Genomic DNA, 55,930 nt, shown 5'->3' with positions numbered 1-55,930 from the left:
GTCCTGAGGAGGCCGCGCAGGTGCCCGCGCTCGGCGCCGAGGAGGCGGCGCTGGCGGCCGAGGGCGGCTTCTCGATCGTCCTCGACAACTTCTCGGGCCCGTTCGACCTCCTGCTCTCACTGATCGCCAAGCACCGCCTCGACGTCACCGAGGTCGCGCTCGCGACGGTCACCGACGAGTTCATCTCCTACCTCGCGGCCGCCGACGTCTGGGACCTCGACGAGGCGAGCGAGTTCGTCGTCGTCGCGGCCACGCTGCTCGACCTCAAGGCGGCCCGGCTCCTGCCGCGCGGCGAGGTCGAGGATGCCGAGGACCTCGCGCTGCTCGAGGCCCGGGACCTGCTGTTCGCGCGGCTGCTGCAGTACCGCGCCTACAAGTCGGTCTCGGAGGACCTCGCCGAGGCGTGGGAGCGCGGGGCCCGTTCCTGGCCGCGGTCCGTCCCGCTCGAGCCGCACCTCGCCGCCCTGCTGCCCGAGCTCGTCTGGTCGGTGGGGCCGGACGACCTCGTCCGGCTCGCCGCCGCGGCCGAGGCAGGTCGGCCCGCGCCCCCCGGCGTCGGGGTCGACCACCTGCACGACCCGCTCGTGCCGGTCCCGGGCCAGGCCGCGATCCTCGTCGACCGGCTCCGGCGCGGGCGCACCGTCACCTTCCGGCAGCTCGTCGCCGACGCGCCCACGACCGGCCACGTCGTCTCCCGCTTCCTCGCCCTGCTCGAGCTGTTCCGGCAGGGTGCCGTCGGGTTCGAGCAGGCCGAGGCGCTGGCCGAGCTGTCCGTGCGATGGACGGGCCCGGAGCAGGGCGACGTCGTCGTCGGGGACCCCACCGAGGTGGGCGGGCCGGAGACCGGACCGGACGCGGCGGACGAGGAACCGGGGCCGGCCCCGGAGCCCGCGGTGGACCGGGGTGGCGACACGGCGCCGGACGGCGACGACGACGAACGAGACGACCCGAGGAGCGCATCGTGACCGCGGAACCCGACGAGGTCCGCCCCGGCGTGCCCGCCACCGACGAGCCGGGGAGCGGCGAGCCCACGCAGGACACCCTCGACGAGGTGCATGCGCGCCCCGGGACGGACGAGCTGCACGCCGCGATCGAAGGCGTCCTCATGATCGTCGACGACCCGGTGCCCGCGCTCGACCTTGCCGGTGTGCTCGGGGTGCCCACCGAGCTCGTCACCGAGGCCCTCGGCGAGCTGGCGGCCGAGTACCGCGGCGAGCGCGGCGGGCGGCGCCGGGGCTTCGAGCTCCGTGAGGTCGGCGGCGGGTGGCGGATCTACTCCTCGCCCGCGGTCGCCGACGTCGTCGGGCGGTTCGTCGTCGACGGCCAGACCGCGCGCCTCACCCAGGCCTCCCTCGAGACGCTCGCCGTCATCGCCTACCGCCAGCCGGTCACGCGTGGCCGCGTGGCGGCGGTGCGCGGCGTCAACGTCGACGGCGTCGTCCGCACCCTGCTCGCCCGCGGCCTCGTGGCCGAGGCCGGCCCCGCCGAGGAGGGCGGCGCCATGACGTTCCGCACCACGACCGCGTTCCTCGAGCGGATGGGGCTGAGCTCGCTCGACGAGCTGCCGCCGCTCGCGCCCTACCTGCCCGACCTCGGCGCCGACGGCGTCGACCCGACCGAGGGAGCGTCATGACCGACCCGCACACGCCCGAGGGCGTCCGACTCCAGAAGGTGCTCGCCGGGGCGGGCGTCGCCTCGCGGCGCGCCTCCGAGGAGCTCATCGTGGCCGGCCGGGTGAGCGTGGACGGCCAGGTCGTGCGGGAGCTCGGCACGCGCGTCGACCCGGCCACCGCCGTCATCCACGTCGACGGATCCCGCGTCCAGCTCGACGAGAGCGCCCTCACCCTCGCCCTCAACAAGCCGCGCGGCGTCGTCTCGACGATGGACGACCCGGACGGCCGCCCCTCGCTCGCCCAGTACGTCGAGGGCCGTTCCGAGCGGCTCTTCCACGTGGGCCGGCTCGACGCCGACTCCGAGGGGCTGCTCCTGCTGACGAACGACGGGGAGCTCGGCCACCGGCTCACGCACCCGTCCTACGAGGTGCCCAAGACCTACCTCGCGACCGTCGAGGGACGGATCCCCAAGGCCGTCTCCACCCAGCTGCGCGAGGGCCTCGAGCTCGAGGACGGGTTCGTCCGCCCGTCCGAGGTGACGATCAAGGACACGGCGCCCGACGCGACCCTCGTCGAGATCGTCCTGCACGAGGGCCGCAACCACATCGTGCGCCGCATGTTCGAGCAGGTCGGCCACCCGGTCACCCGCCTGCTGCGCACGCGCATCGGCTCGATCGTGCTCGGCGACCTGCGCCCCGGGCGCACCCGCGTCATCGCCGGCCCCGAGCTCGGCGCGCTCATGGCGTCGGTGGGCATGTAGCCGTCGACCCGGCGGGGTCCGCCGGTGCGCGACGCGCCACGAGCAGGAAGTCGCGTCTTGCGTAAGTAACTAACCTGGTTAGTATGTTCGTGTGTACTCCGACCCGGTGCAGCGCATCGTCACCTCCTTCCACGACCACGCGTCGATGGATCCCGACGGGGAGCTCCTCGATCGGGCCGGACTGAGCGACGACGATCTGGCGGAGATCGCCGACGTCATGCGCGCGCTCCAGGCGTGGAAGGCCGAGGAGGCGCGAGCTTCGAAGGCGTCGAGCGACTACATGGAGCTCTCCGAGCGGGACATGCAGGCGCTCCGACTCGTCATGGGCGGCGCCCGGATCGGCGCGGTCGTCACCCCGGCGATGGTGGCCGAGTACCTCGGGCTCACCAGCGCGGCGGTGACGAAGATGCTCGACCGGCTCCAGACCGGCGGCCACGTCGTCCGTTCCGCGCACCCCAGCGACCGCCGGGGTGTCGCACTCACTGTCACCCCGAGCACGCAGCAGAGCGCGCGGGGGCATGTCGGCGTCCAGCACGCCGGCAGGTTCGCGGCCGCCGCGCGCCTGAGCTCTGCCGAGCGACGCGTGGTCACGCGGTTCCTCGCCGACCTGGCACAGCGCTCCGCGGACGGGCCGGACGGTACCGGGCACGACGAGCCGACCGGGGGCCGACCCGACGAGTCCGACCACGGCCGACAGCACGAGCCGACCGGGGGCCGACCTGATGCGGACGGGATCGACCGATGACGCAGATCGCACAGCGTGTCCCCACGCTCTCCGCGCGTGCCACCGACGAGAGCGAGCTCGACGGACGTCTGCGGGAGGTGACCGACGAGCTGCGCACACGTGCCGCCCGGCACCACCACGCGTTCAGGGACCTCGTCGATCACCTCGCCGGACTCGTGCTCGGCGGCAAGCGGCTGCGCTCCCGCCTCCTGCTGGCCGTGTGGCGCAGCCTGTCCCGCGGGGACCGGCAGGCCGACGCCGCGCTCGACGTGGCCTGCGCGCTCGAGCTCCTGCACAACGCGCTCCTCGCCCACGACGACGTCATCGACAACGACACGGTCCGCCGGGGCGAACCGAACGTCTCCGGCCGCGCCGCTGCCCGAGCTGCACGCCTCGGCACCGCCCGGGGCGCCGCCGACGCCTTCGGCGCCGCCTCCGGCATCATCGCAGGGGACCTGCTGCTTGCCACCGCCCAGCGCCTCGTCGCCACCTGCGACGTCGACACCACCACGCGGCGCAGGCTGGTCGAGCTCCTCGACGAGGCGATCGTCGACGCGGCGGCCGGCGAGCACGCCGACGCGTGGTTCGGCCTCGGTTCCGAGGAGTCCGACGCCGGACGCGTGCTGCGCACGACCGAGCTGAAGACCGCCCGCTACTCCTTCCAGGCGCCGCTCGTGGCCGCCGCGGTCCTCGCCGGCACCGACCACCACACCGCCGCCGCGCTCGACCGGATCGGCCGGGGCCTGGGGGTCGTCTACCAGCTGCGGGACGACGTCCTGGGTGTGTACGGCGACCCCGAGCTCACCGGGAAGTCGGTCCATGGCGACCTGCGCGAGGGCAAGCAGACGCTGCTCGTCTCGGTCGCCCGGACCTCGCCGGGGTGGACGCAGGTCGCGCACCTGTTCGGGTCGCCCACCCTGACCGACGCCGGCGCCGAGGAGCTGCGCGCCGTCATCCGGGACTCCGGCGCGCTGGCCGAGGTCGAACGCACGGTGCGCGCCGAGTGCGACGCCGTGCGCCGACACATCGAGGAGGCCGGGCTCGACGCGGACCTCGAACGACTGCTCCTCGACGTGCTCGCCCGGTGCGCGGAGCGTGCGGCATGAGCGCGTCCGCCGCCCTCGACCGGTACGACCGCGCCTCGGCGAAGGTCTCCCGGGTCGTGCTGCACGAGTACTCGACCTCGTTCGGCCTGGCCAGCCTCCTGCTCGCCCGGGAGATGCGTCCCCACATCGCCAACGTCTACGGGATCGTGCGGGTCGCCGACGAGATCGTCGACGGACCCGCCCACGCCGCCGGTCTCGACGCCGCGGCCCGGGGCGAGGTGCTCGACCGGCTCGAGGACGACGTCCGGCGTGCCTGCGCCGTGGGCTACAGCGCCAACCCGGTCGTGCACAGCTTCGCCACCACCGCCGGCCGGTTCGGCATCGGGCAGGACCTCACGGGGCCGTTCTTCGCCTCCATGCGGGCCGACCTCACGCCCGTCGCCTTCACCCAGGAGATGCTCGACGAGTACGTCTACGGCTCGGCGGAGGTCATCGGGCTCATGTGCCTGCGGATCTTCCTCGGCGGCGAGGACACCTCGCCGGACCGCCGAGCCCGCCTCGAGCACGGCGCACGCCGGCTCGGCGCGGCGTTCCAGCGGATCAACTTCCTGCGGGACCTGGCCGAGGACCAGCGCGAGCTCGGCCGCACCTACTTCCCGGACCTACCCGGGGGCAGACTCGACGACGAGCGCAAGGCCGAGATCACCGCGGCCGTCCGGCTCGACCTGTCGGCGGCGCGGAGCACCCTGCCCGAGCTGCCCGCGGGCGCCCGGCCGGCCGTGACCGCCGCCCTGCGCCTGTTCGCCGAGCTCAACCGACGGATCGAGCGGACCCCGGCCGCGCTCGTCGTCGAGCGCCGGGTCCGGGTCCCGGGCCCGACGAAGGTGCGGATCCTCGTCGGGGCGATGCGCGCCACGGAGCGCACGGCGTGACGGCGGCCGACGCCGGTCGGGCGGCGAGCCCCGCACGCCCCCTGCGCGTGGCGGTGGTGGGCGGGGGAATCAGCGGCCTCGCGTCCGCCGCGCTACTCGCCCACGAGGGGCACGACGTCACCCTCCTCGAGCGGCACGACGTGCTCGGCGGGCGGGCCGGTCGGTGGGAGAGCGCCGGGTTCGTGTTCGACACCGGCCCGTCCTGGTACCTCATGCCCGAGGTGTTCGAGCACTTCTTCCGGCTGCTCGGCACGACGACGGCGGAGCAGTACGACCTCGTCCGGCTCGACCCGGCCTACCGCGTGCTCTTCGAGCCGCCGCCCGGGAAGCCCGTCGACGAGCTCGTCGTCCGTTCGGACCGGGAGGCGACGGCCGCGTCGTTCGAGCGGGTCGAGCCGGGCGCGGGCGCCCGCATCACCCGGTACCTCGAGTCGGCCGAGCAGACCTACGCCACCGCCGTCGACGCGTTCCTCTACAACCCGTTCCGGGACGTGCGCACGCTGCTGTCCCGGCCGGTCCTGCGACGCCTGCCCACCCTCGCGCGGCTGCTCACCACCTCGATGCACCGCCACGCGGGCCGCGCGGTGAGCGACTCCCGGCTGCACCGCGTCCTCGACTACCCGGCGGTGTTCCTCGGCGCGTCGCCGTTCACGGCACCGGCGATGTACCACCTCATGAGCCACATGGACCTTGCCGACGGGGTGTTCCATCCGCGCGGAGGGTTCTCCGCCGTCGTCGACTCGATCCAGCGGCTCGCCCGCGCGCACGGGGCGACCCTGATCACGGGCGCGGACGTCACGCGGATCGAGACCCGCGACGGCCGGGCGACGGGCGTGCGGTGGCGGGACGCCTCCGGTGACGGCGAGCACCGCCAGGGCGCGGACCTCGTCGTCTCCACCGCGGACCTGCACCACACCGAGACCGAGCTGCTCGTGCCGGGCAGCCGGGACCGCTCGCGGCGCCACTGGCGGCGGCTCGACCCGGGGCCGGGCGCCGTGCTCGTCATGCTCGGTGTCACGGGTGACCTGCCGCGGCTCGAGCACCACACCCTCCTGCTGGCCGAGGACTGGCGCGCGGGGTTCGAGCAGATCTTCGGCCCGGACGCCCAGGTGCCCGAGCCGCCGTCCCTCTACGTCTGCCGGCCGAGCGCCACCGACCCCTCCGCCGCCCCGGACGGGCACGAGAACCTCTTCGTGCTCGTCCCGGTGCCGGCGCGGACGGACATCGGTTCGGGCGGGATCGACGGCTCCGGCGACGAGCGCGTCGAGCGGATCGCCGACGCGGCCATCGAACAGGTCGCGCGGTGGGCGGGCATCCCCGATCTCGCCGAGCGGGTGGTCGTCCGTCGCACCGTGGGGCCGCGCGACTTCGAACGGGACTTCTCGTCCTTCCGGGGAGGTGCGCTGGGCCCTGCCCACACGCTCCGGCAGAGCGCGTTCCTCCGTGGACGCACCGCCTCGAGACGCGTCGCCGGCCTCGTCACCGCCGGCGCCACGTCGGTGCCCGGGATCGGAGTCCCCATGTGCCTCATCAGCGCCGAGCTCGTGCTCAAGCACGTGCGCGGTGACCGGACGGCCGGCCCGCTGCCCGAGCCCGCCCGAGGTGCGCCGGTCATGCCTGGGGCCGGGGACAGTTCCGGTGCCCGCGAGCCGGTCACGGCGTCCCCGGGCCCGGACGTCCACGCGGGAGGTCCACGATGAGCTGGGCCTACCTGACCGCGCTGCTGGTCTCGACGGCCGGCATGGCGACGATCGACGCGCGGCACCGCCTCTTCCTCTGGCACGCCCCGGGTCGCGCCGCAGTCGTCGTCCTCGTCGGCACCGCCTACCTCCTGGCCTGGGACGCCGCCGGCATCGCCACCGGACTGTTCCGGCACCTCGACTCGCGGTTCGCCACGGGTCTGCTCCTGGCCCCGCACATGCCGATCGAGGAGATCGTGTTCCTCGTCTTCCTCAGCTACCTGACGATGGTCCTGCTCATGGCAGCGGGCCGCGCGCTCGGACGGACGCGACGCCCCGCGCCGCGGTCGGGGGACGGGGGACCGTCGTGACCTACCTCGTCCTCTGCGCGATCTTCCTGCCGCTCTCGGCCCTCGTCCTCGCCGCGGGCCTGCTGCGCTCGGGGCGGGCACGGGCGCTCGTCCGCGCGTGGTGGCTGCCGGCCCTCGTCACCGCGGCGCTCCTCGCGGTCCTCACGGTCGTGTTCGACAACCTCATGGTCGCCGCCGGGCTGTTCGACTACGACTGGGACGGCCTGACCGGCGTGCGGCTGGGACGCATCCCGGTGGAGGACCTCGCCTACCCGCTCGGCGCCCTCGTCCTGCTGCCGGGGGTGTGGCTGCTGCTCGCGCCACGCCGCGACGCTCGCCGTGACGCCGAGGAGGACCGATGAGCCGGCCGCAGGCCCGCCCCGGGACCCCGTCGACCACCGGTGCCGGGCACGGTACGCGTGGGCGCCGCTCGCTCGGTCGGACGCTCCTCGTCACGTCCCGTCCGGTCAGCTGGATCAACACCGCCTACCCGTTCGCGGCCGCCTACCTCCTGAGCGGCGGCCGGGTCGACGCCGTCCTCGTCGTCGGGTCCCTGTTCTTCCTCGTGCCCTACAACCTCGCGATGTACGGCATCAACGACGTGTTCGACCACGCCTCCGACCTCCTCAACCCGCGCAAGGGCGGAGTCGAGGGCGCCCTGCTCGTGCCTGCCCGGCACCGCGCGGTCCTGGTCGCGGTGGCCGTCGCCGTCGTGCCGTTCGTCGTCGTCCTCGTCCTCCTCGGGGACCCGGTGTCGTGGCTCGTCCTCGGTCTCGTCCTCCTCGCCGTCGTCGCCTACTCGGCGCCCGGGCTGCGGTTCAAGGAGATCCCGTTCCTCGACTCGGCGACCTCCAGCGCCCACTTCACCGGGCCCGCCGTCTACGGCGCGGTCATGGCCGGGAACGGGTTCTCGCCGCCCCTGGTCCTCGTGCTCGTCGCGTTCTACCTCTGGGGAGCAGCTGCCCACGCCTTCGGGGCGGTGCAGGACGTCGTCCCCGACCGCGCCGGGGGCCTGTCGTCGATCGCCACCGTGCTCGGTGCCCGCTGGACCGTGCGGGTCTCGGTGGGCCTGTGGACCGCGGCCGGGCTGCTCATGCTCGCCGTCCCGTGGCCGGGCCCCCTGGGAGCGCTCGTCGCGGTGCCCTACATCGTCACCGCGCTCCCGTACGTCGGCGTCCCCGACTCCGGGTCCCCGCGGACGAACCGGGGCTGGCGGCGCTTCCTCGTCATCAACTACGTGTGCGGCTTCGCCGTCACGATGATCCTCATCCACGCCGCCACGAGAGGGGCATGACCGATGGACCCGACCACCCGCCGCACCGTGCGCAGGGCCGACCGACCGCGCACGGTCCTCGTCACCGGCGCCACCGGCTACGTCGGCGGGCGCCTCGTCCCCGAGCTGCTCGAGGCGGGCCACCGCGTCCGGGCCCTCGTCCGCACGCCGGACAAGCTGCGCGACGTCCCGTGGGCCGCGGACATCGACGTCCGGCAGGGCGACCTGCTGCACGGGCCGCCCCCGGACGAGGCGATGGACGGCGTGGAGGTCGCCTACTACCTCGTGCACGGCATGTCCGCCCGCGGCGACTTCCAGGGGGACGAGCTGCGCGCCGCACGGAGGTTCGCGCGGGCCGCCGAGGCCGCCGGGGTACGCCGCATCGTCTATCTCGGCGGGCTGCACCCCAGGGACGAACCCCTCTCGCCGCACCTGCGCTCACGCGTGGCGGTCGGGGAGGTGTTCCTGGCGAGCTCCGTGCCGTCCGTCGTCCTCCAGGCGGGGACGATCATCGGGTCCGGGTCGGCCTCGTTCGAGATGGTGCGGCACCTCGCCGACGTGCTGCCGCTCATGCCCGCGCCCAGGTGGGTGCGCAACTCGGTGCAGCCGATCGCCGTCCGGGACGTGCTGCACTACCTGGTCGAGCTCGCGTCGGTGCCGGGCGACATCGACCGCGCGTTCGACATCGGGGGACCGGACGCGCTGACGTACGCCGACATGCTCAACGGGTTCGCGCGCGAGCACGGGCTGCCGCGGCGGACGATCATCGCCCTGCCGGTGCTCACGCCCTGGCTGGCCTCGCAGTGGATCAACCTCGTCACGCCGATCCCGCGGGACCTGGCGGTGCCCGTCGTGGGCTCGCTGCGCCACTCGTGCGTCGTCACGGAGCGGGACATCGACGCGGTCGTGCCCCCGCCGGACGGGGGGCTGCTCCCGTACCGCACGGCGGTCCGGCTCGCTCTCGCCCGGACCACCGACCGGGACGTGCCGACGAGCTGGCGCGGCGCGACCCCCGCCGGCGCGCCGAGCGACCCGCTGCCGTCGGACCCGGACTGGGCCGGCGAGCGCGTGCTCACCGACGACCGCACGCGGACGACGACCGCCTCACCCCGGACGCTGTGGCCCTTCATCGAGGGGATCGGTGGCGAGAACGGCTGGTACTCCTTCCCGCTCGCCTGGGCCGTGCGGGGCGCGATCGACAAGCTCGCGGGCGGCGCGGGGCTGCGCCGCGGCCGGCGCGACGCCGCGCGACTGCACGTGGGCGACGCGCTCGACTTCTGGCGGGTCGAGGCGCTCGAGCCGGAGCGCCTGCTCCGGCTCCGGGCGGAGATGAGGATGCCCGGCAGGGCGTGGCTCGAGCTGGGCGTCGAGCCCGACGGGACCGGCTCGGTCTACCGGCAGCGGGCGATCTACCACCCGCGTGGACTCTCCGGCCGCCTGTACTGGCTCGTGCTCGTCCCGTTCCACGCCGTGATCTTCGGCGGGATGACGGAGCGGATCACCGCGGCCGCGGAGGCGGCCGAGGAGGACCCGCGCCGCGCCGGGGGAGCGGACGGCGGCGCCGGAGCGGAACGAGACTCCGACGCGGCGGCGAGCGAGGGTGCCGGCACCACCGCGGCCGTCCGCGGACGGGCGGGTGCGTAGGTGCGTCTCTGGTCCCTCCACCCTCAGTACCTCGACCGCCAGGGACTGACCGCGGCGTGGCGCGAGGCGCTGCTCGCCCAGTCGGTCCTGGTCAGGGGCGCGGGCGGCTACGCGAACCACCCCCAGGTCGACCGCTTCCGCGCCGAGGCCGACCCGCTCGCGTCCCTCGGCCGGTACCTCGACGGGATCGCCGACGAGGCGGACGCCCGCGGCTATCGGTTCGACCGGTCGAAGATCGTCGCGCAGGCGGACGCTCGAGCGACCGTGAGCACCATGACCGTCACGCGCGGGCAGCTCGCCCACGAGTGGGCCCACCTGCTCGCCAAGCTCGAGCTCCGCAGCCCCGACGTGCGTCGGCAGCTCGCCGACGTCAGCCGTCCCGACCCGCACCCGTCGTTCACCGAGGTCCCCGGGCCCGTGGCGGCCTGGGAACGGGGGGCCACCCGGCACGAGAGGACATCGCATGTCGCACAGCGCACCGGCACCTGACCCCGCGGCCCGGACGGCCCCGGCGCCGACGAGGGCCGACCGGCTCCGGCAGGTCGTCGTCTCCGTCAGCGCGCCGCTCGCGATCCTCGGCGCCATGGTCGGCTCCGGCGCTCTCGGCGGCGACCCGATGGCCGAGGCCGCCGGTGGGGCGTTCGCCGCGGACGCCACCCACGTGGCCCCCGCCTCCCCGGCCTTCTCGATCTGGTCGGTGATCTACCTCGGGCTGGTCGCCTACGCCGTGTGGCAGTGGTTCCCCGGGCAGGCGAGCGCGGAGCGGCACCGCCGCGTCGGCTACCTCGTGGCCGGGTCGATGCTGCTCAACGCCGCGTGGCTGCTCGTCGTCCAGGCCGGGTGGCTCGCCGTGAGCGTCGTCGTCATGGCGCTCCTGCTCGGGACCCTGCTGATCGTCGCCGCGATCCTCGGGCGCCGGGCACCCACGGGAGCCGTGGACGCGATCGTCACGGACGGCACCATGGGCCTCTACCTCGGCTGGATCGTCGTGGCCACCGTCGCGAACGTCGCGGCCGTGCTCGCGGAGGCCGGCCTGCGTGAGTCCGTGCGCACCCCCGACGTGTGGTCGGTCGGTGTGCTCGCCCTCGTCGGCCTCGTCGGCTGCGCCCTCGCCCTGTGGGACCGCGGACGCCTCGCGCCGGGCGTGGCGATCTGCTGGGGCCTGGCATGGGTCGGCGTCGCCCGGCTCACCGGTGACCTCGAGTCCGTCCCGGCCGCGACCGCCGCCCTCGCCGCCGCGGCGGTGGTCGCCCTCGTCACGGTGGTGGCCCGCGTCCGTCGGTCCGGGGCCACGCCTCGGCGGTGACACAGGGACACCCGCCCGCCGCGCCGGTAGCCTGCGGTGGCATGGCTCACCTCCTGCGACTGGACTCCTCCGCCCGCCCCGACGGCTCCGTCTCCCGCGCGATCACCGGGGCGTTCGCCGACGCCTGGTCGTCCGTCGCCGGGACGAGCGTCACGTGGCGCAACCTGCACAACGACTCGGTTCCGCACCTCCCGCACGCCGACCTGCACTGCGCGCCGCCGCTGCGCCCGACGGGGGCGACGATCAGCCACCGGGTCGAGGAGTTCCAGCTCGAGCTCGTCGGCGAGCTGATCGGGGCCGACGTCCTGCTCGTCGGCGCTCCGCTGTACAACTACACCCTGCCCTCGACCCTCAAGGCGTGGCTCGACCACGTGCACGTCCTCGGCATGACGGCTCCGTTCCTCGAGCTCGACACGCAGCCGCTCGCCGGCCGCCCCGCGATCGTCGTCTCCGCCCGCGGAGCGACGTACGACGACGACGCCGGTCCCGCCGACCACGCCCGCCCGGTCCTCGACGCGGTGCTCGGCGGAGCCATGGGCATGGAGCTCACCTACATCGGCGCGGACGCCACGCTCGCCGACCTCGTGCCGGCGATGGCACCGCTCAAGGAGCGCGCCGAGTCCGAGCGGGCCGCCGCCCTGGCGACGGCGGCGGAGCTGGGGGAGCGGCTCGCGCGCGAGGCGGTGGCCGCCGAGGGGGCGGCCGCCCGGGGCGACGGCACCTCCTGACGCGGTGGGGCACGGCATCCGACCTCGGGACGGCGCGTGACCACGGGACGGCGCGCCGCCTGGGCTAGCCTTCCCCGGTGACCGCCGACCTTCCCCGACCCGCCTCGGCGACCGCCGGACCGGTCCGGATCGTCGGGACCGGCCTGCTCGGCGCGAGCCTCGGCCTCGCCCTGCGGGCACGCGGGGTCGACGTCCGGCTCGCCGACACGTCCCCGATCTCACTGGCCCTCGCGCGCGACCTCGGAGCGGGCGACATCGACGAGGCGGTTCGTGCGTCCGCCACGGGCGACGGTGACGTATCCGGTCAGGGTTCCCCAGCGCTCGTCGTCGTCGCCACCCCGCCCGACGTCGCGGCGGAGGTCGCCCTGCGCGAGCTCGCCGACCACCCGGGCGCGGTCGTCACGGACGTGGCGTCCGTCAAGGACGTCGTCGCCCAGGAGATCCTCGCCTCGGCGGGCGCCGACGCGGAGCGCTACGTCGGCTCGCACCCGATGGCCGGCCGGGAGCGCTCGGGCGCGACCGGCGCCGACGCCGACCTGTTCGCCGGTCGCCCGTGGGTCGTCGTCCCCACCGGCCGCTCCTCGGCGGACGCGGTGCGGGTGGTGCGCACGCTCGCCCAGGACGTCGGGTCGTTCGTCGTCGACATGGCGGCGGACGAGCACGACCGCGCCGTCGCCGTCGTCTCCCACCTGCCCCAGGTCCTGTCCTCGCTGGTCGCCGGGCGGCTCACCCACGCCGACGAGGCTGCGCTCGGCCTCGCGGGCCAGGGCCTGCGCGACACCACGCGCATCGCCGCCGCCGACCCTCGGCTGTGGAGCGCCATCCTCACCGGCAACGCGGCCGCGCTCGCGCCCGAGCTGCGCGCGATCCGTGACACGCTCGACGACGTGGTCGCCGCGCTCGACGCGGGCGTCGCCGACCCGCTCGCCCCGGGGGCGGTGCGCCCGCTCGCCGACGCGATCCGGGTCGGCAACGAGGGCGCCGCCCGCATCCCGGGCAAGCACGGGGGAGCGCCACGCCGCTACGCGGAGGTCACCGTGCTCGTCCCGGACGCGCCCGGCCAGCTCGGGCGCCTGTTCACCGAGGTGGGGGACGCGGGCGTGAGCATCGAGGACCTCACCATCGAGCACTCGGCGGGCCAGAGCGTGGGCCTCGTCCGACTGTCGGTGGTGCCGTCCGCCGCCGCTGAGCTGGAGACCGAGCTCGACACGAGAGGCTGGAGGGTCGTCGCCTCATGACCACGCAGGACACACCGGGAGAGCCCGCGAGCCGCTGGCCCGACCTGCCCGGACGCGGGGACGGGCTGCTCGTCGCCATCGACGGACCCGCCGGCTCGGGCAAGTCGACCGTCGCCCGCCGGGTCGCGGGCGAGCTCGGTCTCGCCTACCTCGACACCGGCGCCATGTACCGGGCGGCCACCCACTGGTGCCTGTCCGGCGACGTCGACCTCGTCGACCCGGACCCCGCGGCCGTCACGGCGCGCGTCGCCACCATGCCGCTGACGATGGTCCTCGACCCCGACCGGCCGCGCACACTGCTCGACGCCGAGGACGTGTCCGAGGCGATCCGCACCCCGCAGCTCACGCGCCGGGTCGCCGCCGTGGCCTCGAACCTCGCCGTGCGTGCGGACCTTCTGCGGCGCCAGCGCTCGATCGTCGTCGACGAGACGACGACCGGGCAGGACTCCGTCTCGGGCGGCCGCGGGGTGGTGGCCGAGGGCCGCGACGTGACGACCGTCCTGGCCACCGACGCCGATGTCCGACTCCTGCTCACCGCCAGCGAGGAGGCGCGGCTCGCCCGCCGGGCACGCGAGGTGCGCGGCTCGAGCGACGCCGCCGCCGTCGACGCGACCCGCGCGGAGGTCCTCGGCCGCGATGCCGCGGACTCCGCGACCACGAGCTTCCTCACCGCCGCGGACGGGGTGACCACCCTCGACACGTCCGACCTCGACCTGCCCGAGGTGATCGCCGCCGTCCTCACGCTGGTGTCCTCGACGAAGGGAACCCGATGACCGAGAAGGACCCCCGCTCCCGCGGCCGGCGCACCTCCGCCGACGACATCTTCCGCTGGGGCCCGGTCTGGTCCCGGCGGGTCGGCCAGGTGCTGGCCCACGGCTGGTGGCGGACCCGGATCATCGGCGCGGAGAACATCCCGGCGTCCGGCCAGGTCATCGTCGCGTCCAACCACACCGGCATCGTCGACGGTCCGCTCCTGCACGGCGCGCTCCCGCGCGGCTCGCACATGATCATCAAGCAGGAGTTCTGGGACAGCCCCCTCGGCTTCCTCATGACCCTCGCCGGCCAGATCCCCGTGGACCGCAAGGCCGGCCGCAACGCGCTGCAGATCGCCAAGCAGTTCCTCGCCGAGGGGCGGGTCGTCGGGATCTTCCCCGAGGGCTCGCGCGGCCGCGGCGACGCGAGCCAGGTCCACGCCGGGGTCGCCTGGCTCGCCGTGCAGTCGGGCGCGCCGGTCGTCCCCGTGGCGATCCTCGGCACCCGACCCCCCGGCACGCCGCGCTCGTACGTCTCGCCGCCGCGTGCGAGGCTGACCGTCGTCATCGGTGAGCCGCTGACCATCGAGGTGCCCGCCGGCGCCTCGGGCCGCACCGCGATCACCGCGGCGATGGACCAGATCGGCCGCGCGCTCGCGGCGCACGTCGCCGACTCCGTGGCGCGCACCGGCATCCCGCTACCCGACGACGAGGACCCCCGATGACCGAGACACCCGGACCCGACGGTCCGACCGAGCCCACCGAGCCCGGCTACGTCGTCGGCGACTGGGACTCCGACGTCCCGCCGGAGCGCCCCGAGGTGCCCGAGTCCGACGACGCCGAGGAGTCACGCCGGGCCGAGGCGCTCCTCGCGGGCCTGCGCCAGTACGACCTGGGCGACGAGGACCTTGCGGTGCTCGGCGGTCAGGGCGAGCTCGAGCCGGACGAGGAGATCGAGTCCGGGCTGCCGGTCCTCGCCGTCGTCGGTCGTCCCAACGTGGGCAAGTCGACCCTCGTCAACCGGATCCTCGGCCGCCGGGAGGCGGTCGTCCAGGACACCCCCGGCGTCACGCGGGACCGGGTGAGCTACCCCGCCGAGTGGAGCGGGCGACGCTTCACGCTCGTCGACACCGGCGGCTGGGAGATCGACGCCCGCGGCCTCGACGCACAGGTCGCGCAGGCCGCGGAGACGGCCATCGACCTGGCCGACGCCGTCCTCCTCGTCGTCGACGCCACCGTGGGGCCGACCGACACCGACGAGCGCGTCGTCCAGCTCCTGCGCCGCTCGGGCAAGCCGGTCGTCCTCGTGGCCAACAAGATCGACTCCGCCTACCAGGAGCCCGACGCCGCCATGCTGTGGTCGCTCGGCCTCGGCGAGCCCCACCCGGTCTCGGCGATGCACGGCCGGGGCAGCGGCGACGCGCTCGACGCGGCGATGGCGGTGCTGCCCGAGGTCTCGGCCGTGGCGGCCCCGATCCCGCCGGGTGGCCCGCGTCGCGTCGCCCTCGTCGGACGCCCCAACGTCGGCAAGTCGTCCCTGCTCAACTCGCTCGCCGGCACGGAGCGGGTCGTCGTCAGCGACGTCGCGGGCACCACGCGCGACCCGGTCGACGAGATCGTCCACCTCGGCGACGTGCCCTGGTGGTTCGTCGACACCGCCGGCATCCGGCGGCGCGTGCACCAGACCAGCGGGGCCGACTACTACGCCTCGATCCGGACCCAGGCGGCGATCGAGCGCGCCGAGGTCGGGGTCGTGCTCATGGACGCGTCCGAGCCGCTCGCCGAGCAGGACCTCCGCGTGGTCCAGCAGGTCGTCGACGCCGGTCGCGCGCTCGTCATCGTCATGAACAAGTGGGACCTCGTCGACGACGAGCGGCGCCACATGCTCGAGCGGGAGATCGAGCGGGACCTCGTCCAGGTCACCTGGGCGCCGCGGATCAACCTCGCGGCGATGACCGGCTGGCACACGAACCGCCTCGCCCGCGCGCTGGAGGCGTCGCTCGACTCGTGGTCGACCCGCATCCCGACCGGGCGCCTCAACGCCTTCATCGGCGAGCTCGCGGCCGCCCACCCGCACCCTGTGCGCGGCGGGAAGCAGCCGCGCGTCCTCTTCGCCACCCAGGTCTCCACCCGGCCGCCGCGGTTCGTCCTGTTCGCCTCGGGCTTCATCGAGGCGGGCTACCGGCGCTTCATCGAGAACCGCCTGCGCTCGGAGTTCGGGTTCGTCGGCACCCCCATCGAGATCTCGGTCCGGGTCCGCGAGCGGCGCCGTGCCTGATCCCGCGCGCGTCGCCCCACCCGGTCCGGACGACGGAGCCGTCGCGCGACGCGCGGGGCAGACCGACCGGCCGGCGGGGCAGACCGACCGGCCGGCGGCCGGCGGTGCGTCCGGGAGCGATCAGCCCGGCCGGGGCGAGCGCCTGGGATTCGCCGTCGGGGACGTCTTCATGGGCGGGGCGAGCTCGCTCATCTCGGTCCTCTACCTCATCTTCCTCACCGACGTGGTCGGCCTCAGGCCGGGCCTCGCCGGGTCGGTGGTGCTCGTGGCCAAGGTGTGGGACGCGGTCAACGACCCGCTCATGGGCGCCCTGTCCGACCGCACGCGCACTCGGTGGGGCCGGCGCCGGCCGTTCATGGTGGTGGGAGCGATCCTGCTCGTCCCCGCGATGGCGCTGCTGTGGCTGCCGCAGGTGCCGGCCACCGGGCAGCTGCCGATGTTCGTCTGGGCGGTCGCGTCCTACGTCCTGTACGCCACGGTGCAGACCGTCATGGCGGTCCCGTACTCGTCCCTGTCGACCGAGATCGCCACGGACTACGACGTCCGCAACCGGGCCAACACCCTGCGGCTGCTGCTCTCGACCGTCTCGTCCGCCGTCTGCTCGCTGCTCGCGACCGCCCTGTTCGAGGCCTACCGTTCGGGCGACCTGTCCGCCACCGGCCTCTACCTGGGCATCGTGCTCGGCGTCGGCGCCGTGCTCACCGCGTGCGTGCTGGTCTCGGCCCTCGTGTCCCGCGAGCGCACCCCGCTGCCGACGAGCGTCCAGTCCGTGTCCCTGCGCACCTTCACCGCCCCGCTGCGGCTGCGGACGTTCCGTCGGCTGCTGGGGATGTACCTCAGCCACTCCCTGGCCCTCGACATCATCACGACGACGCTCCTGTACTACACGCTCTACGTCGTCACCGGCGTGAGCACCCAGGTGGTCCTCGGGATCTTCATCGCCGTCAACGTCGTCGCCTACCCGATCGTCACGGCCCTCGTGGGCCGGGTGTCCAAGGTGACCGTCTACCGCACCCTCCTGCCGCTCGGGGTCGTCGCCGCCCTCGGGGTGGCCCTGTACCCGGCGTCGTGGCCGGCCTGGGGCGTCTACGCCGTCGCGCTCCTGCTCGCCACGGGCATGGCGGGGGCCCAGCTCATGCCGTGGGTGATGTTCGGCGACGTGGTCGACGACGCCGACCTCGCCACGGGGCGCCGGGACGCCGGGTCGTTCAGCGGGATGATGACGTTCGTCCGCGGCCTCGCGACGGCGGTCGTCGTCCAGGTCATCGGCCTCGTCCTCGAGCTCACCGGCTACGTCGCGCCCGCGGACAACGAGGTGGTCGAGCAGTCCGACGCCACGCAGTGGGGGATCCGGCTCGTGCTCGGGATCGGCGTGGCGGGCATGCTGCTCGCGGGCCGGCAGGTGGCGCGGGACTACTCGATCTCCCGCGAGCGCGCGCTCGCCACCGCGGACGAGCTCGCGTCCCGGCGCGCGGGTGGGGTGGAGGCGTCATGAGCCCGCGGCGACTCATCCGGTTCGCGCGCGGCGAGCAGATCCATCCGTCCTACGACCCCGGCATGGGGGAGAAGATGGGTCCCGCCGGGTTCGCCGCCCTGCCGGACCTCGTGGCCGGACGACCCGTCGACGTCTCCCCCCTGCTCGATCGCGCCCGCTTCGTCGACCTGCGGATCGACTGCGCCGACTTCCGTGCCCTCACGCTCGCGCGGGTCGTGCACGCCGACCTCGCGAACGCCCGGGGCGGGACGCACGACGACGACGCAGCCCCGGTGCCGGACGTGGAGCACGGCGCGGGCGCGAGGACGCGCGCCGGCGACTCGGGCCCGGGGACCGGCCCGAACGTCGACTCCGCGCCCTGGCGGCTCCCGATCGCGGTCCGCGAGCGGATACGTGAGAGCCTCACCGGCTTCCGGTACTCCCTCGACGTGCCCGGGGACGACTCGATGTGCCTGTGGTCGGAGAACCACCAGGTCGTGGCGGCGGTCGCGGAGCACGCCGCCGGCCTCGCGTACCCGGACGCCGAGTTCACGGCCTCGGGCCTCACGGGCGCGGAGCACGCCGGGCGGGCCGCGGGACGGCTGCGGACGTGGCTCGCGGACCGGTTCCGCATCGGCTTCGTCGAGTGGCTCTCACCCACGTACTACGAGGAGGACGCGGCCGCGCTCGCCGTCCTCGTCGACGTCGCGGCCGACGACGACCTGCGGGAGCGCGCCCGCGGCGTCCTCGACCTCCTCGTGCTCGACCTCGCGCTGCACTCGGCCGGAGGGCTGCTGGTCGGGAGCGCGGGCCGGGCCTACGGGGAGCAGAAGCTCGAGCCGGAGACCCAGCAGGTCGCGCCGGTGCTGGCGGAGCTGCTCGGCCCGGCGGTGCCCGGACGTGGCCCCGGAACCGGCCCTGCGGCGGAGGACGGCCGTTCCGCCGCGGCGGACCGGCTCGGCGGGCTCGTGCGCGTGTCGTCCTACCGCGCGCCCGAGGTGGCGCGGGCGATCGTCGCCGAGACCGCCCCGCTGCTCGTCAGGGCGAGCTTCGGCCTCGAGGTCGAGGAGGTCGCCGGCTACGTCGATGACCCGCGCGACCTCGAGCGCACCGGCCTGCTGCTGTGGTCGATGGAGTCCTTCACCGACCCCGAGTCGGTGGTGACGACCATGGAGCTGATGGAGCGCTGGCAGCTGTGGAACAACCGGTTCCTCGCCCCGCTCGGCGGTTTCCGGCGGCTTCCGCGCCGATCGCTGCCGGCGCTCGTGCGCGGCGTCGACCCCGCCACCCGCGGCGTGTCGATCCGCCGGGCCGACGTGACGACCTGGCGCCGCGGGGGCCTGGCCCTGTCCTCCGCGCAGCATCACCACGCGGGCGCGTACGGCGACCAGCAGCACCTGTGGCAGGCCACGCTGCCCGGCGGTGTCGCGGTCCTGGCCACCCACCCGGGCAGGGCGATGTTCGACGACGTCGCCCGCAACTTCTCGCCCTCGGCCTGGACCGGGAACGGCCGCAACCCCGAGGTGGCGCAGGACGGGCAGGTCCTGCTCGCCCTCCACCGGCTCGGTGGTCGCCACGGTTACCTCGAGCGGGAGCGCCACCGGTGGTCGCACCTGCTGTGGCCGACCGAGCGGTTCGAGCGCGCGGAGCGGGGCGACGACTGGCTCGTGGCCCGCTCCGGCGACGGCCTCGTCGGTGTCCGCTCCCTGCGTCCGCTCCGGGTCGGCGACGGCGACGAGCTCGTCCAGGCCGGCCTGCTCACCGGTTGGGCCGTGGTCGTGGCCGACGCGGAGGAGGGGTTCGAGGCATTCCGGGACCGGGTGCGGGAGGCGAGCCTCGAGACCCGGGACGGGGGGAGCACGCTCGTCCTGCGACTCGAGGGGGACGAGGGGGCGCGAGCAACCGAGGCGGACAGGCACACCGGCCGGATCCCCGCCGGCGAGTGGCGGCTGCACTGGCGCGGCGCCCTCGAGCGCGACGGCGTCCCGCTCAGCCGCCCGCACCCGAGGCTCGCGTTCGGCGACACCGAGGTCGAGCGGTTCCCCGAACGCATCACGGTCCACCACGGCGGGCACATGCTCGAGCTCACCGAGCGCGGTCGGGTCGGGGCGACGCGGTGAGGCACGCGCTGGCCCGCACGGTCGACCTGCTCGACGACGTCGTCGCGCGAGACGCCGGGCGCCCGGTGCGGCCGTGGATGTGGGGGCCGGCCCTCCTCGGGCACGCGCTCGCCGAGGTCGAGGCCGCCGCCGGGGACCGCGGCTACGGTGCCTGGCTCGCCCGCTTCGCCGACCACCACCTCGCCCGTGGCGTGCGTCCGGTCAGCGCCGACACGATCGCGCCGGCGCTCGTCACCGCCGAGCTCGCCCGCCGCACCGGAGAGGCGCGCTACGCCGAGGCGACCGACCGGGCTCTGGCGTTCGCACTCGCCGAGGAGGTCGTCGGCGGACCCGACGGCGGGGGAGCGGCGAACCACCTCGGCTCGTCCGGGTACGCGCGGTACTACCCGCGGTCCGTGTGGGTCGACTCGCTGATGATGGTCGGCGTGCTCGCGGCGCGCGAGGGGGCGGCGCGCTCCGACGCGCGCCTGACCTCGATGGCAGCCGCGATGCCCGGTGCCTTCGCCGACCTCCTCCAGGACCCGGCCACCGGGTTGTGGTCGCACGCGTGGTGGGCGCCGGGAACGTTCGGTGGCGCGCGCGGACGTCGCTACCCACGGGTCCCGTGGGCGCGCGGCAACGCCTGGGTGGTGGCCGCGCTGCCGCTCATCGCCGAGCCGCTGCTCGTGGAGCGGCCCCTCGCGGGGGAGCCGCCCCTCGCGGGGGAGCGGCCCCTCGCCCACCATGGTGCGGGAGCACCTTCAAAGGGTGCCGACGGAGCCGTGTCGCGTGTCGGAGGACCGGCGACCGACGTCGGTCTCTGCCGGCTGCGCGAGGTCCTGGCGAGCACGAGCGCCGCCCTGATCGCACGAATGCGCCCCGACGGCACGTGGCCCACCCTGCTCGCCGCCCCCGGCGGGTACCGCGAGCTGTCCGCGACGGCACTGGTCGCCGGTGGCTGGCTGCGCGCGGTCCGGCTCGGTCTCCTCGGGCCCCAGTACCTCAGACCTGCGCGCCGCGCGCTGGCCGCGGTGGTCGGCGCCGTCGACCGCACCCGTGGCCGCTGGTCGCTCCCGGAGATCTCGGGGCCGACGATCCCGCTGCCGGTCCTGCCGCGCGCGGGCTACCTCGCCGTCCGGCCGGGGCGGGATCATCCGTGGGGGCTCGCCGCCCTCGCGCTGGCCGCGCTCGAGGACGAGCGGCTCGGTTGAGCGTGGCGCGGTGGTGCGGTGGTGCGGTGGTGCCGGCCCCGGCTGAGCCGTGCCGGGCGTCCTCCCGTGCTCCCCTCAGAGCTCGAGCCGGTCACACTCCTCGCGGAACGAGTCGAGGTACTGGTTCGCCGGCTCGATCGAGAACATCTCGGCGTACGTCACCTGAGCCTCGCGGCCGTACCCGCCGAGCGCGGAGAAGCGCCCGTCGGCGATTCCCGCGGCCTCGGCGAGCGCGGCCATCGAGTAGAACCGGGAGTGGGGGACGATGCCGTCGTCGCCGATGAACAGGTCGTCGCCCGCGTCGGCCGGGATCGAGCGGGCGAGGAGGCAGGCGTGGGCGGCGTCCCGGGTGGCGGCGTCGGGCTCCTCCTCGTCGCCGACGAGCAGCCCGGTCACGCCGAACGCCACGAGAGCACCGATGACGAGCGAGGCGAGCACGAGGAGGAGCGTGCCGGAGCGCCCGGGCGTGGCGGTCGCGCGTGCCGGGCTCATGCCGCTCCCTCGAGACCGAGGTCGGCGCACGCGGCGCGCACGTCGTCAAGAGCAGTACCGATCCCGTCGGTGTCGAACGTGTTGCGGGCCTGACTCACCCGCTCGGTCGGTTCGACCAGCACCTCGTACGCCGGATCCTCCGTGGCCGCGCCCCGGGCCAGGGTGGGCATCAGGCCGACGAGGTAGTGGACCGGATCCTCGTCGAGCCCGCCGGTCGCCATGAGGTCGATCCCGTCGGGGTACCGCCCGGCGATGTCGCACACGTGCCTGGCGTCGCCCTCGGCGGTGGCGGCGGTCGGTTCCTCGTCGTCGCGGACGAGGACGAACCACCCGGCCCCGGCGCCCAGCCCGGCTCCGACGACGATCGCCACGATCGCGGCCACCCACCTGCCGCCGCCCCCGCGCTTCCCATCTGGTCGAGAGTGCGGGTCGGCGGGGCCGGGGGAGTACCCCGCGTGCGGGGAGGAGGGGCCGGGCCCGTAGGGGTACGCCCCCTGTGGTCGAGAGTGCGGGTCAGCAGGCGGGTACCCCGGCCACTGCCCGTCCGATCGAGAGTGCGTGTCGGCCGGCGGGTACCCCGGCCATCCGTACTGGTCCGGCGCACGGTGCCCGTCGGAGGGACCCGGGGAGGACGCTCGCCCCGGATCGTTCGGGGGGAACGACGTCATGCTCGAATCCTGGCGGGAGCCGCGCGTGAGGTCAACCACCGCCCCGCCGCACACTGCGGACGAGGCTCGCCGCGGCGGCGGGGCCACCGGACGCGCCGTTCGTCGTCGGACCTGGTGAGTGACGTGTGCGACGTCCGCAGGATTGGAGAACGGGCGGCCCGCCGGTGTAATCTCGTGCGGTCCCGCGGTGCTCCGCGGAGACGGGCTGTGGCGCAGCTTGGTAGCGCACTTGACTGGGGGTCAGGTGAGTTAGAGCGGCGGGACTGTCCGAAAACTAAACAACGGGATGTGGCGCAGCTTGGTAGCGCACTTGACTGGGGGTCAAGGGGTCGCAGGTTCAAATCCTGTCATCCCGACAAAAAGCCCTGGTGAGAGGCAACTTTCACCAGGGCTTCGTCGTTTCCGGGGGTGGTCACCGGCTGGTCCACTTGCTCGATCCACTCGAGCCGCCCGCTGCTGAAGTGGACCAATCCCGTTCGACCTCGATGCCCGTGGAGTGCACCAAAAGGTGCCCATCGAGTGGACCAGAATCCGCGCAGGGCGATGCTCCGGCCCCCTTCTGAAGGGGTCGGAGCGTGGGTCCAGCAATGGTCACAGGCGGGGTCCGGCGCGGCGGGTGGTGTCCCTTCTGGTGGGGGCTGCGGAGAGGAACTGGTTGGCCTGTCTGGCGGCTTCGGCGAGGTGCCGGTGGTCGGGATGCAGGTAGCCCTTGGTGGTCTCGATCGATTGGTGTCCGAGGATCTCCTGGAGCACGTGCAGCGCGATGCCGGCGTCGGCCATCCAGGTCGCTCCGGTGTGGCGGAGCCCGTGGCGGGTGAGGTTGTTGAAGCCGAGCTCCTTCACGAGGTCGTCCCAGTGGGTGGCGTCGCGGACGGTGGCGGTGGTGAGGACGCCGCCGCGCGGCCCGCGCAGGAGCGGAGTGTCGGGCTCCTTGCCGTCGGTGAGGCGTTCGAGGATGGGTTCGAGCGCGTCGAGCATCGGGACGGGGCGGTCTCTGCGGCCTTTGGTCTGTTTGATGACGAGGCCGCCTTTGCCGGGGTAGTGCTGGCGTCTGATCCACACGATGCGGTTGTCCCAGTCCACGTCCCCGGCCTGCAGTCCTGCGACTTCGGAGCCGCGGGCGGCGAGGAGGGCGGCGAGCATGACGTGATCGGAGTAGGACTGGTGGACCTTCCCGCACGCGGTGGCGAGCTTCTGCAATGTCGGAAGGTCTGGGAGGGCGTACTGGCGGAGTGCTCCGGTGGTGTGGGTGACGTGCTTGCCGAGGTTCCGGCGGGCGCGGTGCTTGGCGGGGTTGATGGAGATGACGTCGTCGCGGACGGCTTCGTCCAGGACGCGGACGAGTGGGGCGATGGAGTTCTTGATCGTGGAGGCGGAGTGCTCGGCTTCCCAGGCGTCGATGGTGCGGTCGATCATTCCGGCAGTGATCTTCGCGACGCGGATGTGGCCGAGCGCGGGCAAGACACGGAGCCGGAGCCCGGTGTCATAGAGCTCGGCGGTGGAGGTCGGGTCCAGGCCTCGTTGCCAACGGTCCCCAATCGAGGCGGCGTAGTCGGCCAGGGTCACGGTGGTGTCGTTGCCGGTCTCGGTCGCGGCGCGCATCTGCTCGAAGAACTCCTCGACCTCCTCGGCGGTGCGCACGTGGCTGACTCGGCCGACGCGTTTATGGGTTGCCGGATCGGTCCATCGGACACGGGCACGGAACCCGTCGACGCGGCGTTCGACGTCGGTGGTGAGCTTCACGCCGACCGGAGGCATACGGCGATTGCGGGGATCAGCCACGTGCCGCCTCCTGTTCGCGCACCCAAATGCGCACCGTGACGGGGTTGTAGCGGTAGACGCCGCCGACCTGCACGAACGGCGGGCCGACCTTTTCCCGACGCCACCGGGACAGTGTGGCTTGGGAGACGGTCAGGAACTCCGATGCCTCCTTGGGGCACCACAGCGGCTCGACCGTGCCGATGCCGCGGTCACTGGGCAGGCTCGTCATCGTCGGACACCTCGCCGGTTTCCGGGTCGGCGCCGAGGCTGGCGTAGAAGGCGTCCTCGGCGGCCTGGCGGTGGGCGACGTCGGCCTTGACGAACTCCCGGAAGTCCGCCGTCCGGTCAGGGATTACGATGTCCTCGATCGCCTCCGTGGGGGTCTCGCCGGGCCAGGCGGTCTGCCGGGTGGCGCGGTCGCGGTCCAAGCGGGTGCCGCAGGCGGCCACCCAGTCGCGAAGGCGCTGGCGGGCGTCGGCGAAGTCCCGGTGCCAGCCGTTGGGTGCTGACCCGTTCTCCTCCGGGTCGTAGGCGCACAGCCAGTGGAGGTGCAGGGCGCTGAGCTCCCAGACCAGCTCGGGGTGGCGGTGCCAGAACGGCGGGACCACGCTGGCGGGGAGCCCGTAGGTGTGGCGCAGCCAGGTCACCCACTTGTCGAGCTCGACCCACTCGCCGGCGGCCTCCTCGGCGGTGAGGAGGTTCCAGTTGACCGGATGCGGCGGCTCTGCGAGCAGTTCGGCGTCCCCCTCCGACGCCTCCGGGTCGGTGTCGTCGTGCAGCGGAGCGGGTTCGGGCTCGTCGGGCTCAGGGATGTCATCGACCTCGGCCATCAGCGTCTCCTCAGTCACAGCCCGACCGCCGATGCGGCGGACGGAGAGGGGCGACGCGGCCCCTCGCTGCGCACGGGCTCCCTGTCTGCGGCGGGCGCCGGCGCTTCTCGCTCGGCGGCAAGAGCGCTGCGCGGGCCGCGGTCGACGTCGTAGTTGGTGCGGGCGAGGTCGTGGCCGATCTTCTTGGCGACGAACTCCTCGCCCTGCACGGTCTGTCCGTCGCGCTCGTACTCGAACGGGTGCGTGTAGCCCTCGGCGACGAAGCTGTCGCCCTTGGCGAACCGCTCGTGCGCCCGCTCGGCGGTCGCCCGATACGCCACGAGGTCGTGGAACGTGGTCTCCAGCTCCGTGAAAGAGCCGTCGGGCTCTTTGCGGTAGTGCTCCTGCCCGACACGGGCGTAGAACCTTGCCTCGCCTTTGCCGGTGTGGCTGAGCTGGGGGTCCGAGGCGATGAATCCCGTGAACGACTCCTGCGTGTGAATCGTCATGACGATGGTCCCTTCCTGGCATCGGCGGCCCCCAGGGCGGGGCCGCTCTTGTCAGTCAGGTGCGTCAGGGCTCTCCTGCGGTCGCCGCCGCAGCCGTTCCTCGATCCCGGTGCGGTCGGCGCGGAGCCGGGTGGCGTCGGGCCGGTCGGTCCATGTCCGCATCCGGGTGACGATGGGCGGCGCGGAGCGCAGCAGCACGAGCGCGGTCCCGAACGGCAGGGTGCGGATCGCGTCGGGCGGCATGACCGGCACCCGCCGGATCGAGCGTTGCGCGGAGCGGGACCCGTGATCGCCGACCGTGGTGGAGTCGATCACCTCGTCCCGTTCGCCGGTGAGCGTGGTCAGGTCGTGGAGGTCTTTCGAGTTGGAGGCCCCGCCGAGGATGATCTTGACGATGCTGGCGTCCCAGATCGCGCCGGCCGCGTTCTCCGACCACTTCTCCCGCGCTTGGGCGAGCGACTGGAGCACCGGCATCGTCGTGATCCCGGTGCCGCCTCCCTCAGCCATCAGCGTCGGCAAGGACGGCAGGGGTGCGAGATTGCCGACCTCATCGAGCGCAAGTAGCAGCGGCGGGTCGAGGCGTGCACCGGGGCTGTGGGCGGCGATGCGGCGGGCGGCTTCCACGAGGTCTTCCACGAACGCCGCGACCAATGCTGCGGAGTTGTTCGCCCCGGCCCCGGTCGCCAGCAGGTAGAGGGTTCCTTTGGCTCGGAGGAATGCTTCGGGGTCGAAGTTCTCACCGGCTCGCGGCGAGACGGCATCGAGTACGCGAGGGTCGGCGAGGGCGGCGAGAGCGAGGGAGACGCCTTGCCAGATGGAGTCGCGGGTGCGGGGGTCGGAGTCGATCATCGCCTGTAACGACTCCGACCACCCGACAGCCGCGTTCTGGTTGGCGGTTAGGATCGCCACCGCATCCGCGGCAGCGGACGGGTCGAGGGTCCAGCGGAACAGCTCGCCGGGCGGTCGGTGATCGAGCGCGGCGGCGTGCAGGAGCGATTGGAGCGCGGTGCGGGTTTTGCCTTCCCAGAACCTGCCGCCTTCGACACCGCCGGCGGACAGGCCGGTGCCGGCGGCAAGGCCGGTGGCACGGATCATCGCGGTCAGCGGGTCCTCGCACCCCCGGATCGGCGACCAGCGCAGCCCCGCCGGGACACCCTCGGCGAGGTGCTGCGGGTCGAACACCGCAACCGGGCCGATGCGTTCACGGGCACGGAGGGTCGCGGTGAGGTTGTCCGGCCGGGTGCTGGTGGTGACGACCGCGCCGGGCGCGTCGAGGATGGCGTTGATGACGATGTGGGCGCCCTTCCCAGAGCGCGGCGGCCCGATGAGGAGGATGGAGTCCTCGACCGAGGCCCAGACGCTTTTGCCGCGTGAGGCGCCGATCCGGTAACCGATGTCCTCCGCGCAGGGCTTGTCGAGCGAGGGCCGCAGGTGCCCGCCCCGCCGCAGCAGCGCGGTCTCGGAGGCGGCTTTGGCGACTTCGCTGCGGGTGGCGATCCCGGCGATCCGGTACGGGTCGGCCTTGACCTGGCGGCCGTGGTCGCGCAGCAGCCGCCACACCCACCAACCCACCGCCCCGGCTCCCAGGATGAGGACGGCGGCGGTTGTCCAGTACGCGACGACGTTCAGCCCTGGCGCATCGAGAGCGCCCGCCGGGTCGCCAGGGTTCAGCAGCACGCCCAGGCCGGCTTCGACACCGCCGGCGGGTGGGGATGTGCCGGTGATCCAGGCGGCGACCGACCCGGCGCCGCGGAGGATGCCGGCCAGGAGCGCGGCGCCGATGAGGAGGGCAATGCCGAGGTTGCTGAGCTCGTCTCCGAGCGACCCGGCCGGGCGCGGAGTGCTCATTCGGGGTGCCCGATGGTGAGGGTGCCGGAGACGCGGCCGAGCAAGATGACCTCACGGGTCGGACTCGATGCTGCTTGTTCGGCGGTGAGCAGGGCACGCATGGTCCCGTCTGGGGCTGCGTCACCGTGGACAATGACGATGGCGACGGCGACATCCTCGCCAGGCACGAACCCCTCCCCGTGCAACGTGACCAGCTCCGGCATCGCTTGTCGTGCGGGCGATTCCTGGGCAAGGGCTGGTTGGGGGCGGCGGCGTGTGCTGGGGGTGATGATGTCGGTGAACACGGTCCCGTCCGCCTCACGCACCTCGACCCGCACTGGCGACCGGCGCTGGTCGGTGAGTTGATCGAGGACGCGGGCGAAGTCCTCCCGCCGCCACGCGGGTGCGAACGGCTCCGGCTCATACGGTGCCCCGTCGACGGTGACCGTCATCCTTCCGTCAGAGGCAATGTCCATGACGACGTGCGGCAACACCACAGGCACGGCGTCGTCTCGGTGTTCGGGTTCGCCGGTGGTGCGCTTGTAGCGGGGGCGGGTCATCAGGATTCCTGCCGATCGTTCGAGAATCCCGAAGAACCGTCGAGATTCGTGAACTCGCGGGAATCTGCGGTCATGCGGGTGGTGGTGTCGAATGCGGCGAGCTCGGCAGGGTGGAGCTGGTGCTGTACGACGAAGGAGCGGTCCTTGATCCGCCAGAGTCCTTGCCCGGTGCCGAGGCCGGGTAGGAGCTTCTGTTCGGTGCCGGTCAGGCCGAGGGCGGTGGCGGTGGAGCCGAGCTGATCGGCTTCCTGCCGGTAGACGATCCGGGTCTCCGCGTTCGCCAGCAGACTCGATGCGAGAGCCCTCATCGCGGAACCTTGATCGCCGACGTTGTCGAGGTCGGAGAGCTTGTGGAAGATGAGCATGTTCGCGATGCCGAAATGGCGGGCGAGCCGCCATTGCGCGTCCATCCGCCGCAAGAGGCTGGGGTAGGCCATCAGGCGCCACGCTTCGTCGTAGATCACCCACCGTTGCCCGCCGTTCGGGTCCGACAGCGCCGATTCCATCCACGCACTGGAGCAGGTCATCAGCACGGAGATGAGCGTGGAGTTCTCCGCGACACGGGACAGATCCAACGACACCATCGGCAGCGACGGATCGAACCTCACCGTGGAGGGACCGTCGAACAGTCCCTGGAGGTCACCGGCGACGAGGCGGCGCAGCGCGTGGCCGACCAGGCGGCCGTCCTCGGCAAGACGTCGGTCCTCATCATCGGCGGGGCTGGGGGCCAGGATACGGTCGACAACCATCGGCAGGATCGGCACCTCCGCCGACCGCACCGCATCCCGCAGGGCGAGGTCGATCGCGGTGTGCTCCAACGGCGACAGCACACGATCCAGCACCGTCTCCGCCAGCGCCCCGATGAGGTCGCGGCGGCGGGAGGCAACCTGCATCGCCCACTCCGCGTCGGAGACGGCGGAGGGCCGGTGTCCCTCGTCCAGCGGGTTGAGCCGGTTCGATAGCCCGTGGCCGAGAACGATCGCTTTCCCGCCGACCGCTTCGGCGACGGCGGTGTGCTCGCCCTTGGGGTCGCCGGGGACGTAGACGCGCCGCCCGAACGGGAGCGAGCGGGTGTAGAGGGACTTCGCCAGGGAGGACTTGCCGGAGCCGACAATCCCTGCGAGAACGACGTTGGGGGCGGTGATGAGGCCTTGCTGGTAGAGCACCCACGGGTCGTAGACGAACGACCCACCGGAGTAGAGGTCCTGGCCGACGAATACGCCCGCCGAGCCGAGGCCCCCTTCGGCGAGGAATGGATATTGCCCGGCGAGGGTCGCGGAGGTGTCCTGGTGCTTCGGAAGCCGCAACCGCCCCGGTGTCCGCAACGCGGCAGGACCGGACTCGCCGGCGGCCGGCAGGTACGTCGTTGCGCGCTTTTCTGCTTGCTCGGCTTCCCATCTGGCTTTCGCCTCCGCCTTCCGTGTGTCGCGGGCGGTGGTCTCTATCCGGGTAGCGGCCTGCTGGCGAGCTTTGCGGTTCCGTCGCCGCTCACCTTCCGGGCCGACCAGCACCGCCGTGTGCAGACGGCCCTCATCCTTTCCGGTCACAGCGCCAACCCCCGCCCGTGCGAGGCGGATGCGCCCGGCCGGCGGGCGAACCAATCCGTCGCCTCCGAACGCGCCGCCCGCACCGGCGCCCGTTCGACCGTCCGCCGTGCCGGAGCCGGAGTGGGCGCGGCCGTGTCGATGTTCAGTAGCGCTGGGTCCCGTACGGCGTCGTGGATGCGAAGCAGCGAGACGTGGCCGAGGAAGGGACTGTACGTGAGGGTGTAGACATCCCCGGTGGCGGTGCGGTCCAGGGCGCCGGTCGGGGGCTGGTCGTAGACGTACCCGTTCTCGAGCGCAGCCTGGGTCGTCTCCTCCCCGAAATCCCACTGCGCCAGATGCTCGATCGCCGCGTCCGTCCCGTCTCGTTCGATGATGTCCAGCACCGGGTCTGCTTCCTCGCCTTGGAGGAACACGACACTGACCCACCGCCTGCCGCCCTGCTTCTCGGGGAGGTCCGGGTCGCGGTCGATCAGCTCGATTAGGGTGTCGGGGTGCTGACGGGCGGCATCGGTCACCCAGTCCGGGAACGCCCCGTCGTTGTCGGTGCGCTGGCCGGGATGGTCGATCGCGAACTGGCGTGCGTCGCCTGCGGCGGAGAGGAACACCGCGAGCTCGCGCAGCGCCCGCTCGGGTGAGACGGGGGCGCCCGTGCCGGTGAACAGGTCCCGTCCCTCGATCGACTGCCCGGTGGCCGGGTTCTCGATGCGGTACGCGTACCGCTGATGCTCGCCCAATGGTTCGTCCGGCCACACCGTCAACCTCAGCTCACCCGCCTGCACCGTGGTGCGCGTCGCGCCGGTCGTGTCGAGGGGTTCGGGTGCGGGGTGCCAGGCGATTCGCCCGGACTGCGACATCGCCGCATCGACCCGGTCATGGACCGTGTCCAGCAGGGTGCCGGCCTGGTGCAGCTCATCCGCCGCCGCAAGCGCCGCCGTCGCCCCGGCGGGCTGGCTGCCCGCGTCGGTGTGCGCGCGGGACCGGGCCTCGATGTGGGCGGCGGCGAGCTGGTCGAGCACCTGCCGCAGCGACCGCACCCCGGCCAGCAGTTCCCCGAGCACCGGGTACGTCTCGGCGGGGTCGTCGAAGGTGCGGGTGGCGTGGGCGAGGCCGCGGAGCGCAGCGGATGCCTCCATCGCGTCCTCCACGGGGTTGTCGAAGGTCGGCATGATCGGGACTCCTCACAAGGGAACGGTTGATGGCGGGATGGGTCAGACCGGGCGGCACAGCGGTAACGCGGTCGCGGTGAACGCCTGGGCTTGCTGGCCGACGAGGCGGCGGGTCTCGCAGGAGGCTTGGATCGCGGCCTGCTCGACTGCGGCCACCGCGGCGTCGAGCTCGTCCACGGTCGGTGCGGAGACGGAGACGAGGCCGGAGACACGGAGGACGCCGTGCCCGGCGGTCAGGTCCGCCTCCTGTTGCAGCACGTCGTCGAGCTCCGCGCTGGAGGCGGCATCCTCGATCTGTCCGATCTTGCGGCGTTGGGCGGCGTCGGAGATGAGTTCGGTCTTCTTCTTCCGCAGGTCCCTCGCGGCCTGGTCGGCGCGTACCGGGGTGTAGTGCAGGGCGAGGGTGCGGAGGATGCCGTTGGACAGCACGAGCGAGGCAAAGAACCCTGGGTAGACCTGGGAGCGGGGCCATTCAGTGATCCACAACACCGCATGGAAGGCACTGTCGGATCGCAGGCGGTCCCAGGTCTCGGTGACCGCCACCGGCCCGGCGGTGGCAAGATCGCGGCCGAGGTCGCCGTGGCGTTCCAGGGCGGGGGCTGCCGCCGGGTCGTACGCTCCGCGGAGGATGACGGCGACCTCGCCAGGGGTGAGCCACCCGGTCGAGGTGAGCTCTGCCGCGCGGAGCGCCGTGCTCAGGGTGGTCATCTCCTGCCGCAGCACGGCCGCAGCGCCGCGTATGCCGCCGCCGGAGGTTCTGATCTGCCGGGCGCTGTTCTTCATGTCCAGGGCGAGGCTGATCGTGGTCGCGTGGCGTTCCCCGGCGGGGCCGGCACGGTCGATGAGCTCCTGGTAGGTGGTCGCGGCCCAGGAGCCGTCGTCGGTGCCGTGGGTGCGCCACCACTCCGCCAACCCCGTCCCCGAATCCGGCAACGTCCGCTCAGACACCTGAATCCGCGCGATCCGCCCGGACCGGCACGCGGCGGCGAGCACGCGGCCCCACCCTGCGACGCGGCGTTGCTGCTCGCCGGGGTCCAGGAGCACGAACGCCGGGTGGGAGACGCCGAGGATGACGGTGAGGGTCTGCGCGTGGGGGTCGTGGACCATCGCCGCCCCCGTCTCCGGGTCTTCCCATTCACGCAGCGGCGCCGCGTCCCCGGGCAGGGCGAGGGTGTCGGCCGGCCGGGGCTTGATGACGCGGCGCCGGTAGATGAGCTGGCCTAGGTAGGTGCGGGCGGCCCAGCGGGTCAGGATCGGCACCCACTCGATCAGCTTCCTGCCCCCTGCCGGGATCACGGCGAGGAGGGCGGCGCCAGCCCAGACCGGGGACGTCCAGGCCAGACCCATGCCACCGCTGGTGTAGAGGGAGGCGACGACGGTGAGGATCGCGATGCCGAGGACGATCAGTTGCGGCAACGACAAGCCCAACAGGATGCCCCGTCGGGTGAGGCGGGAGAACTGCACCGGCGATAACGGGTACTCGGTGTGCGTGGAGGCCATTGGCTCATTCCTTCCTGGACGGCTTCGAGGACGGAGGCGGCGGCGGGTCCGACCCCCGCGATGGCGACGAGGGCGCAGCGGGCGGCGTCGAAGGTGCCGGACGTGACGACGGTGTGCCTTGCGCGGGCGGGACCGGCGGCGGAGTGCTCTGCTCGGCCGCAGCCCCGGCATGGTTCTCCGCGGCACCGCCGACAGCGGCACCGGCCTTCGGTCCGGCGGTCGCGGCACCCTTGACCACCGCACCGCCGACGACCACCGCCGTACCGACAGGCCCCGCGGCCGCACCAGCACCCGCGCTGGCCCCCGCCCCCGCCCCCGCTCCGGCTCCGGCGCCTGCTCCGCCGGATGACGCGGCAGCGCCCCCGGCAGTTCCGGTCGCCCCGGCACCGCCCGATGCCGCCGGGCCACCCGCAGGCGGCGGCATCGGCCCACCCCCTCCGACGCTTCCGCCCCTGGGCTTGCCGCCGGTATCACTACCGCCGTCGAGGACCTTCTTCGCACTGTCACCCTTGGGTGCGGACGGCACCGGAACCGGGCGATTCAATGCGGACTTCGCCTCCTGCTCGCTGGACATGGCGTGGTACATATCGAACCCGACGAAGGACAGGAACTTGTAGGTGATGTACGGCGCGAACGCGGCGACGAACATCAGCACCACCCCGGCAATCGGGTCGCTGATAGAGGCGAGGCCCGCTTCGATGGGGGCGGAGACTTGCCCGATCGCGACGAGGAAGATCACGACGAGGACGAGCTTGGAGAAGATGAGGGCGATCACGAACGCCGCCCACTTGGCGAACCAGCCCTTGGTCGCATCCCATGTCGCCCCGGCCAGGGCGACGGGGCCAAACACGATCGCGACCAGCAGCAGCGCCTTGCGGATGAGGAGGCTGAACCAGACGATCGCGGCCGCACTGATGGCGAGCCCGGCGAGGAAGATGGTCAGGATCGCGCCGACACCGGGAGCAGCGATGTTGATCCCGGCAAGTCCCGTGGCGAGGAGCCCGATCTGGGTCCCCATTCCTTCCATCGTGTTGCCGGTGGCCTGCACGATCCCCACGCAGAGCTGATCGGTCACTTCCAGCAGCAGCGCGGTCAGGGTGATGACGAGGAACGACCCGAGGACGGACTTGGCAAGTCCCAGGGCGGCGCGGGACAGGGCGGTGGGGTCGCGATGGATGAGGCCGGTGATGAGTTGGAGGCAGAAGAACACGAGCATCACAAAGACCGCGACGCCGAACAGAACGTTGTAGACGCCGACATACTCAGGACTGGTGACGTCGACCAGGGTGGTGGTGTCGAACACGGTCCAGACCGCCTCGAACAACCAGGCAGCCGCGCCGGCCATCGCCTGGCCCAGCCAGTCGAACGGGGCCGCGATCAACGACGCCGTGCCCTCGCCCACGGCGTCGCACACGGCGGAGATGACCGGGACATCGCACACGCTCACCGCACCCACCCCCACGGGAGGCGCGTTGCCGGGGTGGTCATCAGACGGCCTGCCCGACGCCCCAGAAGAAGTTGATGAGCGTCACCGCGGCACCACAGATGATCGCCGCACCGCAGGACACGAGCACGCCGACTTTGCCGCGGCTGGCGAGGTGCGGGTTGGAGGAGTTCGCGCCGAACCCCCATACGATCGCCGAGATGATGAGGGCAAGGACCGAGAGGATCAGGCCGACGGTCATGACGGCGCCGACGATGATGCGTAGCTGCTCGATGCCGGGAAGACCAGAGCTGTTGGGGTCGATGTCGATCACGGGGATGCTCCTGACTGTTCGCGAGACGTGTTCTCGGCTGTCAGGTGCACCCCGCCACCCAGCGACAGGCGGATAGCCTGGGCTGGTGGAAATCGTTCTGGCCGCCAGCGCCGTCATCACCGACGACGCGGGACGTGTGCTGCTCGTGCTGCGTGGCACCGAGCCGGAGAAGGGCCGCTGGTCGATCCCCGGCGGCAGCGTCGAGCCCGGCGAAACCCTGGCTGAGGCGGCCGCGCGGGAGGCGTTCGAGGAGACTGGGCTGCGGGTGTCGGTGGGGCGTGAGCTGTGGTGCGTGACGATCCCGGCCGGCGAGGGGCGGGTGTTCGAGGTGCACGACTTCGCCGCCACCGTCACCGGCGGCGAGCTGGCATCGGGCGACGACGCGGACGATGCCCGCTGGGTCGCCGCCGCCGAGCTCGACCAGCTCCCGGTGACGGCGAACCTTGCCGACTATCTGCGCGGCGCCGGCATCCTCACCTGACTCCGGCTGGTCAGAGCTGTTCGCCGACGCCGAGGAGGAAGTTCGCCCAGGCCACGCCGGCGCCGGCGAGCGCGGCGGCGCCGACCGAGACGAGCAAGCCGGTGCGGGCCTTTGTCGCGGCCTGGTAGTTGCCGCTGGATGAGGCGACCGCCCACACGATCGCGCAGACGATGAGCATGAGCGCGGCGATGATGAGGACGAACATCAGCAGCGCCCCGACGATGGAGCGCAGCTCTGCGGCACCGCCGACGCCGCCGAAGTCGGGAAACACGTCCATCAGGCCCCACCGCCCGCGGTGCAGGTCGCGAGGGTGGTGTCCCCGCCGGTGACGCCTTCCGCATTGTGGTCGGCGAGCCAGGCGGTGGCGTCGACGGCGGGCTGCCCTTGCCCGCCGGGGTGGATTTCCAGGTGCAGGTGGGGTCCGGTGGAGCGGCCGGACGAGCCTACATCTCCGATGTGCTGGCCCGCGGTCACGGTCTGCCCTTCGGTGACGTGGATGCCGGTCTCCCACATATGCGCGTAGTACGACGCGACCCGCTCGCCCCGGACGGTGTGCTCGATGATGACCAGCCCGCCGAAGCCGCCGCTGTAGCCGGCGTGCACGACCACCCCGTCCGCGATGGCGAGGATCGGGGTGCCGTCCGCGGCGGCAAGGTCGGACCCTGCGTGGAAGGCGCGTTCCCCGGTGAACGGGTCGGTGCGCCACCCGAAGCTGTCGGTGTCCACCCACGTCCCTTCGGGAAGCGGGAACACGATGCGCGTCGTCTCCGGCACGATCGGCGCCCCGCCGCCTCCTCCGCCGGTGGGCGCAGGGCGGGTTAGGGCGGCGAGGATCGCCTCGGCCACCGGCTGGTAGTTCTGGTAGCGGTCCGGGTAGGCGGATACCTCGACGGCCTGGGCGGCTTCGCCGGGGTCCATCTGCTGCCAGCCGGGAATGTCCAGCAGCCCCCGCGGGGAGGGGTGGTTCGGGCCGGTCTCGCCGCCGTAGAACGCTCTGGCCTGATAGGTCGAGTCCATCAGCTCGGCGACGGTGCCCCACCCAGCGGCGGGACGCATCTGGAACAGGCCCAAGGAGTCGTGATCGGACCCGTTGCCATCGTTCGGGAAGTCGCCGGACTCCGGGTAAGTGCCGGTGTTGGCGAGCATCCGCAGCGTGGACTCCGTGAGGGCGGCCATGAGCGCGATCACCACGCCGGGACGGCCGACACCGCTGGTCTGCCCGCCGACCGTGATGATCGTCGCGGCGTGGGTGAGCTGGGTCCGGTTCAGCGTGACCGTCTGCCTGTTGCGCGTCGTCGCGGTCAGCGACTCCGGGATCGGCCCCACAGCGAGGGAGCCCGGTGCGCATGCGGTCATCGCAGGATTGACCACGGCCGCCACCCCGACAAGCACGACCGAGGGGGCGAAGAACAGCAGGGCGACCGCGAGAGCGGCGAGCTTCTTCCACACAACAACCACCTGCTCTCAACGGAGGGGGTTGTCGAGTTGGGACAGGCGCAGTAGCTCACAGGTCGTGCCGGTGATGCCGCGGCCTGTGACCGCCGGGGTGCAGACGATGAACACCGTGAACGACACCGGCCGGGACGCCTCCACAGGTTCGGTGTCCCAGGTGCCGTCCCGGTGCCGGGTGCCGTCAATGGTGTACGCGACGGTGCCTGCGGGAATCTGGCCTGGTGCGGCCTGCGCGACCGCGGTCTCCCACGCTTCCGGGATGACCGCGGTATCGACGATGAGCCATTGGCGGGTCTGGTACTGACGGAGCTGCCCCCACGCCTCCACACTCGGCAGATACGCCCGCACATCCCCCGCCAGCGCGGCAGCCTCCTCATCTGCGGCGACATCCGCAAGCATCTGCGCGTAGTCCATCGGGCCATCACCGGTAGTGGTGTCCCAGGTGAACAGCGCGCTGGCGACCGCGCGGGCGAACGCCTCCGGGCCGCCGACCTGCGGCACCGCCACCGGCCCCTCACCGGACGGCCCGGCCGGCGGGGCGGTCACGGTGGAACTCGGTGTGTCGGCGGGAGTGGAGTCGGTGCGGGGTGCGGGGCCGCGCAGCAGCCCGTAGATGCCGACACCGACCAGCAGGAGCAGCACGAGCCCGCCCGCGATCGTGGCGATCAGCAGACGACGACGGCCGCGATCAGCGAGGGTGGCGGGGTCCATGCGGGTCCTCCCAAGAGGCGACAGGTAGGTGGTCGCCGGGAAGGTGCACACACGCCCCCACGAAGCGGTGGTCAGGCGATGTGCTCGCTGCGTTCCTGCGCCCGGCGGGCAGCGCGGGCGGTATCGGCGAACGCGATCGTGCCGGTGACGGTCTGCTCGAACCGTGACCATTGCTCCTCGGTCAACGCCGGGCCAACCTCGTCCGGGTCATGGTGCAGCCACCATCCGGCCATGTCGTCCCAGATCGCGACGAACACGGTCAGCGGGAACGGCACCGGCTCACCCTGATCCTCGACCGCGGTCAGCGCGGGGCGCGGGGGTTTCCGGCCGGTCTTCTTCGCGGCCTTCACGCGGGCGAGCGCGGCCTGCGCCAACTCGTCCAGCTCCACCGCCCGCGCCTCACGCTCCGCCGCCCGCACCTGGACGGCCTCGGCGCGGGCCTGCTCGCGCACATCAGCGGGCAGGGTGGGGTCGGCGGCGACCTGGTCGAGCTCGGCGAGGGAGAGTTCGGCGTTGACGCGCAGGTGGGAGGGGTAGACGCCTCCGCCGGCCTTGATCCGCTCGACCTCCTCCGCCGCGCGAGTGCGCACGGACTCGGGCTGGGATTCGTCGGCGGCGAGGTGTTCGAGTCGGCCGATGCGCTCCAACGTGGTGTGCGAGTCGCGGCCGGTGACCATCTGCGCAGCCTGCACGGCGGCCTCACCGGGGGTGGTTTCCCACGGTGCCGTTAACTTAACGGGACCGTCTTCTCCGGCCTCGTCGGCGGCGTGGAAGCGGGTGGCCTCCTGGCGGCGTGCCGCGTCTTCGGCGAGCAGGGTCTTGAGTTCGCGGTAGAGGCCGGCGGCCTCGAACTGGGTCAGTGGCTTGTGCAGCAGGTTGTCGTCCTGCTCCGCGAGGAGCTGCCCGAGCCGGTCCGAGACACCACTGCGGACCCACACCTTGACGGTCTTCCACCCGAGCAGCTTGATCGCCGCCAGGCGGCGAGCACCGCAGATGAGGTGCCCGTCGAGGGTGATCGTGATCGGTTGCAGCAGGCCGTTGCGCCGGATCGACTCGACCATCGCGGTCAGGTCGCCGTAGTCCTGCCGGTGCCGGCGTCCGACACCGATGGAGTCCACAGCCCGCTCCAGCTCGATGTGCCCATCCTGCGGAGTGCTCACGGGTGATCAGCTCCGCTATCGGGGGCGGCAAGGCCCGCGGTCAGCACGAGGTCATTGTCACGCCATAGCGCTCGCAACGGCTCGCCGATCAGAAGCCGCACCACCAGGCCACGCCCGGCGTTGGTGTGTGCAAGGGAGGGGTCGGGGTTGCCGAGCACAACCCGCAGCAGCGTCGTCCAGGAGGTTCCGGGCAGGTCCAGGAGGGCGCGGGCTTGCCGGTCGCGGCGCAGGACCTCGAAGGCCGACGCTCGCGACACGGATTCGGCAAGCCGCCCGGTGATGTACTCCACCCCGGCCCGCGCGGTCTCCGGCGCCCAACCGACGCGGCTGAGGAACGCGATCGTGTCCTCCACCGCCGAGCCCACGTTCATCGTCCGCTCCAGCAGCAGCTCCTCGTCCTCGCCGAGCACGTCCTCCTCGTCGTCGGTGAAGGGGTCGACGTGGAACGCGGGGTGGTAGTCGGGCAGCGGGTTCTCCCGGTCGCTGAACCGCTCCGCGTCATGGAACACCGAATAGCGGGGCCGGCGCGCCTGGTGCACGGAGCACAGTAGGCCGTTGCCGCGCTCCTCACCGATGCAGGTCACCTGCACCGCACGGGTCACCACCGCCCACGGGTCATCCGCCCGACGAGTCGCAGCTCCCCGCATCGCCTCGAACGCCGCAGAGGCAGCCTCCCACGGGTCCAGGCCGTGCTTGCGAGCCAGGGCGGCGTACTTGTCGGCCGCGTGCCGCATCAGCGCGGCAGCCTCCGGGTCGTTCCGCCACGCGCCCTTGCCGGCCTCATGGAGTCTGTTGAGGAGCGCGCGTAGCGCCTCCGAGTCCTCGAACCAAGCCCGCTCCTGGTCGCGGGTGCTTGCCTTTGTCATTCCGGCACCTCCTGAACAGCAGGTGCGCACACGTCCCCCAGCCGTGGGGCTCGCCGGTGCATGAGGGACGCGCATGGCTCAGGTCACCCCAACCCGATCCCGGACCGTGACACCCACGAATGCCGCTCACCAGCCCCGCGGCCGAACGCGGTCACCGGCAACAACTTCCGTGCCCGCTCGCTCACAACCCGCACGCCCGAGCGCGCGATCGTGCGGGTGCCCCGGTATGTCTGACCGGGCGCGCGGCGGGTGCGGCGGGCGAGCTCGGCTTGGAAGTCGATGCCTTGCCCGGCGACCCTGCCCATCCGCGAGGCCAGCAGATCGGACGGGCGCACCCACACCACCCCCGACCTACGCTTCCCCGCCTCCGCCGCATCGGGCATCTTTTGCGTCGCCGCGGACGGGTCGCCGTGGCGAGCCAGTTCAGACACCTCCCCGTCACCGCTCGGATGTGCCTCGTCGGGCGCCTCGGATTCCTCCCGGCGGCTTGCGGGATGCTCTGCGAGCCGGGCGGTGCGTTGTTCGTCGTCGTTCATGTCGTTTCCTCCGTGTCGGGGCCGGTCAGGACGGGCCGGGCGAACCAGCGTCCGACCGTGGACGGGTGCACTCCGAGGTGGCGGGCGATCTGCTTGTTCGACCAGCCCTCCTCCTCCCGCAGCACCACCGCCACCTCACGACCCACCGGTGCGGGCCCCATCGGGATCGGTGACGCGGCAACCGTCGACGTCTCCTCGCCTGACTCGCGCGACGGCTCGGGCTCGGGTGCGGGGAGGGGGCGGGTGAGGATCACGGTGAGGTGGGTGATCGCCAGTAGCACCAGCGGCGGCACCGCCGCCACCGACGCGGCGAGCACACCGGGCACGTCGGCGTCGGCGGCGACGACGGCATGGATCGCGTTCGCGGTCACCGACACCACCGCACCGGCGGCCAGCAGCGCCCACGGATACCAGGCGGAACGTTGCCCCGCGAGCGCGACAACGGAGACCGTTGAGACGACGATGATGCCGTCCACGATGAATGGCCACGCCCACGCCTGCCCCGCATCCACCCCAGAGCGGCGGGCAAGATCAGCGAGAGCGGTGAACGAGAGCCAGAACGCGCCAGCGGCGATGAGCACCGTCCCGGCCACCGCGGTCGCCACTGCGACCCGGCCACCCCACGTTGTCGTCGCCGGGTTCACGAGAGCACCCGACTCTCGAGCCGCATCGTCTGGCGCGGCACTTCGCGCTGTATTGCCGGCGCGGAGGCGGGGTGGATGTGGGTGGCGCGGTAGGCGGAGCGAATCGTGGTCGTGACTTCCCGCGGCGACAACCCAGAGTGCTCGGCAGCCGGGGCGAGGGCGTCGACCATCTCAGGCAAGGACATGCCGGCTTCTGCGAGGCGGCAGGATGCCCAGAACAGGCCCCGGTTGCGTTCGCCTTCGCCGCGTTGCGCGACCCAGGCCGCCAGCCGGCTGGCATCCCTTGGAGCCGGTCCGGTGCGCCCGACGTGTCGTGGATCAGGGCGCGGGTCCAGGAAGTCCCGCAACGCTCCCGCGTCCACCGGGCACGGAAGCTCTTGCGAGCCGCCGACCAGCGCATACGAGACGCGCCGATCACCGGTGGCGATCACGGAGGGCGGGACAATGACATAGCCGCCGTCACCGCGGAAGTCGACTCGTGCCCGCGCGGCCTGCCACGAGGGCTGCGGACGGTCCGGATCGGCCGGATAGTAGGCGTGCATCCCACCCGAAGGAGTCCGCACCAACGCCACCCACCCCTCGACCAGGCCGGCACGGCGGGCGCGACCGAACGCACCGAACCCGTGCCCCTCTGCCTTCCGATCCACATCGACGACATCCATCCCAGACACGGCACCGGTCGGAACACCGATGTTCGCGGACGGCCACCGCCGCCACCACCCCGCAACCCGGCCGGCGTCAGTAGTCGCGTCGCGGAAACCGTGCTCGATCCGGGGCCGCTTACCGCCCGGCACGCACGGGAACACCGGTACCCCCGCCTCCGCGAACCGTGCCGCAGCAATCGCCGGCGGGAGGCCGGCGACCTGGGCGAACAACTCTGCCGGGCTCATCACAGACTCCTCACCGCGGCATCCGCCGAGCGAGATGCCCGCGACGGCTCCACCGGTGGCGGCGTAGTGCGTTCTGCTCGCGGGATGTGTTCGGCTCTGGCAGTGTCACGGGTGAGGCCGGGTGGGTCACCGGTACCGACCTGGGCCGTCGGGAGAGCGTCGAGGATCGCCCCGGCGATCTTGCGGACACGCTCCCCAGTGGCCTGCACTACCTCGGCCGGGTCCTTGTCCTTCACCGTGCCCGCCCAGCCGGAGACATAGGGGATCGTGTAGGCGGTGGTGTCCATGCCATGTGCGGCACCGATCATCAACGCCACCGACTCCGCCTCCACTTCACCTACGCCGCGATGCCTTGTCGCGTCCGGGTTATTGGGGCCGTGCAGCCTCACATGCGCGAGCTCGTGAACGAGAGTCTTCACCTGCGCGGCATCACCCATGTTCGTCCGCACCGCGACCGTCCGATTGGTGTAGTCGGTCAGGCCGTTCGCGCCACCGATCTCGCTCTCGTGCTCGACCCGCAACACCGCGAACCCCTCCGCCTCCACCAGGCCCGCCAGCCCGTCCCAGAGACCCGCGGGGGCATCGCCCTCCAGCAGGACCGGCGACGGACGCTCCGGGACCGGAGCGCCGGCAGTCTGGGAGACATCCCACACATAGGCGGACTTCCCGCCGACCATCCGGGAGCGCATCAACTCACCCGGCTTCGGCTTCTCGAATCGGCCCAGCCGCCGCCACGACGACACATCCTGCGGAGTCGAGGACGCAAAACTGCCCATCACCGGAGCGAAGATCATGTACCCCGGCTGGCCCTTCTCCACCTGCCTGCCGAGCGTCTGCCATTGCTTGTACCCTGCGATATACGACGGCTCCGCCGCTTGCACGCGCCCCTGCTCGAAGGCGTCGAGGTGCTGGGCGAAGATCATTAGCGTGTTGCGGAACGAGCGCGCCCGGAACCGGGCAGCGAACTCCAGAGCGCGCTTCCAGTCCTCACCGGAGACGAGCTGGTTGACCGCAGTCGACAGCCGCTCGTGGAGCTGTTCGAGCTTCGCGTCGCGTGTGGCCCGTCTCTCCTCGTCCGTCGCCATCATGAATCTCCTCCCGGCGGGGCCCACGGCGCGTGCCGGTGACCCTTGCGACCATGAGGTGCGCCGGGATCTTCATGAGAGTCAGCCGAGCTTCGGGAAATCCCGTCAACAAGGACGGCTCCACGGTGAGCCTTGCGTATGGGTCTACTCACTACCAGGTTCGAGTGGCCGCTGGACCCTCACGCCTTCTCTTGCAACGATCAGCCCCCCATTGCGCGACGAACAGCGCACGTTAGCGTCGATTCTGGGCGTCGCCGAGAAGTGATCAGCGATGCGCGACGCGATATTCCGATGGACTCATGCTGTATCTGGCTCGAAACCACCGCGCCGCGACACGTGGATCATTCCACCCGCAGCGCTGAGCAATCTCGCGAACGCCGAGTTCGGAATGAAGCAAAAACTGAGCGAACTTCTCGGTACGTATTTGGTTCAATGTACGCATGGGTGAATCCAGACCCCCACCGGAGAACAGGCGGCACAACTGAGAACGTGAGAGGTGCGCGCGACGCGCCAGATCCGCTAATGTCCATGGTTCTTGCGGTGCATCCGCCATCGCCCGTAGCAAGGACATGACACGGTCGGTGGCCGCGCCTGGAAGCGCTATTCTCTGCGCACCCAAGTCAGAGGGTTTGTAGTTGGCTAGGAGTGCGGGAAGCGTGAGCTCTGTGATCCTTGCCAGACCGGCGACGGTCCGGACGGCTGCCACTTCCACCGAGTGAGGCTGATGATCCCACAACCGTCCAACTTCTCGCCAGATGACGGAAGTCTCGTGGACTATGCCTTGACCTAGATCTAGTACTAGCGCTGAACCGTCCCAGTTTGACGGATGCGCTCCTGGCCGGACGCGCTCGATGTCGGGAAGCTGCCACGACATCTGGCTTCGAAGAAATCTCTCGCTCATTCGAACGATCAGGGTCGCAAGCGGGACATGTGGAGATAAGAGATACGTCTGGCGCTCGCCGAGCGCGATGGCCTGGCCTGCCCACACAGTGATCGTCTTTGATGAAGTTTGAATATATCCGCTGCCGCGTTTCACCAGGATGATCTTCGCAGTCTCTAGGGGGCCGAAGCGCGTCGGCGCATCGAAGAGCGCATCCCGCACTGAAACCCGCGCCATCGGATATCCGAGCGCACAAGAACTCTGCCCGCTGGCGCGGGCATCGACCGTTCTCATCTAGATGCTGCTCGCCAACCCCGGCGGCAACTGTGTGAGCCGTGCATGCACGGCTCAGCCTTCCACGTTGTCGAGGCGGTATCCCATGCCTGGTTCAGTAATGATGTGGTTCGGCTTGGAGGGGTCTGTTTCGATTTTCCTGCGGAGTTGTGAGACGTAGAGGCGAAGGTAGCCGGTGTCTTCCGCGTGCTCGGTGCCCCAAATACTGGTGAGGAGTGTTTGTCGCGTGACGAGCTTGCCGGTGTTTCGGATGAGGATCTCGATCACTTGCCATTCGGTGGGCGTGAGGCGGATTTGTCGTCGTCCGGCGGGTGACTCCTTGGTGACGCTTCGTGCAGCAAGGTCGATGGTGACGTTGCCGAGCCGGACAGACGGCAGCGCTTCTTCTTGAGGGACGCGGCGGGTGAGCGCGCGAATACGGGCGAGAAGTTCGTCCACGGAGAAAGGTTTGGTGACGTAGTCGTCGGCGCCTGCGTCGAGTGCTTCGACTTTGTCAGATGCTCCCGCACGGCCGGAGACGACGAGAATGGGTGCTTGAGACCAGCCCCGGATGCCCTGGATGACTTCGATGCCATTGAGTTGTGGCATGCCAAGGTCGAGAAGATAAACGTCGGGGTGCTCGTCGATGGCCGCTCTGACGGCTTGAGCGCCGTCTGTGGCGGTCACGATCTCGTACCCCTTTGCGCTCAGGGTGATGCGGAGCGCGCGAAGGATCTGGGGGTCGTCGTCGGCGATGAGGATCTTCAAGCCTGTTCCTCCTGTGACGGGGATGATGTCGTGAGGTGGATCGGGATGGAGATCACCATGGTCAGGCCGCCGCCGGGTGTGTCTTCGGGAGTGAGTGTGCCGTGCATGGCTTCGATGAATCCTCGGGAGAGGGCGAGGCCGAGGCCGAGGCCACTGGTGTTGTCAGTGTCTCCGAGCCGTTGGAAGGGCAGGAAGATGTCGTCGTGCCTGTCGGGTGTGACTCCTGGGCCGTGATCGATGATCCGGATCTCCAGCCGTTGGTCGAAGGTGCTGGTGGTGACAGTTACCGGCTGGTCCGGTGGCGAGTACCTGGTGGCGTTGGCGAGCAGATTGACGATGACGCGCTGCAACAGGACGGGGTCCGCTTCTGCGGTGCTGTTTTCGTGGCCGAGCGCGAGGCGGATGTCTGACGGGCCGAGTTTCAACTCGTCGAGAGCGGGCGCGATCGCCTCGGCGGGGTCGGTGGGCATTGTGGTGAGGGTGAGAGCGCCAGCCTGGAGGCGACTCACATCGAGGAGGTCGCTGACGAGCGCGGCAAGTGCGGTGAGGCTGTCGTCCGCGGTGTCCAGGAGTTCGCGCTTGTCTTCGGAGGAGAGCTTCTTTCCAGCCGCGCGGAGCCCACCGACCGCGGCGGATGCGGCGGCCAGGGGGCGCCGCAGGTCGTGACTCAATGCAGATAGGAGTGCGCCGCGGACGCGGTCGGAGGCGGCAATCGGCTCGATCTCCTCCGCGGTGGCGGTGAGTCTTTGATGTTCGAGAGCGGCGCTGATCTGGGCGGCGACGACGGTGAGGAGTCGACGTTCGGAGGCGGGAAGGTCGGCGCCGTGGAGTTCGAGACTGCCGCCTTCAGAGAGCAGGATGACGGTGTGATTGCCGTCGGCGACAGGTTCTCCGGCCGTGGCGATGACGCGGTCTGCGAGTGTGACGCGGACGCCGGGGAGGTGGAATGCCTCGCGGGTGCGGTCGACGAGTGCCTGGATTGCGTTGTCTCCGCGGAGCACACTTCCAGCGATGGTCTGGATGAGCTCGGATTCTGCGGCGGCGCGGCGGGCAGCTCGGGTGCGCCTGGCTGCCCGGTCGACGACGAAGCTCACCAACGCGGCGATGGTGACGTAGAGGAGGAGCGCCAAGGCGTGCAGAGGGTCGGCGATGGTGATGGTGTGGAACGGCTCAATGAAGAAGAAGTCGAGTGTGATGCCGGAAAGTACCGCGGCGAACAGGGCGGGCCAGATGCCGCCGACGAGTGCGACGACAACAACGAGGAGTTGGTAGCTGAGGACGTCGCTCGTGATCGACTCATCAGATCGGAGGGTGACGAGAAGGGCGGTGAGTGCGGGGCCGCCCAGGAACGCGAGCAGAAATCCGAGAAGACGGCGTTTGAGGGTGAGCGCGCCGCCGATAGGGGGCAGGGTGAATCGTCCGCCAGCAGCGAAGTGGGTGACGATGTGGACGTCGATGTCGCCTGATTCTCGAATAGTCGTGGCACCGATGCCGGGGCCGGTGAGAGCTGCGGCGAGTCGTCCGCGTCGGCTGACGCCGAGAACGAGTTGGGTGGCGTTGAGGGATCGCGCGAATTCGACCAGAGCGGCAGGGATGTCGGCGCCGACCACCTGGTGGTACGTCCCGCCGAGCTTCTCCACAAGGGCTCGTTGTTGTGCCAGAGCTACGGGGTTCCCTGCACGGAGGCCGTCTTGGCTGGTGACGTGCACGGCGATGAGCTCGCCGCCTGCGGATCGTGCGGCAACTCGTGCGCCTCGTCGGAGGAGAGTCTCTCCTTCGGGGCCACCTGTAAGTGCGACGACGACGCGTTCGCGGGCTTCCCATTTGCTATCGATGTCGTGTTCTTGACGGTAGCTCTTCAACGCTTGGTCGACTTCGTCTGCGAGCCATAACAGGGCGAGTTCGCGCAGTGCGGTGAGGTTCCCGAGTCGGAAGTAGTTGGACAATGCCGCGTCGATGCGCTCGGCAGGATAGACGAAGCCGCCGGTGAGGCGGTCACGCAGCGCTTGAGGGGCCAGATCGATGACTTCGATCTGGTCTGATTGGCGGAGGAAACTGTCGGGCACGGTCTCTCGTTGCGGAACACCGGTGATCTGCTCGACGACATCGTTGAGGGACTCGATGTGTTGGATATTGACCGTCGAGATGACGTCGATTCCGGCCTTTAAGAGCGCATCCACGTCCTCCCAGCGCTTCTCGTTCCGGGAGCCGGGAGCGTTCGTATGCGCGAGTTCGTCGACCAGCACGATTTCGGGGGCGCGTTGCAGGACTGTGTCGAGGTCCATCTCCTCCAGCTCGACGCCACGGTGAGCGATCATTGCCCGCGGGGTCGACGGGATACCGTCGGTCATGCGTGCCGTGGCTGCGCGGCCGTGTGTTTCGACGATCCCGATCACGACGTCGCGTCCTTCGCCCAGGAGCCGTCGGCCTTCTTCGAGCATGGTGTAGGTTTTGCCGACGCCGGGGGCGGCGCCGAGCAGCACGCGTAACCGCCCCCGTGTCGTCATGGTCAGTCCTCCAGCTCGTCCAGCGCCAGGTTCAGCTCCACCACGTTCACGACGCGGTCGCCGAGGTATCCCAGATCAGGTTCCTTTGTCCATTCAGCCACGAGTTCCTGAACTTGTCCCAGGGGCAGGCCGCGCGCGTCGGCGACGCGCTGGATCTGGATCGCCGCGTAGGCGGGACTAATGTGGGGATCGAGACCGGAACTGGAAGCGGTGACCGCGTCTGCGGGCACCTGATCCGGGTCGACACCGTTGAACGCTGCGATCTCGGCCTTGCGTTCGGTGATCGCGCCGATCAGTTCCTCGTTCTCGGGCCCCCAGTTCGTTCCCGAGGAGGAGGTGCCGTCGTAGCCGTCGCCGGCGGCCGAGGGTCGCGACTGGAAATACTCCGGCAGCGGATCGCCTTCCGCGTCTGTGAAGGACTGGCCGATGAGGGATGAACCAACGGCCTCGCCGTCACTGTTGCTGAGCGGTGATCCGTTCGCTTGAGAGGGGAAGGCAAGTTGTCCGATTCCGGTGATCAGAAGCGTGTAGCCGACCCCGAGGACGACGGTGAACATGAGCAGCGCACGTGTGGCGACCCACAGTGTCCGTCCGCTGCTGCGCGTGGCAGCATTCATGATGATTTCATTCCTTTGGTTGAGAGTGTCAGAAGCCGGGGATGAGGCGCACGAACAGGTCGATGAGCCAGATCCCGATAAAGGGGGCGATGATGCCGCCGAGCCCATAGATGGCGAGGTTGCGGCCGAGGATCTTCGATGCGTTCATCGGCCGGTATTTGACTCCGCGCAGCGCGAGGGGCACGAGGAACACGATCACGATCGCGTTGAAGATCACTGCGGACAGCACTGCAGATGCAGGTGAGTGCAGACCCATGATGTTCAACACCGCAAGGCCGGGGAACACACCCATGAAGATTGCGGGGATGATCGCGAAGTACTTCGCGATGTCGTTCGCGATCGAGAACGTGGTCAACGCGCCCCGGGTGATGAGCAGCTGCTTGCCGATGGCGACGATGTCGATGAGCTTGGTCGGGTCGGAGTCGAGATCGACCATGTTGCCGGCCTCTTTGGCTGCCGAGGTCCCCGTATTCATCGCGACACCGACGTCAGCCTGCGCGAGCGCGGGGGCGTCGTTGGTGCCGTCACCGGTCATCGCGACGAGGTTGCCGCCCTCCTGCTCCTTGCGGATAAAGGCGAGCTTCTGTTCCGGTGTCGCTTCGGCAAGGAAGTCGTCGACGCCGGCTTCCTTCGCGATCGCCGCCGCGGTCAACGGGTTGTCCCCGGTGACCATCACGGTCCGGATGCCCATTGCACGCAACTCGGCGAACCGCTCGGTCAGGCCCTCCTTGACGATGTCCTTGAGGTGGATCACGCCGAGGACTCGACGTTCGCCAGTCGCCGCTTTGACGGCGACAACGAGGGGGGTGCCGCCGGATCGGGAGATGTGTTCGACATGCTCATCGAGCTCTGCCAGTTCGCTGCTGGGAAGCCGCGTCCCGTCTTCTTCCAGCCACGCGGTGATCGCGGAACCGGCTCCCTTGCGGATCTGGGTGCCGTCGGGCACGTCGAGCCCGGACATCCGCGTTTGAGCGGTGAACGGGACGATCTCTCCGCGCGGTGCAGCACCCACGTCGACGCCCTCCGCGCGGGCAAGGTCAACGATCGACTTCCCTTCTGGAGTCGGGTCGGCGAGCGAAGACAGCGCGGCCGTTTCGATGAGTTCCTGCTCGCGGACACCGTCCAGGCGAACGAAGGCTGTCGCTCGACGGTTGCCGTAGGTGATGGTTCCTGTCTTATCCAGCAATAGCGTGGTCACGTCACCGGCAGCTTCCACCGCACGTCCAGACATGGCCAGCACATTGCGCTGAACGAGCCGGTCCATCCCCGCGATACCGATCGCGGACAGCAACGCGCCGATCGTCGTCGGAATGAGGCACACCAGAAGGGCGACGAGGACGGTGATGCTGGCGGGGCTCGCCGGATAGGACGCGATCGGGTTGAGCGTGAGCGCGACGACGACGAAGACGATCGACAACGACGCGAGCAGGATGTTCAGCGCGATCTCGTTCGGGGTGCGCTGACGGGCGGCGCCTTCGACGAGCGCGATCATCCGGTCTACGAACGTTTCGCCCGGCTTGGAAGTGATTCGCACGACGATACGGTCGGACAGCACGCGGGTACCGCCGGTGACGGCGGATCGGTCGCCACCGGACTCGCGAATAACGGGTGCGGATTCACCGGTGATGGCCGATTCGTCCACGCTTGCGATGCCCCACACGATGTCGCCATCGCCGGGGATCAGCTCACCAGCGGACACAACAACCGTGTCGCCCAATCGCAGGTCTGCCGAGGATAGGTCCTTTATGGCGGCTCGCTCGGCGGCTGGATCTGCACCAGGTTGGTAGTCGGCGACATGGTGTGCGGTGGTGCTGGTGCGGGTTTTGCGTAATGTGTCGGCCTGGGCCTTACCGCGACCTTCGGCGATCGACTCGGCGAGATTCGCGAACAGGACCGTGAGCCAGAGCCATACGGCGATGATCCAGGTGAACGACCAAGGAACACTCGTCCCGCCCGACTCGGCGGGTCCGCCCAGGAAAGGTTCGGCGACAGCGAGGAGGGTGGTGAGGGCGGCGCCCACCCACACGATAAACATCACGGGGTTTCGCCACTGCGCGCGCGGATTGAGCTTGCGGAGCGCTCCCGGGAGGGCGGTGCGGATCTGTGCCCAGGTGAGCGTCTTGCGTGGCGCGCGAGTGGTCGCGTGCGGCGCTTCGGCCAGAGGGGTTGGGGTAATGGTGGACATGTTTACAGCAGCCCTTCCGCCAGGGGACCCAGCGTGAGAACGGGGAAGAAAACGAGAGCAGTCACCAGAACCGCGGTACCGACGGTCAGACCGACGAACAACGGACGGTGTGTAGGCAAGGTTCCGGCCGTTGCGGGAACCTTGTCCTGTGCGGCGAGGGAACCGGCCAGCGCGAGGACGAGAGCGATCGGGATGAACCGGCCGAACAGCATCGCGACACCGATCGCGGCGGTCAGCCACGGGGTGCTGGCGGTCAACCCTGCGAATGCGGAGCCGTTGTTGTTCGCGCCCGATGCGAAGGCGTAGATCACCTCGGACAGGCCGTGCGAGCCGGTGTTCGTGAGCGATTCGTTCACGATGCTGTCTCGAAGGGCCGGGATGGCGAAGCTCAATGCGACACCACCGAGGACGAGGATCGGCATGACGAGGATGTACATGCTCGCAAGCTTCATCTCCCGCGGCCCGATCTTCTTCCCGAGGTATTCAGGGGTGCGGCCAACGAGCAGCCCCGCAACGAACACGGCGATCACCGCGATGATCAGCATCCCGTACAGGCCGGCTCCGACACCACCGGGAGCGATCTCGCCCAGCAGCATGTTGACCATCGGGATCATCCCGCCCAGCCCGGTGTACGAGTCGTGCATCGAGTTCACCGACCCGGTCGAGGTCAACGTGGTCGTCGCCGCATAGAGAACAGATTGCACGAGTCCGAATCGGGCTTCCTTCCCTTCCATCGCGGCCCCGGCCAGTTCCGGCGCAGTACCCTGTCCGGCGAACTCGAATGCTGCCAGCGCGCTCACCGAGACCAGATACAGGGTGCCCATCGCGGCGAGGATCGCGTATCCCTGACGATTGTCGCCAACCATCTTCCCGAACGTGCGCGGAAGCGAGAACGGGATCAGCAGGATCAGGAACGCCTGGAACAGGCTCGTCCACCCCGTCGGGTTCTCGAACGGATGCGAAGCGTTCGCGTTGTAGAAACCGCCACCGTTCGTGCCGAGCTCCTTGATGACCTCCTGAGAGGCAACGGGGCCACCCGGGATGGTCTGCGTTCCACCGGTGATGGTGGTCACATCGACGTAGCCGTTGAAGTTCTGCACGACGCCGCCCGCGATTAGTACGATCGCGCCGACGATCGAGATCGGCAGGAGGATGCGGAACGTGCCGCGGATGAGGTCGACCCAGAAGTTCCCGATCGTTCCCGATCTGCGGTACGCGAACCCGCGAACGAGCGCCACGGCGACAGCGATACCCGTCGCAGCGGAGACGAAGTTCTGTACGGCAAGGCCAGCGAACTGAACCGTGTAGGCGAGGTCCTCACCCGAATACGCCTGCCAGTTCGTGTTCGTCACGAAGGAGATCGCGGTGTTGAACGCAACACCCGGCTCGACGTTCTCGTTACCGAGGGAGTACGGCAGCCACTGCTGCGTGCGCTGCATCAAGAACAGCAGCAGAACGCCGACGATCGAGAAGTACAGGACAGAACGCAGATACGCCTGCCAGGACTGCTCCTGAGACGGATCGACCCCGATGACTTTGTAGATTCCCCGTTCGACTTTCCAGTCCTTCCGGGTCGTGAACACCCAAGCCATATAGTCGCCCACAGGCCGGTACAGCAACCCCAGGGCGAGGACGAGCGTGGCGACGCTCGCGATAAGCAAACCCCACTCCATCAGAAACGCTCCGGCTTCACGAGAGCGAACACGAGATAGAACACAGCCGCGACCCCGAGAGCAGCAGCAAGAAACTCGAACACGATCACAGCTTCTCCACCGCCTTCCCGACCAAGCCAACGACTACGAACAGGACGATCACGCCCAGCACGTAGACAATGTCAAGCACAACAAACTCCATTCGGAGAACAGCGACAGCAAGACCGCAGCCGCACGCCCAATTCCAAGCGCAACTCCCGATCAAACACCTCCTGACACCGCAAAAACGGGGCCCTAACGGAACCCATACAGGAAGGCACGGGAACCTAACGCTCCCCTTACACCAGGGCGTCCAGAAGCAGGGCCGTCACCGTTGTGTACCCGGGCCGGCGGCGGTGACCGTAAGGATTTGGGCGATCGCCGTATGGGTTCCGTTTACGCTCCTTCCGCACAACCCCCTACGCGTCCTAAGACGGAAGAGTGACCCTGACTGAGATACTCCCCACCCTCCGGCGAAGCCTTCCCACCCCGATAGCTCTTGCCGAGTGGCCCGCGCACACCGAAGCAACCACCGACGATGTCACTGTGAGTGGAATCTCGCTGCGCCAGTACGTCGACCTCTGCGGAACGCCGTGCGTGCTCACTGGCGACGATCCCATCCTGGACTCGCGTCACCCGGAGTTGACGGGAACCAGGACTGTGGTGGCCATGAAGATCACGGTCATCGTCGACACGCCGGAGCATCGCGCGATCGCGCTGACGGATTCCTGGGGCACTAACCTTGACGCCTGCTGGAGCGAGTGCCGTCTGATCGGGCGGGTATCCATCGCACGTCTGCAATCGTTCGAACTCATCCCGGGAGAGCTCGGCGCGCCGGCGTTGCCCTACCCGGTTGCTGCACTGCCGAGCGACCTCCATGCCGGTGACCTCCTCGCCGTCCCATCCCGCAGCTCGATCTCCCTCGCCCAGCTCCGCCCCAGCCACGCAACAGAGCTTCGAAGCAGCGGCACCGTCTCGGAGACTGGAGAAGAGCTTTCATGAGCCTCCTTCACAGCATCCTGAGTGCTCGCGCACTTCGCCACGCAGCGCAAGCGCGAGACATCCACCGCCGAGACAGGAGAGCCGTCGTCACTGCAGATGATGTGGTGGTCACCGGCCGGTCGTTGGCACAACTGGCGTCATCGCGTGGAACCCCCAGCGTGCTCGTCACGTCCGCCGTGGACATCAGACAGCGCGATACTCACTTCACATGGGTACTCACGCGCGTCACGGCCGTTTCCGGCGAACCACACGGACATCGCCGGGAGATCACCATCGACGCGAGCCTCCAGGAGATCGCCTCCGTGATCACGCAGACCCACATCGTGGGCGCCCGTCCACCGAAGAAGACGCGAACCGTCACTGTCACCGGCGCAGACCAGGTATCCATTGATGTTCGGATCCCAGCCGGCACGGAACCCGGGGCCGTGATCGCGTTCCGATGCGCGTCGACAGTCGCTTTGAGTCAAGTGCGACCGCACACCTCGACGGCCCGAACCGGAGATGTCGACGACACCACATGGGGCGCGCGGTGCATGAAATAACACGGCCCCCATGTGACAGGCACACGGAGGCCGACGCCAACACGGCTGAGAGTGCTCGATCGGTACCGACGATACTCGTCCGCGGCGACGAGCACCCTGCTCTGCACGACCTCATCGCGACCACCGGCACGCTCAATCACCCACCCGCATCGCAAGCGAACTTCGTACCCGAACGGATACGCGGTGTAGTCGGATGCATCCACCTCCCCACGGCGGACACGGCATCTCCAGCGAAGATGCGCAGCCGGCTCAAGGATGAGCGGAACCTCGCGCGCATCCTCGGCGAGCAGCTCCCCCGTCTGAGCCACCTGCTCTTCGTCCTCGACACGGGCGCACCCCAGCACACCCAACGCCTGGCCAGGCTGGCGTCATCTGCGATCACCCGCATCCACGCAGACATCGAGATGACCGCGGGCCGGTCAGTGTGCGTCACCGCGATCGTCCTCGATAGGACAGCAGACCCCACTGTGCTGCGAGATCGCATCTGCGAAAGACTCCGCGACAACCCAATCGAGGGAAGCTTCCTTCTGAAGTGGTCAGAGATCGTGCAAAGCTCGATCCGCGACGTCGTATCCGAAGCTCTCAGCTAAACGTATCCATGCGCGTGCTTCTTCGGCCTACTCGATCCGGGAAGCGTTCATCTCGGCTACTTCATCGTAGATCGCCTGCCATACGCGGTAGAAAGACGCCGATGACATCTCGCCACGGCGTAACGATCGCGATGCGCCCTCGAGCACCCGCGAAAAAAGCAACAGACCCTCTTCTCGTTCCGCGTCCCGCGCGTCAGGGTGAAAAGCAAAGCACGAGGACCAGAGCATGACGGAGCATCGGCGCACCGGAGCTGAACGAAGAGCGAGATAGCCGCCCACTGGGAGCAGGACACCTGCGATTAGCAACGCACTAGCCCCCAAGGGGGCGCCTACTCCTGCCAGCAGAAGCCCCACCACCAGGCCGCCGCCAGCGGCAATCGGCACGAAAAGACGACAAGCCTCCGCGAACCGTCGCGTTCGTTCGTCCGCATTCGGTGGATAAACCACCAGCCGCGAGTACGATGCACCGTACCGGCCGACCGCGTGCGACACATATCCCCAGCGAGGAACCTTGTCAACGGCCCTTGAGGTATGAAAGGGACGAGGAGGAGCGGAGGAATCTGCAGGAGTCACACGGTGATCGTCGCTGAGGCTTTCGCCGCGGTATAGCACTCCAAACGGAACTCATACAAGCCTCCCGCCTGATCGGCGGTTTTCCACACGCGCTGCTGACACCATTAGGTGTCTCTGTGGCGCTGATGGCAGTCGTCGATCAAGTCTCGCTTCACAGATCCGCGAGTCGGTCAATGGAGCACAACTCAGCCCACTTCTCGGCTACTTGAGAGGCAGTGTCGGAGGCTTGCGCGCGAAGCGCAACGAGCAACGCCGCAACGATGGCGGTAACGACGATCGCCACGACGAATCGCGAAACAACCCCACCGATTGCCGTGTGGGTCACTGCTGCGACGACAGGCCACCACGCGCTCCGAATGAGCCCGCAGTCGAGGCCCGCCCACCACCGCTCGGAACTTGTCGTTGTATGGTCCCAGACTGTGATCGTCGCCACCTACCGCCGACCCATCGTCGCGCCATTTCCGACCAAGGCATACATGCTGCTTTGACAATTCGCCCTGCTGTCATCCGATCAGCGCTCGGAGGGCAGCTTCGGCCTGCTTTGGCAAGACGCCATTACCTAACGCCGCAAGTTGCTGCGATTGCGTGAGCGCAAGCGCGGGGTCGGTCACCCAACCAGCGTCCAGGCCCATGATCCACTCCACAAACGCTGGGGCGGGGCGTGGTCCGGTTCTGTCGTTCAGTACTGTCGGCGCCGGCGCTACTCGTCCCATGATTCGTTCCCATCGGAAGATGGCTGGGCCGTATCGTCCCCACTGCCGAAAAACTCGGCGATCAGCGCGAAGGTTGCCTCCGACGACCGACGACTGCGCCTGGTCGCGAGGTCTATCACCTGATGGCTTAGGGCGATCGTGCCACGCCTGGCCTTCACCAGATCCAGAGTCTCCCCGCCCCTGGCGGAGTCGGAGGCGAGCGGCGTTCGGAACAGTACGGTTCGCGAGGATGAAGATGCGGAACCGGGGGTGTGGTGCGCCGATTGCGGACGCGGGTAGGCCGATCCATCTCGCATCATACCGGAGGTCGGCCAGGTCTCCGAGTACGGCGCCAAGTGCCCGTAGAGGTCGGGCTGGCTGGTCTCCCAGACCCCACGGGTCGGGCTCCACACCGCGAAGGGTTGCACCTGCGGGGGTTTCAGGTTCGGGGTTGCGTCGTCCATCGTCGTCTCCTTCCGGGGCCGGGCGGGACGCGGTTGCGGTAAGCAGGCCGCGTACGTTCTCGATGACGACCCACTCTGGTTGCAGCTTCTCGATCGCGGTCGCCATGTGTGCCCAGAGACCGGATCGGGTACCGGGGGCAAGGCCGGCCATCTTGCCAACCGTGGAGACGTCCTGACAAGGGAACCCGCCGCAGAGCACATCGACTGGCTCGACGGTCTGCCAGTCGATCGTGGTGATGTCGCCGAGGTTCGGAGCGTCGGGCCAATGGTGGGCGAAGACACGGGCAACAGGTTCGTTGATTTCGGAGAACCAGATCGTGCGGGCGTCGAAGACTTCCTCGACGGCGAGGTCGAGACCGCCATACCCGGAGAACAGTGACCCGACCCGCAGACGGTGATCGTTGTTCGGCTGGCGCATCAGGACTCCGACAGGTTCGTGATCCCTGGCCGTGGTCCACTCGCGAACTCGACACCAGGCTGGTCACCTGCCAGGTGCTCGCCCCCCATCGACCATCCTGAGCCGGTCGAACCGTCACCGCTCATGCAGGTCGTTCCGACCGCCCCTCGGAGTTACCACGCGTCTTGCAGGTCGCGGTAGAGCGGGTCGCGAAGGTGCGCGTGGGAACGGAGATATGGTGCGGCTATGACGAAGCGGCGACCCGGGCGGCAGCCTCCACCGCCCGAGAACAATGAGTGGCTTAGGCGTCTGGACCGCATCTCGGAAGCGGTCGATGCCTGGCGTAAGCGTGCAGAGAATCCGATGTCGCCCGAGCCTGGAAGCTCGCTCGCAGCTGACTCCGTCGACGGATTGAGTGTCGAGAACCCCGTCTGGTACTCGATGTGCATCTCCTCCGAGCACTTGGATTTCGCGATCGATGCCATGCGGGCAACAAGCACGATGTACCCGACGGCCTACATGACCGTTGCGCGGACCGCGTTCGTCGCGGCGGTGAACGCGGTGTGGGTCCTCGCACCGCCAACGCGGCAAGAACGTCGCGAGCGGGCGCTCAGGCTCCGCGCCGACGACCTTCGTGTTCAGGTCACATCCTGCCGCGATATGCAGATCCCGGAAGGCAAACCTGAGGAGGTTCGTACGGGCCTCCTGGAGCAACTGCGCGAGCGGCAAGCCAGCTTGCAGAAGGTCGCGACTGCGCTCGGCCTGCGAGAGGACGTCACGAAGATTCGGTTCCATCAGACCGGGGCGATCGACTGGGTCGCACAGCACATGCACGGCGTCGATGACGACCTGCTCATCGGTGCGACGCAGGCAATCTGGCGATCAGGCAGCGCGGCTGCCCACGCGCAATATCATTTCGGCGTCATGCGACTCGACCGAAATGAGGTCGTACGCGAGGAGTCGGGCGGTTCGATCGTGCGGCTACGCGGAGACCTCGACAACGATGTCGGCCCTGCTATCGCAGCGGCGACCATGACCCTGAGCGAAGCATTCCGGCTGTATGACCTCCGGCGCGTAACGCATACCCGTAGCTGAGCGGCTCGGCCACCGAAGGCGTGGAGGGTGATCGTGTTGACCAGCGACTTGGAGCCGGACGCGGCCGCGGGCGCAATACCTCGCGGATTGCCGCCGCAACTGGAGGCTCATTTGGCGCTACCCTCA

57 protein-coding genes and 1 tRNA gene (1 of these 58 running past the window's edge) are annotated in these 55,930 nt (G+C 70.4%); 27 read left to right on the top strand and 31 right to left on the bottom strand.

The annotated features are described in order from the left end of the window. The 21 genes from ACPYO6_RS07100 to ACPYO6_RS07000 form a co-directional block, all read left to right on the top strand. On the top strand, positions 1-965 hold the 3' portion of the coding sequence (locus tag ACPYO6_RS07100; protein ID WP_425714155.1) for a segregation and condensation protein A. The gene continues 133 nt to the left of window position 1, outside the view; 965 of the gene's 1,098 nt are visible here — the last part of the coding sequence; its start codon lies off the left edge, out of view; its stop codon occupies positions 963-965. After that, complete coding sequence (gene scpB / locus ACPYO6_RS07095; protein ID WP_425714154.1) at positions 962-1,633, top strand: SMC-Scp complex subunit ScpB; 672 nt, start codon at positions 962-964, stop codon at positions 1,631-1,633. The genes ACPYO6_RS07100 and scpB overlap by 4 nt, the downstream gene beginning before the upstream one ends. Continuing rightward, positions 1,630-2,373: a pseudouridine synthase gene (locus ACPYO6_RS07090; protein WP_425714153.1), complete on the top strand. Its 744-nt coding sequence runs from the start codon at positions 1,630-1,632 to the stop codon at positions 2,371-2,373. Before scpB ends, ACPYO6_RS07090 begins: the two co-directional genes overlap by 4 nt. 91 nt (positions 2,374-2,464) lie before the next feature. Beyond that, positions 2,465-3,118 (top strand): MarR family winged helix-turn-helix transcriptional regulator, encoded by a 654-nt coding sequence (locus tag ACPYO6_RS07085; RefSeq protein ID WP_425714152.1) that lies wholly within the window; start codon positions 2,465-2,467, stop codon positions 3,116-3,118. After that, positions 3,115-4,203, top strand: a complete 1,089-nt coding sequence (locus tag ACPYO6_RS07080; protein ID WP_425714151.1) for a polyprenyl synthetase family protein — start codon at positions 3,115-3,117, stop codon at positions 4,201-4,203. The genes ACPYO6_RS07085 and ACPYO6_RS07080 overlap by 4 nt, the downstream gene beginning before the upstream one ends. Continuing rightward, positions 4,200-5,075 carry a phytoene/squalene synthase family protein gene (locus ACPYO6_RS07075; RefSeq protein ID WP_425714150.1) on the top strand — a complete coding sequence of 292 codons (876 nt, stop codon included), beginning with the start codon at positions 4,200-4,202 and terminating at the stop codon, positions 5,073-5,075. Before ACPYO6_RS07080 ends, ACPYO6_RS07075 begins: the two co-directional genes overlap by 4 nt. Beyond that, the gene (crtI, locus tag ACPYO6_RS07070) at positions 5,072-6,775 is read left to right on the top strand and encodes a phytoene desaturase family protein (protein WP_425714149.1); all 1,704 of its coding nucleotides are present in this window, start codon (positions 5,072-5,074) and stop codon (positions 6,773-6,775) included. The genes ACPYO6_RS07075 and crtI overlap by 4 nt, the downstream gene beginning before the upstream one ends. Beyond that, on the top strand, positions 6,772-7,125 hold the full coding sequence (locus tag ACPYO6_RS07065; RefSeq protein ID WP_425714148.1) for a lycopene cyclase domain-containing protein: 354 nt from the start codon (positions 6,772-6,774) through the stop codon (positions 7,123-7,125). The genes crtI and ACPYO6_RS07065 overlap by 4 nt, the downstream gene beginning before the upstream one ends. Beyond that, a complete protein-coding gene (locus tag ACPYO6_RS07060; RefSeq protein WP_425714147.1) occupies positions 7,122-7,466 on the top strand; it encodes a lycopene cyclase domain-containing protein in 345 nt (114 codons plus the stop codon). Before ACPYO6_RS07065 ends, ACPYO6_RS07060 begins: the two co-directional genes overlap by 4 nt. Further along, on the top strand, positions 7,463-8,398 hold the full coding sequence (locus ACPYO6_RS07055) for a prenyltransferase (RefSeq protein ID WP_425714146.1): 936 nt from the start codon (positions 7,463-7,465) through the stop codon (positions 8,396-8,398). The genes ACPYO6_RS07060 and ACPYO6_RS07055 overlap by 4 nt, the downstream gene beginning before the upstream one ends. 3 nt (positions 8,399-8,401) lie before the next feature. After that, positions 8,402-10,021 carry an SDR family oxidoreductase gene (locus tag ACPYO6_RS07050; RefSeq protein ID WP_425714145.1) on the top strand — a complete coding sequence of 540 codons (1,620 nt, stop codon included), beginning with the start codon at positions 8,402-8,404 and terminating at the stop codon, positions 10,019-10,021. Beyond that, a complete protein-coding gene (locus ACPYO6_RS07045; RefSeq protein ID WP_425714144.1) occupies positions 10,022-10,510 on the top strand; it encodes a pyrimidine dimer DNA glycosylase/endonuclease V in 489 nt (162 codons plus the stop codon). Continuing rightward, complete coding sequence (locus tag ACPYO6_RS07040) at positions 10,485-11,327, top strand: TspO/MBR family protein (protein WP_425714143.1); 843 nt, start codon at positions 10,485-10,487, stop codon at positions 11,325-11,327. Before ACPYO6_RS07045 ends, ACPYO6_RS07040 begins: the two co-directional genes overlap by 26 nt. A 41-nt stretch (positions 11,328-11,368) precedes the next feature. Beyond that, complete coding sequence (locus ACPYO6_RS07035) at positions 11,369-12,055, top strand: FMN-dependent NADH-azoreductase (protein WP_425714142.1); 687 nt, start codon at positions 11,369-11,371, stop codon at positions 12,053-12,055. 77 nt (positions 12,056-12,132) lie between these two features. Then, a complete protein-coding gene (locus ACPYO6_RS07030; RefSeq protein WP_425714141.1) occupies positions 12,133-13,293 on the top strand; it encodes a prephenate dehydrogenase in 1,161 nt (386 codons plus the stop codon). Further along, a complete protein-coding gene (gene cmk, locus ACPYO6_RS07025; RefSeq protein WP_425714140.1) occupies positions 13,290-14,066 on the top strand; it encodes a (d)CMP kinase in 777 nt (258 codons plus the stop codon). The genes ACPYO6_RS07030 and cmk overlap by 4 nt, the downstream gene beginning before the upstream one ends. After that, positions 14,063-14,770, top strand: coding sequence for a lysophospholipid acyltransferase family protein (locus ACPYO6_RS07020; RefSeq protein WP_425714139.1), 708 nt, complete (start codon positions 14,063-14,065; stop codon positions 14,768-14,770). The genes cmk and ACPYO6_RS07020 overlap by 4 nt, the downstream gene beginning before the upstream one ends. After that, a complete protein-coding gene (gene der / locus ACPYO6_RS07015; protein WP_425714138.1) occupies positions 14,767-16,323 on the top strand; it encodes a ribosome biogenesis GTPase Der in 1,557 nt (518 codons plus the stop codon). The genes ACPYO6_RS07020 and der overlap by 4 nt, the downstream gene beginning before the upstream one ends. Beyond that, positions 16,316-17,818 (top strand): MFS transporter, encoded by a 1,503-nt coding sequence (locus tag ACPYO6_RS07010; RefSeq protein WP_425714137.1) that lies wholly within the window; start codon positions 16,316-16,318, stop codon positions 17,816-17,818. The genes der and ACPYO6_RS07010 overlap by 8 nt, the downstream gene beginning before the upstream one ends. Further along, on the top strand, positions 17,815-19,917 hold the full coding sequence (locus tag ACPYO6_RS07005; protein WP_425714136.1) for a hypothetical protein: 2,103 nt from the start codon (positions 17,815-17,817) through the stop codon (positions 19,915-19,917). The genes ACPYO6_RS07010 and ACPYO6_RS07005 overlap by 4 nt, the downstream gene beginning before the upstream one ends. Beyond that, positions 19,914-21,107: a glycoside hydrolase family 88 protein gene (locus ACPYO6_RS07000; RefSeq protein WP_425714135.1), complete on the top strand. Its 1,194-nt coding sequence runs from the start codon at positions 19,914-19,916 to the stop codon at positions 21,105-21,107. The genes ACPYO6_RS07005 and ACPYO6_RS07000 overlap by 4 nt, the downstream gene beginning before the upstream one ends. A 75-nt stretch (positions 21,108-21,182) precedes the next feature. Here the strand turns inward: ACPYO6_RS07000 and ACPYO6_RS06995 are convergent, their stop codons facing one another. Next, positions 21,183-21,599, bottom strand: coding sequence for a hypothetical protein (locus tag ACPYO6_RS06995; RefSeq protein WP_425714134.1), 417 nt, complete (start codon positions 21,597-21,599; stop codon positions 21,183-21,185). Further along, positions 21,596-21,982: a hypothetical protein gene (locus tag ACPYO6_RS06990; protein ID WP_425714133.1), complete on the bottom strand. Its 387-nt coding sequence runs from the start codon at positions 21,980-21,982 to the stop codon at positions 21,596-21,598. The genes ACPYO6_RS06995 and ACPYO6_RS06990 overlap by 4 nt, the downstream gene beginning before the upstream one ends. A gap of 567 nt (positions 21,983-22,549) precedes the next feature. Between ACPYO6_RS06990 and ACPYO6_RS06985 the strand changes: the two genes are divergently transcribed. Continuing rightward, a tRNA-Pro gene (locus ACPYO6_RS06985) sits at positions 22,550-22,623 on the top strand. A 235-nt stretch (positions 22,624-22,858) separates the two neighbouring features. Here ACPYO6_RS06985 and ACPYO6_RS06980 read toward each other — a convergent pair. The 11 genes from ACPYO6_RS06980 to ACPYO6_RS06930 are packed head-to-tail and all read right to left on the bottom strand — an operon-like array spanning position 22,859 to position 33,703. Then, the gene (locus tag ACPYO6_RS06980; RefSeq protein ID WP_424796266.1) at positions 22,859-24,049 is read right to left on the bottom strand and encodes a tyrosine-type recombinase/integrase; all 1,191 of its coding nucleotides are present in this window, start codon (positions 24,047-24,049) and stop codon (positions 22,859-22,861) included. Next, positions 24,042-24,257, bottom strand: coding sequence for a helix-turn-helix domain-containing protein (locus tag ACPYO6_RS06975; RefSeq protein ID WP_329863790.1), 216 nt, complete (start codon positions 24,255-24,257; stop codon positions 24,042-24,044). Before ACPYO6_RS06975 ends, ACPYO6_RS06980 begins: the two co-directional genes overlap by 8 nt. Then, entirely contained in the window at positions 24,238-24,858 is a 621-nt protein-coding gene (locus ACPYO6_RS06970) for a hypothetical protein (protein WP_424796265.1), read from the bottom strand. The genes ACPYO6_RS06975 and ACPYO6_RS06970 overlap by 20 nt, the downstream gene beginning before the upstream one ends. 14 nt (positions 24,859-24,872) lie before the next feature. Continuing rightward, positions 24,873-25,346, bottom strand: coding sequence for a single-stranded DNA-binding protein (locus tag ACPYO6_RS06965; protein ID WP_329863786.1), 474 nt, complete (start codon positions 25,344-25,346; stop codon positions 24,873-24,875). Positions 25,347-25,397: 51 nt separating this feature from the next. Further along, positions 25,398-27,194, bottom strand: a complete 1,797-nt coding sequence (locus ACPYO6_RS06960) for a type IV secretory system conjugative DNA transfer family protein (RefSeq protein ID WP_424796264.1) — start codon at positions 27,192-27,194, stop codon at positions 25,398-25,400. Beyond that, positions 27,191-27,733, bottom strand: coding sequence for a hypothetical protein (locus ACPYO6_RS06955; RefSeq protein ID WP_329863782.1), 543 nt, complete (start codon positions 27,731-27,733; stop codon positions 27,191-27,193). The genes ACPYO6_RS06960 and ACPYO6_RS06955 overlap by 4 nt, the downstream gene beginning before the upstream one ends. Then, positions 27,733-29,280, bottom strand: a complete 1,548-nt coding sequence (locus tag ACPYO6_RS06950; RefSeq protein ID WP_424796263.1) for an ATP-binding protein — start codon at positions 29,278-29,280, stop codon at positions 27,733-27,735. The genes ACPYO6_RS06955 and ACPYO6_RS06950 overlap by 1 nt, the downstream gene beginning before the upstream one ends. Then, the gene (locus ACPYO6_RS06945) at positions 29,277-30,446 is read right to left on the bottom strand and encodes a hypothetical protein (RefSeq protein ID WP_424796262.1); all 1,170 of its coding nucleotides are present in this window, start codon (positions 30,444-30,446) and stop codon (positions 29,277-29,279) included. Before ACPYO6_RS06945 ends, ACPYO6_RS06950 begins: the two co-directional genes overlap by 4 nt. 42 nt (positions 30,447-30,488) lie before the next feature. Further along, positions 30,489-31,946 carry an SCO6880 family protein gene (locus ACPYO6_RS06940; protein WP_424796261.1) on the bottom strand — a complete coding sequence of 486 codons (1,458 nt, stop codon included), beginning with the start codon at positions 31,944-31,946 and terminating at the stop codon, positions 30,489-30,491. 4 nt (positions 31,947-31,950) lie between these two features. Then, the gene (locus ACPYO6_RS06935) at positions 31,951-33,393 is read right to left on the bottom strand and encodes a conjugal transfer protein TrbL (protein WP_424796260.1); all 1,443 of its coding nucleotides are present in this window, start codon (positions 33,391-33,393) and stop codon (positions 31,951-31,953) included. Between the two features lie 40 nt (positions 33,394-33,433). Beyond that, a complete protein-coding gene (locus tag ACPYO6_RS06930; protein WP_022883069.1) occupies positions 33,434-33,703 on the bottom strand; it encodes a DUF6112 family protein in 270 nt (89 codons plus the stop codon). Between the two features lie 85 nt (positions 33,704-33,788). On the opposite strand from ACPYO6_RS06930, the gene ACPYO6_RS06925 reads away from it, so the two are divergent. After that, positions 33,789-34,184 carry an NUDIX domain-containing protein gene (locus ACPYO6_RS06925; RefSeq protein ID WP_329863773.1) on the top strand — a complete coding sequence of 132 codons (396 nt, stop codon included), beginning with the start codon at positions 33,789-33,791 and terminating at the stop codon, positions 34,182-34,184. Between the two features lie 10 nt (positions 34,185-34,194). On the opposite strand, the gene ACPYO6_RS06920 is transcribed toward ACPYO6_RS06925, so the two are convergent. From ACPYO6_RS06920 to ACPYO6_RS06845, 16 genes are all read right to left on the bottom strand, one after another. Continuing rightward, positions 34,195-34,461, bottom strand: coding sequence for a DUF6112 family protein (locus ACPYO6_RS06920; RefSeq protein WP_329863771.1), 267 nt, complete (start codon positions 34,459-34,461; stop codon positions 34,195-34,197). Beyond that, a complete protein-coding gene (locus ACPYO6_RS06915) occupies positions 34,461-35,633 on the bottom strand; it encodes a M23 family metallopeptidase (RefSeq protein WP_424796259.1) in 1,173 nt (390 codons plus the stop codon). Before ACPYO6_RS06915 ends, ACPYO6_RS06920 begins: the two co-directional genes overlap by 1 nt. Before the next feature lie 15 nt (positions 35,634-35,648). Then, on the bottom strand, positions 35,649-36,347 hold the full coding sequence (locus ACPYO6_RS06910) for a hypothetical protein (RefSeq protein WP_329863768.1): 699 nt from the start codon (positions 36,345-36,347) through the stop codon (positions 35,649-35,651). A gap of 71 nt (positions 36,348-36,418) precedes the next feature. Continuing rightward, positions 36,419-37,507 (bottom strand): ParB N-terminal domain-containing protein, encoded by a 1,089-nt coding sequence (locus ACPYO6_RS06905; protein ID WP_329863766.1) that lies wholly within the window; start codon positions 37,505-37,507, stop codon positions 36,419-36,421. Further along, positions 37,504-38,373 (bottom strand): hypothetical protein, encoded by an 870-nt coding sequence (locus tag ACPYO6_RS06900; RefSeq protein ID WP_424796258.1) that lies wholly within the window; start codon positions 38,371-38,373, stop codon positions 37,504-37,506. Before ACPYO6_RS06900 ends, ACPYO6_RS06905 begins: the two co-directional genes overlap by 4 nt. Before the next feature lie 83 nt (positions 38,374-38,456). Continuing rightward, complete coding sequence (locus ACPYO6_RS06895; RefSeq protein WP_329863762.1) at positions 38,457-38,909, bottom strand: hypothetical protein; 453 nt, start codon at positions 38,907-38,909, stop codon at positions 38,457-38,459. Further along, complete coding sequence (locus tag ACPYO6_RS06890; protein ID WP_329863800.1) at positions 38,906-39,514, bottom strand: DUF2637 domain-containing protein; 609 nt, start codon at positions 39,512-39,514, stop codon at positions 38,906-38,908. The genes ACPYO6_RS06895 and ACPYO6_RS06890 overlap by 4 nt, the downstream gene beginning before the upstream one ends. Positions 39,515-39,549: 35 nt before the next feature. After that, positions 39,550-40,443 (bottom strand): bifunctional DNA primase/polymerase, encoded by an 894-nt coding sequence (locus tag ACPYO6_RS06885; RefSeq protein ID WP_424796257.1) that lies wholly within the window; start codon positions 40,441-40,443, stop codon positions 39,550-39,552. Then, positions 40,443-41,531, bottom strand: a complete 1,089-nt coding sequence (locus ACPYO6_RS06880) for an ArdC-like ssDNA-binding domain-containing protein (RefSeq protein ID WP_424796339.1) — start codon at positions 41,529-41,531, stop codon at positions 40,443-40,445. Before ACPYO6_RS06880 ends, ACPYO6_RS06885 begins: the two co-directional genes overlap by 1 nt. A 262-nt stretch (positions 41,532-41,793) precedes the next feature. Continuing rightward, positions 41,794-42,702, bottom strand: coding sequence for a helix-turn-helix transcriptional regulator (locus tag ACPYO6_RS06875; RefSeq protein ID WP_424796256.1), 909 nt, complete (start codon positions 42,700-42,702; stop codon positions 41,794-41,796). Positions 42,703-42,756: 54 nt separating this feature from the next. Further along, the gene (locus tag ACPYO6_RS06870; RefSeq protein ID WP_424796255.1) at positions 42,757-43,449 is read right to left on the bottom strand and encodes a response regulator transcription factor; all 693 of its coding nucleotides are present in this window, start codon (positions 43,447-43,449) and stop codon (positions 42,757-42,759) included. Further along, positions 43,446-45,956 carry an ATP-binding protein gene (locus ACPYO6_RS06865; protein WP_424796254.1) on the bottom strand — a complete coding sequence of 837 codons (2,511 nt, stop codon included), beginning with the start codon at positions 45,954-45,956 and terminating at the stop codon, positions 43,446-43,448. Before ACPYO6_RS06865 ends, ACPYO6_RS06870 begins: the two co-directional genes overlap by 4 nt. A gap of 2 nt (positions 45,957-45,958) precedes the next feature. Continuing rightward, complete coding sequence (gene kdpC / locus ACPYO6_RS06860; RefSeq protein WP_329864179.1) at positions 45,959-46,573, bottom strand: potassium-transporting ATPase subunit KdpC; 615 nt, start codon at positions 46,571-46,573, stop codon at positions 45,959-45,961. 28 nt (positions 46,574-46,601) lie between these two features. Beyond that, positions 46,602-48,758: a potassium-transporting ATPase subunit KdpB gene (kdpB, locus tag ACPYO6_RS06855; protein WP_424796253.1), complete on the bottom strand. Its 2,157-nt coding sequence runs from the start codon at positions 48,756-48,758 to the stop codon at positions 46,602-46,604. A 2-nt stretch (positions 48,759-48,760) separates the two neighbouring features. Beyond that, positions 48,761-50,431: a potassium-transporting ATPase subunit KdpA gene (gene kdpA / locus ACPYO6_RS06850; RefSeq protein ID WP_329864183.1), complete on the bottom strand. Its 1,671-nt coding sequence runs from the start codon at positions 50,429-50,431 to the stop codon at positions 48,761-48,763. Then, the gene (locus ACPYO6_RS06845; protein ID WP_425714132.1) at positions 50,431-50,520 is read right to left on the bottom strand and encodes a potassium-transporting ATPase subunit F; all 90 of its coding nucleotides are present in this window, start codon (positions 50,518-50,520) and stop codon (positions 50,431-50,433) included. Before ACPYO6_RS06845 ends, kdpA begins: the two co-directional genes overlap by 1 nt. 370 nt (positions 50,521-50,890) lie before the next feature. Between ACPYO6_RS06845 and ACPYO6_RS06840 the strand changes: the two genes are divergently transcribed. From ACPYO6_RS06840 to ACPYO6_RS06830, 3 genes are all read left to right on the top strand, one after another. Then, positions 50,891-51,451, top strand: coding sequence for a hypothetical protein (locus tag ACPYO6_RS06840; protein WP_424796252.1), 561 nt, complete (start codon positions 50,891-50,893; stop codon positions 51,449-51,451). After that, positions 51,448-51,993, top strand: a complete 546-nt coding sequence (locus tag ACPYO6_RS06835) for a hypothetical protein (protein WP_425714131.1) — start codon at positions 51,448-51,450, stop codon at positions 51,991-51,993. Before ACPYO6_RS06840 ends, ACPYO6_RS06835 begins: the two co-directional genes overlap by 4 nt. 236 nt (positions 51,994-52,229) lie before the next feature. Further along, positions 52,230-52,583 (top strand): hypothetical protein, encoded by a 354-nt coding sequence (locus tag ACPYO6_RS06830; RefSeq protein WP_329864301.1) that lies wholly within the window; start codon positions 52,230-52,232, stop codon positions 52,581-52,583. Positions 52,584-52,610: 27 nt separating this feature from the next. On the opposite strand, the gene ACPYO6_RS06825 is transcribed toward ACPYO6_RS06830, so the two are convergent. Continuing rightward, positions 52,611-53,156 carry a DUF6611 family protein gene (locus ACPYO6_RS06825; protein WP_424796251.1) on the bottom strand — a complete coding sequence of 182 codons (546 nt, stop codon included), beginning with the start codon at positions 53,154-53,156 and terminating at the stop codon, positions 52,611-52,613. A 503-nt stretch (positions 53,157-53,659) separates the two neighbouring features. Continuing rightward, complete coding sequence (locus ACPYO6_RS06820; RefSeq protein ID WP_424796250.1) at positions 53,660-54,730, bottom strand: DNA cytosine methyltransferase; 1,071 nt, start codon at positions 54,728-54,730, stop codon at positions 53,660-53,662. A gap of 225 nt (positions 54,731-54,955) precedes the next feature. Between ACPYO6_RS06820 and ACPYO6_RS06815 the strand changes: the two genes are divergently transcribed. Continuing rightward, positions 54,956-55,804, top strand: a complete 849-nt coding sequence (locus ACPYO6_RS06815; RefSeq protein ID WP_424796249.1) for a hypothetical protein — start codon at positions 54,956-54,958, stop codon at positions 55,802-55,804. Positions 55,805-55,930 lie beyond the last annotated feature (126 nt).

The sequence above is a fragment of the Georgenia sp. Z1344 genome, assembly GCF_049856295.1.
GTDB lineage: Bacteria > Actinomycetota > Actinomycetes > Actinomycetales > Actinomycetaceae > JB111.
This window is presented reverse-complemented; position numbering and strand designations above follow the sequence as displayed.

Coding starts and splice junctions, on each gene's coding strand:
- ACPYO6_RS07090 (WP_425714153.1), top strand. CDS start 1,630: ATGACCGACCCGCACACGCCCGAGGGCGTCCGACTCCAGAAGGTGCTC.
- ACPYO6_RS07080 (WP_425714151.1), top strand. CDS start 3,115: ATGACGCAGATCGCACAGCGTGTCCCCACGCTCTCCGCGCGTGCCACC.
- ACPYO6_RS07075 (WP_425714150.1), top strand. CDS start 4,200: ATGAGCGCGTCCGCCGCCCTCGACCGGTACGACCGCGCCTCGGCGAAG.
- ACPYO6_RS07065 (WP_425714148.1), top strand. CDS start 6,772: ATGAGCTGGGCCTACCTGACCGCGCTGCTGGTCTCGACGGCCGGCATG.
- ACPYO6_RS07055 (WP_425714146.1), top strand. CDS start 7,463: ATGAGCCGGCCGCAGGCCCGCCCCGGGACCCCGTCGACCACCGGTGCC.
- ACPYO6_RS07050 (WP_425714145.1), top strand. CDS start 8,402: ATGGACCCGACCACCCGCCGCACCGTGCGCAGGGCCGACCGACCGCGC.
- ACPYO6_RS07040 (WP_425714143.1), top strand. CDS start 10,485: ATGTCGCACAGCGCACCGGCACCTGACCCCGCGGCCCGGACGGCCCCG.
- ACPYO6_RS07035 (WP_425714142.1), top strand. CDS start 11,369: ATGGCTCACCTCCTGCGACTGGACTCCTCCGCCCGCCCCGACGGCTCC.
- cmk (WP_425714140.1), top strand. CDS start 13,290: ATGACCACGCAGGACACACCGGGAGAGCCCGCGAGCCGCTGGCCCGAC.
- ACPYO6_RS07020 (WP_425714139.1), top strand. CDS start 14,063: ATGACCGAGAAGGACCCCCGCTCCCGCGGCCGGCGCACCTCCGCCGAC.
- der (WP_425714138.1), top strand. CDS start 14,767: ATGACCGAGACACCCGGACCCGACGGTCCGACCGAGCCCACCGAGCCC.
- ACPYO6_RS07005 (WP_425714136.1), top strand. CDS start 17,815: ATGAGCCCGCGGCGACTCATCCGGTTCGCGCGCGGCGAGCAGATCCAT.
- ACPYO6_RS06995 (WP_425714134.1), bottom strand. CDS start 21,599: ATGAGCCCGGCACGCGCGACCGCCACGCCCGGGCGCTCCGGCACGCTC.
- ACPYO6_RS06975 (WP_329863790.1), bottom strand. CDS start 24,257: ATGACGAGCCTGCCCAGTGACCGCGGCATCGGCACGGTCGAGCCGCTG.
- ACPYO6_RS06970 (WP_424796265.1), bottom strand. CDS start 24,858: ATGGCCGAGGTCGATGACATCCCTGAGCCCGACGAGCCCGAACCCGCT.
- ACPYO6_RS06965 (WP_329863786.1), bottom strand. CDS start 25,346: ATGACGATTCACACGCAGGAGTCGTTCACGGGATTCATCGCCTCGGAC.
- ACPYO6_RS06960 (WP_424796264.1), bottom strand. CDS start 27,194: ATGAGCACTCCGCGCCCGGCCGGGTCGCTCGGAGACGAGCTCAGCAAC.
- ACPYO6_RS06955 (WP_329863782.1), bottom strand. CDS start 27,733: ATGACCCGCCCCCGCTACAAGCGCACCACCGGCGAACCCGAACACCGA.
- ACPYO6_RS06945 (WP_424796262.1), bottom strand. CDS start 30,446: ATGCCGACCTTCGACAACCCCGTGGAGGACGCGATGGAGGCATCCGCT.
- ACPYO6_RS06940 (WP_424796261.1), bottom strand. CDS start 31,946: ATGGCCTCCACGCACACCGAGTACCCGTTATCGCCGGTGCAGTTCTCC.
- ACPYO6_RS06920 (WP_329863771.1), bottom strand. CDS start 34,461: ATGGACGTGTTTCCCGACTTCGGCGGCGTCGGCGGTGCCGCAGAGCTG.
- ACPYO6_RS06910 (WP_329863768.1), bottom strand. CDS start 36,347: ATGGACCCCGCCACCCTCGCTGATCGCGGCCGTCGTCGTCTGCTGATC.
- ACPYO6_RS06900 (WP_424796258.1), bottom strand. CDS start 38,373: ATGACAAAGGCAAGCACCCGCGACCAGGAGCGGGCTTGGTTCGAGGAC.
- ACPYO6_RS06895 (WP_329863762.1), bottom strand. CDS start 38,909: ATGAACGACGACGAACAACGCACCGCCCGGCTCGCAGAGCATCCCGCA.
- ACPYO6_RS06885 (WP_424796257.1), bottom strand. CDS start 40,443: ATGAGCCCGGCAGAGTTGTTCGCCCAGGTCGCCGGCCTCCCGCCGGCG.
- ACPYO6_RS06880 (WP_424796339.1), bottom strand. CDS start 41,531: ATGATGGCGACGGACGAGGAGAGACGGGCCACACGCGACGCGAAGCTC.
- ACPYO6_RS06875 (WP_424796256.1), bottom strand. CDS start 42,702: ATGAGAACGGTCGATGCCCGCGCCAGCGGGCAGAGTTCTTGTGCGCTC.
- ACPYO6_RS06865 (WP_424796254.1), bottom strand. CDS start 45,956: ATGACGACACGGGGGCGGTTACGCGTGCTGCTCGGCGCCGCCCCCGGC.
- kdpC (WP_329864179.1), bottom strand. CDS start 46,573: ATGAATGCTGCCACGCGCAGCAGCGGACGGACACTGTGGGTCGCCACA.
- kdpB (WP_424796253.1), bottom strand. CDS start 48,758: ATGTCCACCATTACCCCAACCCCTCTGGCCGAAGCGCCGCACGCGACC.
- kdpA (WP_329864183.1), bottom strand. CDS start 50,431: ATGGAGTGGGGTTTGCTTATCGCGAGCGTCGCCACGCTCGTCCTCGCC.
- ACPYO6_RS06835 (WP_425714131.1), top strand. CDS start 51,448: ATGAGCCTCCTTCACAGCATCCTGAGTGCTCGCGCACTTCGCCACGCA.
- ACPYO6_RS06830 (WP_329864301.1), top strand. CDS start 52,230: ATGCGCAGCCGGCTCAAGGATGAGCGGAACCTCGCGCGCATCCTCGGC.
- ACPYO6_RS06820 (WP_424796250.1), bottom strand. CDS start 54,730: ATGCGCCAGCCGAACAACGATCACCGTCTGCGGGTCGGGTCACTGTTC.
- ACPYO6_RS06815 (WP_424796249.1), top strand. CDS start 54,956: ATGACGAAGCGGCGACCCGGGCGGCAGCCTCCACCGCCCGAGAACAAT.